The sequence below is a fragment of the Micromonospora noduli genome, assembly GCF_003264365.1.
GTDB lineage: Bacteria > Actinomycetota > Actinomycetes > Mycobacteriales > Micromonosporaceae > Micromonospora > Micromonospora noduli.
Genome location: NZ_PYAK01000019.1, coordinates 1 through 56171, shown reverse-complemented (window position 1 = coordinate 56171; position 56171 = coordinate 1). Strand labels below are relative to the sequence as shown.

At 70.9% G+C, this 56171-nt stretch carries 58 protein-coding genes, 1 tRNA gene and 1 pseudogene (1 of these 60 running past the window's edge); 32 read left to right on the top strand and 28 right to left on the bottom strand.

The genetic code is table 11. The features are described 5' to 3' along the window. Both GUI43_RS16685 and GUI43_RS16680 read left to right on the top strand, forming a co-directional pair. Nucleotides 1–1053, top strand: partial view of an FAD-dependent oxidoreductase gene (locus GUI43_RS16685; RefSeq protein WP_112699210.1) — the 3' portion only. The gene continues 186 nt to the left of window position 1, outside the view; the window shows 1053 of its 1239 coding nt (coding positions 187–1239); its start codon lies beyond the left edge, outside the window; it ends in the stop codon at nt 1051–1053. Nucleotides 1054–1174: 121 nt separating this feature from the next. Further along, nucleotides 1175–1251: transfer RNA gene (locus GUI43_RS16680), tRNA-Ile, on the top strand. 82 nt (nt 1252–1333) lie between these two features. Here GUI43_RS16680 and GUI43_RS16675 read toward each other — a convergent pair. Next, nucleotides 1334–2125 carry a hypothetical protein gene (locus tag GUI43_RS16675; protein WP_146765919.1) on the bottom strand — a complete coding sequence of 264 codons (792 nt, stop codon included), beginning with the start codon at nt 2123–2125 and terminating at the stop codon, nt 1334–1336. 412 nt (nt 2126–2537) lie between these two features. Between GUI43_RS16675 and GUI43_RS16670 the strand changes: the two genes are divergently transcribed. Beyond that, nucleotides 2538–3074 (top strand): SUKH-4 family immunity protein, encoded by a 537-nt coding sequence (locus GUI43_RS16670; RefSeq protein WP_170158744.1) that lies wholly within the window; start codon nt 2538–2540, stop codon nt 3072–3074. Between the two features lie 200 nt (nt 3075–3274). Here GUI43_RS16670 and GUI43_RS16665 read toward each other — a convergent pair whose 3' ends face one another. The 5 genes from GUI43_RS16665 to GUI43_RS16645 all read right to left on the bottom strand — a co-directional run bounded on the left by GUI43_RS16665 (nt 3275) and on the right by GUI43_RS16645 (nt 7633). Next, on the bottom strand, nt 3275–3847 hold the full coding sequence (locus GUI43_RS16665) for a hypothetical protein (RefSeq protein ID WP_112699208.1): 573 nt from the start codon (nt 3845–3847) through the stop codon (nt 3275–3277). 101 nt (nt 3848–3948) lie between these two features. Next, nucleotides 3949–4512 (bottom strand): hypothetical protein, encoded by a 564-nt coding sequence (locus GUI43_RS16660; protein ID WP_112699207.1) that lies wholly within the window; start codon nt 4510–4512, stop codon nt 3949–3951. Nucleotides 4513–4648: 136 nt separating this feature from the next. Further along, nucleotides 4649–5461 carry an RNA ligase family protein gene (locus tag GUI43_RS16655; RefSeq protein WP_112699206.1) on the bottom strand — a complete coding sequence of 271 codons (813 nt, stop codon included), beginning with the start codon at nt 5459–5461 and terminating at the stop codon, nt 4649–4651. A gap of 497 nt (nt 5462–5958) precedes the next feature. Next, nucleotides 5959–6312 carry a hypothetical protein gene (locus GUI43_RS16650; protein WP_146765918.1) on the bottom strand — a complete coding sequence of 118 codons (354 nt, stop codon included), beginning with the start codon at nt 6310–6312 and terminating at the stop codon, nt 5959–5961. A gap of 679 nt (nt 6313–6991) precedes the next feature. Beyond that, nucleotides 6992–7633, bottom strand: a complete 642-nt coding sequence (locus tag GUI43_RS16645; RefSeq protein ID WP_112699204.1) for a hypothetical protein — start codon at nt 7631–7633, stop codon at nt 6992–6994. Between the two features lie 88 nt (nt 7634–7721). Here GUI43_RS16645 and GUI43_RS16640 point away from each other — a divergent pair, with 88 nt between their 5' ends. Continuing rightward, nucleotides 7722–8426: a nucleoside/nucleotide kinase family protein gene (locus tag GUI43_RS16640; RefSeq protein WP_112699203.1), complete on the top strand. Its 705-nt coding sequence runs from the start codon at nt 7722–7724 to the stop codon at nt 8424–8426. Between the two features lie 6 nt (nt 8427–8432). On the opposite strand, the gene GUI43_RS16635 is transcribed toward GUI43_RS16640, so the two are convergent. The 5 genes from GUI43_RS16635 to GUI43_RS16615 form a co-directional block, all read right to left on the bottom strand. Then, nucleotides 8433–8834, bottom strand: a complete 402-nt coding sequence (locus GUI43_RS16635; protein ID WP_112699202.1) for a hypothetical protein — start codon at nt 8832–8834, stop codon at nt 8433–8435. Nucleotides 8835–9079: 245 nt separating this feature from the next. Further along, on the bottom strand, nt 9080–9271 hold the full coding sequence (locus tag GUI43_RS34620; protein ID WP_249037770.1) for a hypothetical protein: 192 nt from the start codon (nt 9269–9271) through the stop codon (nt 9080–9082). Nucleotides 9272–9610: 339 nt separating this feature from the next. Further along, on the bottom strand, nt 9611–10063 hold the full coding sequence (locus tag GUI43_RS16625; protein ID WP_146765917.1) for a hypothetical protein: 453 nt from the start codon (nt 10061–10063) through the stop codon (nt 9611–9613). A 57-nt stretch (nt 10064–10120) separates the two neighbouring features. Then, complete coding sequence (locus GUI43_RS16620; RefSeq protein WP_181518440.1) at nt 10121–10753, bottom strand: dihydrofolate reductase family protein; 633 nt, start codon at nt 10751–10753, stop codon at nt 10121–10123. 38 nt (nt 10754–10791) lie between these two features. After that, nucleotides 10792–11652 carry a hypothetical protein gene (locus tag GUI43_RS16615; protein ID WP_211326710.1) on the bottom strand — a complete coding sequence of 287 codons (861 nt, stop codon included), beginning with the start codon at nt 11650–11652 and terminating at the stop codon, nt 10792–10794. 159 nt (nt 11653–11811) lie between these two features. On the opposite strand from GUI43_RS16615, the gene GUI43_RS16610 reads away from it, so the two are divergent. The 5 genes from GUI43_RS16610 (at nt 11812) to GUI43_RS16590 (ending at nt 17004) form a co-directional block, all read left to right on the top strand. Beyond that, on the top strand, nt 11812–14577 hold the full coding sequence (locus GUI43_RS16610) for an AfsR/SARP family transcriptional regulator (protein WP_112699199.1): 2766 nt from the start codon (nt 11812–11814) through the stop codon (nt 14575–14577). 94 nt (nt 14578–14671) lie between these two features. Further along, on the top strand, nt 14672–15391 hold the full coding sequence (locus GUI43_RS16605) for a hypothetical protein (RefSeq protein WP_112735212.1): 720 nt from the start codon (nt 14672–14674) through the stop codon (nt 15389–15391). Nucleotides 15392–15433: 42 nt separating this feature from the next. Beyond that, nucleotides 15434–16303, top strand: coding sequence for a hypothetical protein (locus tag GUI43_RS16600; protein ID WP_112699197.1), 870 nt, complete (start codon nt 15434–15436; stop codon nt 16301–16303). 105 nt (nt 16304–16408) lie between these two features. After that, on the top strand, nt 16409–16717 hold the full coding sequence (locus GUI43_RS16595; RefSeq protein WP_146765916.1) for a hypothetical protein: 309 nt from the start codon (nt 16409–16411) through the stop codon (nt 16715–16717). A gap of 95 nt (nt 16718–16812) precedes the next feature. Next, nucleotides 16813–17004, top strand: a complete 192-nt coding sequence (locus tag GUI43_RS16590; protein WP_146765915.1) for a hypothetical protein — start codon at nt 16813–16815, stop codon at nt 17002–17004. A gap of 161 nt (nt 17005–17165) precedes the next feature. Here the strand turns inward: GUI43_RS16590 and GUI43_RS16585 are convergent, their stop codons facing one another. Continuing rightward, a complete protein-coding gene (locus GUI43_RS16585) occupies nt 17166–17750 on the bottom strand; it encodes a hypothetical protein (protein WP_112699195.1) in 585 nt (194 codons plus the stop codon). A 30-nt stretch (nt 17751–17780) separates the two neighbouring features. Continuing rightward, complete coding sequence (locus tag GUI43_RS16580; protein WP_112699194.1) at nt 17781–18968, bottom strand: NAD(P)/FAD-dependent oxidoreductase; 1188 nt, start codon at nt 18966–18968, stop codon at nt 17781–17783. Nucleotides 18969–19220: 252 nt separating this feature from the next. Between GUI43_RS16580 and GUI43_RS16575 the strand changes: the two genes are divergently transcribed. The 4 genes from GUI43_RS16575 (at nt 19221) to GUI43_RS16565 (ending at nt 21690) form a co-directional block, all read left to right on the top strand. Continuing rightward, the gene (locus GUI43_RS16575; protein ID WP_112582536.1) at nt 19221–19811 is read left to right on the top strand and encodes a hypothetical protein; all 591 of its coding nucleotides are present in this window, start codon (nt 19221–19223) and stop codon (nt 19809–19811) included. Nucleotides 19812–19897: 86 nt separating this feature from the next. Further along, nucleotides 19898–20149, top strand: coding sequence for a DUF7134 domain-containing protein (locus GUI43_RS34275; protein ID WP_211326709.1), 252 nt, complete (start codon nt 19898–19900; stop codon nt 20147–20149). A gap of 96 nt (nt 20150–20245) precedes the next feature. Beyond that, complete coding sequence (locus GUI43_RS16570) at nt 20246–21019, top strand: sensor histidine kinase (RefSeq protein WP_211326708.1); 774 nt, start codon at nt 20246–20248, stop codon at nt 21017–21019. Beyond that, complete coding sequence (locus GUI43_RS16565; RefSeq protein ID WP_112699193.1) at nt 21016–21690, top strand: response regulator; 675 nt, start codon at nt 21016–21018, stop codon at nt 21688–21690. Before GUI43_RS16570 ends, GUI43_RS16565 begins: the two co-directional genes overlap by 4 nt. Nucleotides 21691–21706: 16 nt before the next feature. Here GUI43_RS16565 and GUI43_RS16560 read toward each other — a convergent pair whose 3' ends face one another. Further along, nucleotides 21707–22651 (bottom strand): RNA polymerase sigma-70 factor, encoded by a 945-nt coding sequence (locus GUI43_RS16560; RefSeq protein ID WP_112582539.1) that lies wholly within the window; start codon nt 22649–22651, stop codon nt 21707–21709. 32 nt (nt 22652–22683) lie between these two features. Continuing rightward, nucleotides 22684–23442, bottom strand: a complete 759-nt coding sequence (locus tag GUI43_RS16555; RefSeq protein ID WP_249037769.1) for a hypothetical protein — start codon at nt 23440–23442, stop codon at nt 22684–22686. A gap of 104 nt (nt 23443–23546) precedes the next feature. Between GUI43_RS16555 and GUI43_RS16550 the strand changes: the two genes are divergently transcribed. Then, the gene (locus GUI43_RS16550) at nt 23547–24140 is read left to right on the top strand and encodes an HD domain-containing protein (RefSeq protein ID WP_112699191.1); all 594 of its coding nucleotides are present in this window, start codon (nt 23547–23549) and stop codon (nt 24138–24140) included. Between the two features lie 6 nt (nt 24141–24146). Here GUI43_RS16550 and GUI43_RS16545 read toward each other — a convergent pair whose 3' ends face one another. From GUI43_RS16545 to GUI43_RS16535, 3 genes and pseudogenes are all read right to left on the bottom strand, one after another. Beyond that, nucleotides 24147–25367: an MFS transporter gene (locus GUI43_RS16545; protein WP_112699190.1), complete on the bottom strand. Its 1221-nt coding sequence runs from the start codon at nt 25365–25367 to the stop codon at nt 24147–24149. Nucleotides 25368–25442: 75 nt separating this feature from the next. After that, nucleotides 25443–25922, bottom strand: a complete 480-nt coding sequence (locus GUI43_RS16540; RefSeq protein WP_112582541.1) for a hypothetical protein — start codon at nt 25920–25922, stop codon at nt 25443–25445. A 91-nt stretch (nt 25923–26013) separates the two neighbouring features. Next, nucleotides 26014–26406: pseudogene (locus GUI43_RS16535) on the bottom strand (GNAT family N-acetyltransferase); the annotation flags it as partial. 146 nt (nt 26407–26552) lie between these two features. On the opposite strand from GUI43_RS16535, the gene GUI43_RS16530 reads away from it, so the two are divergent. From GUI43_RS16530 to GUI43_RS16510, 5 genes are all read left to right on the top strand, one after another. Beyond that, nucleotides 26553–27572 (top strand): aldo/keto reductase, encoded by a 1020-nt coding sequence (locus tag GUI43_RS16530; protein WP_112699189.1) that lies wholly within the window; start codon nt 26553–26555, stop codon nt 27570–27572. A gap of 48 nt (nt 27573–27620) precedes the next feature. Further along, on the top strand, nt 27621–28175 hold the full coding sequence (locus GUI43_RS16525; RefSeq protein WP_112699188.1) for a Uma2 family endonuclease: 555 nt from the start codon (nt 27621–27623) through the stop codon (nt 28173–28175). A gap of 42 nt (nt 28176–28217) precedes the next feature. Further along, nucleotides 28218–29012, top strand: a complete 795-nt coding sequence (locus GUI43_RS16520) for a class I SAM-dependent methyltransferase (RefSeq protein WP_112582545.1) — start codon at nt 28218–28220, stop codon at nt 29010–29012. Between the two features lie 442 nt (nt 29013–29454). Beyond that, nucleotides 29455–29724: a hypothetical protein gene (locus GUI43_RS16515; RefSeq protein WP_112699187.1), complete on the top strand. Its 270-nt coding sequence runs from the start codon at nt 29455–29457 to the stop codon at nt 29722–29724. Beyond that, nucleotides 29724–30761 carry a hypothetical protein gene (locus tag GUI43_RS16510; protein ID WP_112699186.1) on the top strand — a complete coding sequence of 346 codons (1038 nt, stop codon included), beginning with the start codon at nt 29724–29726 and terminating at the stop codon, nt 30759–30761. The genes GUI43_RS16515 and GUI43_RS16510 overlap by 1 nt, the downstream gene beginning before the upstream one ends. A 47-nt stretch (nt 30762–30808) precedes the next feature. Here the strand turns inward: GUI43_RS16510 and GUI43_RS16505 are convergent, their stop codons facing one another. Further along, nucleotides 30809–31339, bottom strand: a complete 531-nt coding sequence (locus GUI43_RS16505; protein ID WP_112699185.1) for an SRPBCC family protein — start codon at nt 31337–31339, stop codon at nt 30809–30811. After that, nucleotides 31340–31651, bottom strand: a complete 312-nt coding sequence (locus GUI43_RS16500) for an ArsR/SmtB family transcription factor (protein ID WP_112699184.1) — start codon at nt 31649–31651, stop codon at nt 31340–31342. Nucleotides 31652–31749: 98 nt separating this feature from the next. Here GUI43_RS16500 and GUI43_RS16495 point away from each other — a divergent pair, with 98 nt between their 5' ends. Next, on the top strand, nt 31750–32679 hold the full coding sequence (locus GUI43_RS16495; protein WP_112699183.1) for an LLM class F420-dependent oxidoreductase: 930 nt from the start codon (nt 31750–31752) through the stop codon (nt 32677–32679). An 18-nt stretch (nt 32680–32697) separates the two neighbouring features. Here GUI43_RS16495 and GUI43_RS16490 read toward each other — a convergent pair whose 3' ends face one another. After that, nucleotides 32698–33120, bottom strand: coding sequence for a hypothetical protein (locus GUI43_RS16490; protein WP_112582550.1), 423 nt, complete (start codon nt 33118–33120; stop codon nt 32698–32700). 120 nt (nt 33121–33240) lie between these two features. On the opposite strand from GUI43_RS16490, the gene GUI43_RS16485 reads away from it, so the two are divergent. From GUI43_RS16485 to bdeA, 3 genes are all read left to right on the top strand, one after another. Beyond that, nucleotides 33241–33993: a hypothetical protein gene (locus GUI43_RS16485; RefSeq protein WP_112699182.1), complete on the top strand. Its 753-nt coding sequence runs from the start codon at nt 33241–33243 to the stop codon at nt 33991–33993. Further along, the gene (locus tag GUI43_RS16480; protein ID WP_112699181.1) at nt 33990–35261 is read left to right on the top strand and encodes an FAD-binding protein; all 1272 of its coding nucleotides are present in this window, start codon (nt 33990–33992) and stop codon (nt 35259–35261) included. The genes GUI43_RS16485 and GUI43_RS16480 overlap by 4 nt, the downstream gene beginning before the upstream one ends. A gap of 143 nt (nt 35262–35404) precedes the next feature. Beyond that, nucleotides 35405–36313, top strand: a complete 909-nt coding sequence (gene bdeA / locus GUI43_RS16475; protein ID WP_112699180.1) for a bis(hydroxyethyl) terephthalate hydrolase — start codon at nt 35405–35407, stop codon at nt 36311–36313. 83 nt (nt 36314–36396) lie between these two features. Here the strand turns inward: bdeA and GUI43_RS16470 are convergent, their stop codons facing one another. Continuing rightward, on the bottom strand, nt 36397–37536 hold the full coding sequence (locus tag GUI43_RS16470; protein ID WP_112601500.1) for a site-2 protease family protein: 1140 nt from the start codon (nt 37534–37536) through the stop codon (nt 36397–36399). 243 nt (nt 37537–37779) lie between these two features. After that, nucleotides 37780–38634, bottom strand: coding sequence for an alpha/beta hydrolase (locus GUI43_RS16465; RefSeq protein ID WP_112699179.1), 855 nt, complete (start codon nt 38632–38634; stop codon nt 37780–37782). A gap of 139 nt (nt 38635–38773) precedes the next feature. Between GUI43_RS16465 and GUI43_RS16460 the strand changes: the two genes are divergently transcribed. Genes GUI43_RS16460 through GUI43_RS16445 form a run of 4 tightly spaced genes read left to right on the top strand, consistent with a single transcriptional unit; the run spans nt 38774 to nt 42262 of the window. Continuing rightward, a complete protein-coding gene (locus tag GUI43_RS16460) occupies nt 38774–39673 on the top strand; it encodes an ABC transporter ATP-binding protein (protein ID WP_091409175.1) in 900 nt (299 codons plus the stop codon). A 1-nt stretch (nt 39674) separates the two neighbouring features. Next, on the top strand, nt 39675–40475 hold the full coding sequence (locus GUI43_RS16455; protein ID WP_091409179.1) for an ABC transporter permease: 801 nt from the start codon (nt 39675–39677) through the stop codon (nt 40473–40475). 27 nt (nt 40476–40502) lie between these two features. Continuing rightward, nucleotides 40503–41633 (top strand): sensor histidine kinase, encoded by a 1131-nt coding sequence (locus GUI43_RS34935; protein ID WP_146762981.1) that lies wholly within the window; start codon nt 40503–40505, stop codon nt 41631–41633. After that, a complete protein-coding gene (locus tag GUI43_RS16445; protein WP_181518438.1) occupies nt 41630–42262 on the top strand; it encodes a response regulator transcription factor in 633 nt (210 codons plus the stop codon). The genes GUI43_RS34935 and GUI43_RS16445 overlap by 4 nt, the downstream gene beginning before the upstream one ends. A 16-nt stretch (nt 42263–42278) precedes the next feature. On the opposite strand, the gene GUI43_RS16440 is transcribed toward GUI43_RS16445, so the two are convergent. Both GUI43_RS16440 and GUI43_RS16435 read right to left on the bottom strand, forming a co-directional pair. Beyond that, nucleotides 42279–43190, bottom strand: coding sequence for a L,D-transpeptidase (locus GUI43_RS16440; protein WP_112699177.1), 912 nt, complete (start codon nt 43188–43190; stop codon nt 42279–42281). Between the two features lie 75 nt (nt 43191–43265). Then, complete coding sequence (locus GUI43_RS16435) at nt 43266–44711, bottom strand: alpha-amylase (protein ID WP_112699176.1); 1446 nt, start codon at nt 44709–44711, stop codon at nt 43266–43268. 272 nt (nt 44712–44983) lie between these two features. Here GUI43_RS16435 and GUI43_RS16430 point away from each other — a divergent pair, with 272 nt between their 5' ends. From GUI43_RS16430 to GUI43_RS16410, 5 genes are all read left to right on the top strand, one after another. Continuing rightward, nucleotides 44984–46633, top strand: coding sequence for a ferric reductase-like transmembrane domain-containing protein (locus tag GUI43_RS16430; RefSeq protein WP_225855442.1), 1650 nt, complete (start codon nt 44984–44986; stop codon nt 46631–46633). Beyond that, on the top strand, nt 46633–48096 hold the full coding sequence (locus GUI43_RS16425; protein ID WP_181518437.1) for an NADH-quinone oxidoreductase subunit NuoF family protein: 1464 nt from the start codon (nt 46633–46635) through the stop codon (nt 48094–48096). The genes GUI43_RS16430 and GUI43_RS16425 overlap by 1 nt, the downstream gene beginning before the upstream one ends. Before the next feature lie 51 nt (nt 48097–48147). After that, nucleotides 48148–48771 (top strand): TlpA family protein disulfide reductase, encoded by a 624-nt coding sequence (locus GUI43_RS16420; RefSeq protein WP_112699227.1) that lies wholly within the window; start codon nt 48148–48150, stop codon nt 48769–48771. Continuing rightward, entirely contained in the window at nt 48768–49664 is an 897-nt protein-coding gene (locus tag GUI43_RS16415) for a cytochrome c biogenesis CcdA family protein (protein ID WP_225855378.1), read from the top strand. The genes GUI43_RS16420 and GUI43_RS16415 overlap by 4 nt, the downstream gene beginning before the upstream one ends. A gap of 147 nt (nt 49665–49811) precedes the next feature. Next, nucleotides 49812–52958, top strand: coding sequence for a discoidin domain-containing protein (locus GUI43_RS16410; RefSeq protein WP_112699175.1), 3147 nt, complete (start codon nt 49812–49814; stop codon nt 52956–52958). A gap of 151 nt (nt 52959–53109) precedes the next feature. On the opposite strand, the gene serS is transcribed toward GUI43_RS16410, so the two are convergent. The 3 genes from serS to GUI43_RS16395 all read right to left on the bottom strand — a co-directional run. After that, the gene (serS, locus tag GUI43_RS16405; RefSeq protein ID WP_091409200.1) at nt 53110–54396 is read right to left on the bottom strand and encodes a serine--tRNA ligase; all 1287 of its coding nucleotides are present in this window, start codon (nt 54394–54396) and stop codon (nt 53110–53112) included. A gap of 97 nt (nt 54397–54493) precedes the next feature. Then, complete coding sequence (locus GUI43_RS16400; RefSeq protein WP_112582562.1) at nt 54494–55576, bottom strand: DNA polymerase III subunit beta family protein; 1083 nt, start codon at nt 55574–55576, stop codon at nt 54494–54496. 46 nt (nt 55577–55622) lie between these two features. Beyond that, nucleotides 55623–56171: saccharopine dehydrogenase family protein (locus tag GUI43_RS16395; protein ID WP_502322462.1), on the bottom strand; the 549-nt coding region annotated here is incomplete at its 5' end.

Below are 56171 nucleotides of genomic sequence, written 5' to 3'. Positions count from 1 at the left end.
GCCTACCCCCGGCTCGGCACGCTGCTCGACACCGACCAGCTCAACCTCGGCTACTTCACCTCCGGTGTGCTGGTCCGCAAGGGCGACAAGCTGCTGCGCCTGGTCAACCCGCTGCGCGAGCCGACCGGTGGGCCCGGCACCGCGCTCGCCGGGGTCGGCTCCCTGCTCGACCGGCTGCGCTTCGCCGCCCTCGCCACCGGCTGCGCCACCCTCCCCGCGTCCCGACTGCTCGCCGCGCCGGAAGCCACAACCGAGACGGCGCTGCGCCGCGCCGGTCTCTCTGACGGCATCATCGAGGAGTTGCTGCGACCGTTCCTGTCCGGTGTGTTCATCGAGCGGGAACTCTCCACCTCCAGTCACGTGCTGGCGATGGTGCTGCGCTCCTTCGCCCGCGGCCGGATCGGCCTGCCCGCCGAAGGGATGGCCGCGCTACCCCGGGCTGTCGCCGCACCGCTGCCCGCCGACCTGCTCGACCTGGACACCCCGGTCGCGGAGGTCACCCCCGGCCGGGTCCGCACCCAGGCCGGCGACATCCGCTGCCGGGCCGTCGTCGTCGCCGTAGACCCGCCCGCCGCGGCCGCGCTGCTGCCAGCCCTGGCGACGGTACGCATGCACAGCTACACCACCTACTACCACAGCGCGCCCGAGCCGCCGCTCACCGAGCCGATCCTGCTCGTCGACGGTGACCGACGCGAACTCGTCGCCAACACCGTGGTGCTCAGCAACGCCGCCCCGACGTACGCGCCCGCCGGCCGGCACCTGATCGCCACCTCGGTGGTCGGCCCGACGGCCCCACCCGAGCCGACCATCCGGGCCGAGCTGACCCGGCTGTACGGCCGCTCCACCGCCGACTGGACCCACCTCACCACAGTGGCCATCCCCGAGGCGCTACCCGCCGCACCGCCGCCACAGGGACGGCTGCGCAAGCCGGTGGCGCTGGGGGAGGGCCTGTTCGTGGCCGGTGACCACCGGGACAGCCCATCGATCCAGGGCGCCCTCACCAGCGGCTGGCGCGCCGCCGGCGCCGTGCTGGACGAGCTGCGCGCCGGCTGACAGGCGTACCCGAGCACGCTGTTATATTCCTGTTGCCCATCGTGCTGGCGCAGGCGTGGGCGCCGGCCGGCTCGGTGCTGGCTGCTGACCGCCGAGCGGGATAAGATCCGGCGCGGTGTTCGGGGCGGTAGCTCAGCCGGTTAGAGCAGTCGACTCATAATCGATCGGTCACGGGTTCGAGTCCCGTCCGCCCCACCAGCCGTTTTCCTGGCGATGCTGCCGAGCAGCGCCTCGCGGAGCTGGCCGAGGCCGCCGCCTGTCCGCTCGATCGCGTCCGTGGTCACGAGGTCGTCGGGGCGCGGCCCCGACGGGCTGCTTCCGGAAGCACGCCGGGCGGGATGATGCCGAACCAGGCTCCGGTGGCGACCATCGAGGCGACGACGTACGCCACCCACCACCCGAGCAGCGCCCACGCGCCTTGGGTGACGGCGCCGGCCAGGCCGGGCGCGACGAACAGGAGAAGAAGGCAGGCCAGACGACCGTGCGAGAGGCTGTTCTCCTTCGGCAACCTCTGGGCCTTGCGGAACGGAATGAGTCTGACTCCGTAGGGACGACGGCGCAGCGTGAGACTCGCCGGCCAGAGCCGCCCGTACCCGGCCACGTCGACCACGCTGACGCCGAACCCGTGCCGGACCGTGGCCTGACGCGGCCTGGTCAGCTCGCGCAACCACGGTTCCCAGACGACGCGTTGGTGCAGGACACCGCCGTCCCGGCCACTCACCGTCAGCCACACGGAGTATCCCTTGGGACCGGCGTCGATCCCGCCGGCGGCGCTCACGGCGCCCGCCGCAGCGGTGACCCGCCCCGCACTTCCCGGCTGCGGCGACTGCGCCAGATGCGCGGTCACCATGACGCGCCTCGCGGGAGCACGAGCGGCACCCCACCACTGCACAAGGCGGACGAGCCAGGACAGCACCAGAAAGGTTCCCGGAGCCAGCGCCACGAGGATGTCGCCCTCTCGCTGCTCGACCCGCGGGTCGGTACCCAGCCGGTACCCCAGCGCGATGAGGGCGGCCAACGCGACGACGCTGCCGATCACGACCATCGGCGCGCGAGCACGCCGATTCGCCAAGGCCGCTGCACTCCCGCTGCTGGCCACAGCGTCGTCCTCCCCGTTGGCCCCTCCGGACGTCGCCCCGACGTTAGCAACGCCGAGCAAGGCTGACCTTGCGCGTCCGTTCCAGATGTTCACGTCTTACGGCGGTGGCAGGTGCAGTGCAGTGCAGTGCAGTGCAGTGCGGTCGCGGACGGGCCCTGAGCCGATCGCTTCGAGCGAGGGCCATCGAGATCTCGCAAGTTCCGACGGAACCCGCTGTCGTCCGACAAGAGATGCGCGACAGATCTCCGCCAGTCGAAGTGCGACGGCTCCACCGAACTGGAGCAGCAGGCCCTCGGGCGTGGACGCACGAATCTGTCAATGATCGGATGCCTTGTCGCTACAACGAACACTGGCTTGGAACCGTGGCCGGACTACCCTCATTGGCGTGCCCATTGATGATCTTCCGTTGCCTCCGGCGTTCGAGGCGGTCACGGCCTGGGCCGGTACTGGGCGGGTGGTGCGTGCTACGGAGCTGGACGTGGCGACGTGGCGGCTTCCCGAGCCGCAGAAGGCCGCGCTGGTCTCCTCCGGCGTACCGCTGATCGATGACCTCGTGAGTGCGGTGTCGTTTCAGGCAGAGCCGACGATGTACCGGTTGGCGAACGCCGATGACCTGGACTGGGCGTACGGTGCCGCGCCGGGAACCGGTGAGGTGCAGATCTGGTCGTCGGACGGCAGCAGCACCGGGTTCGTCAACTCAACGATCACCCACTGGCTGTGTTCGCTGCACATGGTTGGTAGCTGGCTGACCAGCTCAACCGTCATCGACCGCTGGGACGAAGACGGACAGGCCGAAGACGAAGCACTCGCGGAACTCGCCGACCTGTTGGAGCGGATCAAGGCCGTTGACCCGCCCGCGTTCGGGGACGGCGACCATACAACCCACTTCTGGCCCGGAGTGCTCGACCGGTGGCTCTACTGACCGACGCAGGCATCCTTTTCTGGCCGGACACCGATCCTGGCCCAAGTCTCCAAGTAGCCGCGATCCGCGCCGGCCCGGCCCTGGCCTGCTGGCGACCTCCGGCCGCCATCGGCCGGGCCGGCCGGCCACGCTCCGGCCGACCAAGCCCTCTTGCCCGATGAGGAGAGCCGCTCCAGCGCTTGGCCTTGGCCTGTTACGCGTCAGCCCACCGCGAATATGCCTGAGCACTTGCTCAGAGCATCGCGCTCCCAGTCGTCTCCTACGAGAGCGACGGGGTAGCTGACCTTCCTGCCTTGCTCGTCATCGGTCTCGACGGATAACCCTAGCGGCAGCGGCTCTCGCTGGAGGCGTGCGACTGAGCACTCGAACCACAGCTCGACCGCGAGCTGACCGGTGCTGCCAGGGGGTAACAGCCGGGGCGTTCCGATGCTGCTTATTACGACGCCCGGCCTCTCTGCGTGAACCCCACGAACGGTGATCGACCCGGGACCGCCGTTGGCCAACGCCAAATACCCGGACAGTCGGACGGATCCCTCGGAGGCTGCGCTTCCGGAGTCGGCCGATTGAGGGAAGGCCACGAGTGCGACCACGGCGTTCCGGTCCCGCTGATCACGCGAGTCTCGCAGTTGGCTGAAGCCGAAGCCGCCAAGCACAACGCCGACCGCGAAGGCGGCGAGGAGCCGCAGCGGCACCTTCTGTCTGAGCACGGAGCGGTCATGGGCGGGGATACCCGACTTCGCCGACTGGTTGTTGTGCTCGTCCAGGTCGATCACTGCGTGCTCCCCAACATGGGCGTCAGCCTAGGGCCTCTTTACACCAGCAGGTCGCCCGGCCGTAGAGCTGCACGTAGCCCAGCACGGCTGTTGGTCGAAGCTCAAGGCGTTTGCCTGGGCCCGTGGTTCCCGTCGTAGTCGCCCAGATTCACCGACGACAACCGCTCGTCCCAGCTGTCCCAGTACGCCTGCTTCTTCGAGCCCCAGTAGTAGTTGTGGAGTCCCAACAGGTCGCCGTAAGCCTCATTGCGTTCGACGCTGTCGGGTGTCCCGAACTCCGTGAGGAAATCCTCGTACGACCGCAGCGAACTGAAGTAGGCCAGGGGGCCGCGCTCCGCACCATATAAGGCGAAGCCGACCACTGTTCCGCCCGCGATCTTGTAGCTGATGTTGCCAGCGATGTGCAGCATGCCCCCAGCGTCGATAACGCTGCCGACTACCGCGTCGAGAGTGATCCGCTGGCCGCCTGCATCGTAATACTCGGGCTTGGTGCCATCACCGCTCTTCTGCATGTGAACGATCGGGGAGAGGGTGACTTGCTCGATCCGCTCTCGGTCGATGGAGTCAGCTGCGTTCGATCCGTAGTAAATCCCGGCGAGGGTCAGCGTCCGAAGATCAAGGAAGGGCTGGGCAAGGACATCGAGGTTGTCCAGGATCTCGATCACCGGACCAAAATAGTCGTGGCATACAGCAATCCGTACAGCCAAGACTTGCCCGCAAACGCGGACGTTTCCCGACAACCACGGACTTCCCGCCATCTTCCCATCGAACCTTCGAAACTGTGGGGGTGACGGCGAGTGGTCACGCGCTGAGGGGGAAGTCCTTACGCTTGATCTTGGCGCGCCGGCCATCCGGGTGGTGGAACACGATGCCCTCGGCCAAGTGGCCCGGCGCGAATCGGCTCTCCAGCGCGGCTAGATAGCCCCGCAACTCGGAGTAGCTACGAGGCGCGTCCGGCAGGGCGGGCACGCGGAGGTTGAACGGCACACATGTGTGCTCTTCCAGACCGAGCGGGTTGCCTTGGACGCGGGGACCGAGCGCCTCGCACGCGTGCTCGCCGTCGGGCCAGTCCGACACGTCGGTGTTGCGGGCGGCGACCAGTATCCACTTGTCCTCCGCAGCGTGATCGTCGGTGTCGACATACCACCCATCGACGATCCCCTGCTGCTTCTGCACCTTGCTGGGGTTGCGGCGCTTCTCCACTCGCACCAGCTGTCCCGAGCGGACGGTGAGGCGCACGTTGGAGCCGTCGAGCTTCTCGGTTGGGGCGCCCTCGCCGTCGAACACCCAGGCGCAGTCCGGCCTGGGGCGGTCGACGACCCGGAAGTGCTCGTCGCGTTCGAACAGTGTGGGGATCTTCTCCATGACCTGGGCCCCTCTCCTGACCTTTGCGATCAGTTCCTCGGCGGTGATGGCCCCGTCGGCCAGACCGCTGGCCAGCGCACGGACCAGATCTGCCACGGCCACGTCGGCCTCGACGGCGACGTGCTTGAGCGCCCTCTTCTCCTCTGGCGAGAGCCAGGCGACCAAGCGCGACCAGCCCTCCGGTGGAGTCCACCGGGCGAGCTGACCCGGGGTCTTGCGAGGCCGTCCGGGTCCTCTGACCTCATCCATGTCGGAGAACCTAGAAGCTGCATGATGTTGTGTCAATTGGCATAACAGAAATAGGCAAAGTGGATCATGGTGTCCGAGCGAACGGCTCCGTACCACAAGCTGCGCTGGTGCCGGGTCAGCCCGACAGTGGTGGCGAAGCGAGCCACGTCGGCCGCACCGGCAGCGGCGTAGAAGTTGGCTACGTCAGGTGCGAAGGCCCGGCACGTCCGCTGTCGCGTGGCCGATGCCTGACGAGGCCGAGTGTGAGGAATACGAGCGCCACGCTTGCAAGCGTCCACGTTGTTGCGGGTCCGAACGCGCCGATGAGACGTCCGAGGTAGCCCACTGCGAGCAACAGGAGCGATAGTCCAGCGCAGAGGAACCACATCGCTGCGTCAACCGGCCGCCTCCACCGTCTCCGGGCGAACTGCGACATGCGGCCGGTCAGCAAGCAACGGCCAGCGCAGCCCGCTGTAGGCCGGCACGCGGATGATCAGCCATTCGGCGACGCGCGATTGTCAGGTTTGCGAGAACCAGTTGAACATCCGCACTGGTAGGAGTACGAGAACGACGGTCGCAGCGACGGCCAGCAGAACGCGCACCGTGCGAAGGCCTCGCCACCACGGGATGACCCAGAGCAGCAACCACATGACGCCTGAGATGACCACATGTACGCCGACCACCCCGAGGCTGGTCTCCTCGCACATGTTCTCCGCCATGGCCTCCTTGCACAGCGCCGGTGGGCCGTTGTGGTCCCCGAGGCTTCCCAACACCCCGACGAGGCAGGCCAACACTGGAGCGGCTACCAGGGTGAACAGCGGCGTCACCAACCACCCTGCGAGATCACGGTGCCGGTCCACTAGCCGTCCCACTGGCAGAACGCTACAGCTGGGTATCGACAGATCCCAAGCCGATGTTTCGGGCCCCCCGCGCCAACGGCACTGCCCGCATCCAGTCCGCACGAGTTCCAGAGGGCGTACGCCGGGAACGTCGCCGCTACCTGGACCTGCTGACTGCATTTACCGAGCAGGACGGCCGTCAGAGGTGGCACAACTTGGGCGACTTGGGCGGCGCAGGCTCCTATCCCTCGCGGCCCCTGAACGCCCTACCCTTGCTGCCGTCGTGAACCGTGTGAACGACGCCTACCATGAGCCGATGATCGAGCAGAGTCAGCGACGCGTTCCTGTGCCGGTCGCCGTCGCCGCCGTGATTTTGCTTGTGGGCGCCGCCAACCCGGCCTCGATGATGTTTGCAGATGGTCCATCCGTGGCCACCGGGTTGATAGGCGTACTTCTTCTCCTGGCGTTGGCTTACGGCCTGTGGCGTGGGAGCGGGCGGGCCCGGTTTTGGACGACCGTTTTCTCGATTGTCAGCGTGGGGTACGGCGTCGTCACGATCACCGAGGCTGGTGCGTCAGGGCTGCTGCAGATCGTTGCTGCGGCAGTAATCGTCGGCCTGTTGCTGGTACCCGCCTCGTCCGCCGGTGGTTTCACGACTTGCCGGCGGAGGGGTAGCGCCGGCCAGAGGTCCGGCGTACCTGTGCGCTCAGTGTCAGCGGGTCCGGCTGACGGACGAGACCCTCGGGTCTGTGGAGTAGCGGCGGACGACGTCGTCGGCGTCGCCAGCGGTGGCACCGGGATCGAACAGCACCTCCAGGCACGGCGCTTGCGGCCCTTCTGACCCGAAGCCCGCAACCACCTGATCCGGGTCGAAGCGGTGGCTCTCGCGCACCAGCTCCTCAGCGGACTGCCCCTGCCGCACACAAACCATCGCCTCGGGCTGACGACCACCCCAGGCCAGGGCTGGAGCCGACACGCCGATGGCGAGGACCACTGCCGTCCCCACGCCGATGACGGTCGTCCGGCCAAGCCCTGGCCGGCTGGCCGGTGACATCACCGCCACCAGGGCTGACAGCGCGTACACCCAGAGAGCCCGCTTGTCGGCCGAGTCATGGAGAGCCAACGCGACGACGCCGGCTCCGACGGTCTGTGTGACCAGGCTGACCAGCCGGAACCCCGGCGAGTCGACCAACGCCGCTGGTATCACGGCAAGCGCACCAAGCAACAGGATGAGCATGACAAGCCCGTACGCACTCCATTCACGGCGTGCGTCCAGGACGAGCAACACCAGGGCAACCAGGTGTCCGCAGACGACAAGCGGCGGGCGGAGGTACGCCAGGAACCGTGCGACCATCGGGAGACCCTACGTGATGTGACCGACTTCGATGGGGTTCAAATCCGGCCCGACAGTCGGGCGGTCCACGTGAGGAAGGGGGCAGGACATGGTTCAAGGCACACGCGACGAGTTGCTCGGGCGCTTGGCTGAGGCGGTTGGCTCCGTCACTGTCGCCCACCCGACGCGGGTTGCCGTCGACGGGCCGCCCGCCGCCGGCAAGACCACCCTCGCCGACGAGTTGGCCGCCGTCCTGCGTGAACAGGGCCGCCATGTCATCCGCGCCACGATCGACGATTTCCTCTTTCCCCGGGCTCAGCGCTATCCGCGCGGCGAGTACTCGGCCGAAGGCTGCTACCACGACACCCACGACTACGAGGCGCTGAACCGGGTTCTGCTCGATCCGCTCGGGCCGGGCGGAGATCGGCGCTTCCAACCCGCGGTCTACGACCGCACAACGGATGCCGCGCTGTCCCCGCCGGTCACGGCCGCCCCGGCCGACGCCGTGCTCGTCTTCGACGGCGTCTTCCTCCTGCGCCCGGAACTGATTGATCGGTGGGACCTGCGCATCTTCGTGTCGACGGCACTGGAGAGGACCGTGGAGCGTGCCGTGATCCGAGAGTGCCGGGTGTCAACCCGGGCCGACATCGAACGGCGTTGGCGCGAGCGTTACATCCCCTCGCAGCAGCTCTACTTCGCTACGGCCCGCCCGACCCAGTACGCCGACATCGTCGTGCACAACGACGAGCCCCAGCGGCCGGGCTGGGAGACTGCCCGGCAAGGAGACTCCGAAGTCCTGGCGGCCGGTGAGTGACAGCGCTTACGGGTGGTCCACATACTCGCCGAACGGCTCGATGGACCCATCCCAACCGTTCCAACCCTGTTGGGTGATCTGCCCGTCCGCGTAGGTGTACGACCAGCGGGCGCCGTCCTCGCCCTCGATCTGGACGGTTCCCGAGCGAACGAACGGCGCAATCGCGACGTAGAAGGCCGTTGTCTGGTTCGACCACTTGGGGTCGCCCTCGTCGTCGTAACCGAACTCGATCCAGTCTCCGTCGCGGACGATTGTGGCCCTGGCCGGATCCGCCAGGTCGACCAGCGTGCCATCCGACGGAAACTCACCCGGCCTGTACCAACCACCGCGTTCAGCCAGGGCGGCCTGGACAGCGGCGACCGCAGCGGTGTCCTCCGACTCCGGGAGGTTCAGACGGCCTGAGGGCATCACCGAATATCCCACGGCACGCACCCTACAACGGTCGATGCCACCACGTCGCAGGCGTTGGCTCTACACCTATGGGTCACCCTGGCTCTGCTCGCGGGTGCGCTGAATGCTCCACCTCGTAGGTGGCCCCGTAGAAGATTGAGTGCGGTGCGCTGGCCGTGGCCGGACTCGAACGCGTGGGCCAGGAGGGACGCCGCCGCATGAGCCAAACCGGCTTGCGGCTGCCGTACCAGCCCTTGCTGCCGTCACCGATCCCTCATCCGTTGCCGCCACCACGCCTGCGCGTGCCACGGACTCAGCTCGGCAGCTCGGGGGTCGGGCAGCGTCTTCCGGAGAAACTCCTCGTCCAGCGGGTCGACGACACGTCGCAACTCACGGGAGGCGGCCGTTGGCAGTCGGCGCATCGCGTCGCCCAGGACGTCTCGCTGGTGCAACACATCGCAACCCGGACAGGGACAGTCATCCCCTAGATCCAGCCACCGTCCCGAGCGTCGAATGGCGCGACGGTAGCCGGCCAGCGCGGTCGCTACCGGAACGAAACCCGGATGGGTGCCTTCGAGCCTGACGATCGCCGCGTTCGCGCCGTTCGACAGACCATCGATGGGGCGGAGCTTGCCCGCATTCCGCCCGGCCGACTTCAACAGTGCGCGCAGCGCACCAGGTGACCTACGCGCCATGGACCTTTCGGGGCTGAGTCATGACGAGCACCCTGCCACACCACGGCCAGGCCCTGCCAACCCATTCCGCGGTGGTGACACCGCCTGGATGAGTCGACCTCAGCCGAGGTTGAGCAGCAACACCTGGTCGTCGCGGAGTTCGGAGATGCTGTCACGCAACAGCCTCAGCGTGTCCAGACCGGCCGCGCCGCTCTCCTCGAAGTCCATCCCCATCTCCTCGAAGTGGGCAACCAGCTCCTCCTCGCGATGCGCGCCGGGGTCGAGCTGATCCAGTAACCCTGGTGCTGGAGTGATGAGTGTGGTCAGGCCGTACGCGCTGTTGATGGCCTCTGACTCGGCATTGAACTCCGACTGGTCCAGGTCGATGCCGCGCTCCTCCAGATAGGTAAGGACGTACAGCATGCAGTAGCCGGACCAGTCGTACTCCTGCCGCGCCCTGCTCCCGTGTTCGGCCAGGTACGCGCGGAACGACGACGGCGATGTGCGGGCCAGGCGGGCCAGCTCGGTGATGCTGTCCCTGGGGACCACTGTCAGTGACGCGATAGCAGACAACGCATCCTCCGTCGTACGACTCTGCCGCTACGGCTCTCCGCCGGCTCGTCGGGCAGGCTACCGAGAAGGAGTGACGAGAACGCGGTAGGTGACGTGCAGGACCGTGCTCGCTGCACGCGCCGTCATCTGTTCGAGGTTCAGCGGCGGGACGCCCTCGAACAGCCGCACACCGGTGCCGAGGGTGAGCGGCACGATGTGCAGCCGCAGCTCGTCGACCAGACCGGCGGCGAGGTACTGGTTGATGGTGGTCGCGCCGCCGTGGATCAGGATGTCGCCGCCACCGGCCGACGCGCGTGCCTGCGCGAGCGCCGACTCGATTCCGTCGGTGACGAAGTGGAAGGTGGTGTCGCCCTCCATCGGCTGTGGCTCGCGCGGGTGGTGGGTGAGCACGAACACCGGCTTGTGGAAGGGCGGGTTGTCACCCCACCAGCCGTTCCACTGCCGATCCCACTCGCCGCGCACGGGGCCGAACATGTTGCGCCCCATGATGACCGCTGAGGCGAGTGTGGTCTGGTCGAGCTCGGCCTGGTTCTCCTCAGCGGCGTCGAACATCCAGGCGTGCAGCCCACGGCCCCAGCCGTCACCGCCGTCGTCGCCGAACGGGCGTTCCTCGGTTTGGTTGAGCCCGGCCGAGTACCCGTCGGCGGAGATGGTCTGGTCGACGATCACCTTGCCGTTACGTGTGGTCACAGCGCTCTCCATTGGCGACTCGTGGGCGAGAGGCAAGCCTACGGCCACTCCTGAGCGGGCTGCGCTCCAACGAACATGAACAGCAGCGCGGCGGCCATCACCACGGGGGCCAGGGCGCACGCGACGCTCACCACCACCACCACCACCGTGACCCGAGAGCTGGGGTCGGTCTCGGTCTCGCGTTTCGGGAAGGCATACACGCCGACCAGGAGGAGAACGAGCCACAGGGGCACCAGCAGGGGAGCGAGAGCGGGCCAGACGGGCCAGACCGGCTCGGCGACGATGCCCAGGCCCAGGACCGTCCAGGTCAGGGCGACACCCGGGAGGAGGCCAACCGTCACCAGGGTGCAGACCAGCAGGGGTACGGGTCGACGTCGCCGTGCCACCCACCCGAACAGCGCCGCGCCGGCTGCGGCACCGGCGAGAGTGCCAGCGACAGTGCTGAGTAGGAACGTGCCGGGCGCGGCCGGTGCGATGGTCAGCTCCGTCCCGCTCGCAGAGTATTCGAGCGCGACAGTCAGTCCGTCGCGCTCAGCCCGCCAGCCGTCACACAGGTAGCCAGGAACGCGGCGGAGGCCCTGCCACCCCTGCGTCCCGGCGCTGCGCCGGAACTGCTCGGAGAGCCCACAGTCGTCACCATCGTCGTACCAGAAGGACGCCCGGCCCGAGCCCAGGTCGTCGGCAGCGAGATGGACTCCCCACCGGTAGCCATGCACGACCTGACCCGAATCGCCCGGCACCGCACCAGGAAGCAGTTGCGCCGCCACACTCTGTGCCTGGTCGTCGTTGGGCGGTGTGACGCCGCGACCGCCGTACCAGGTGCCGAGGCTCAGGCCGACAGTGCCCAGCAACACCGCACCGAGCAGCATCAGCGCGCCGCGCCGTAGCCGTTGGCTCACCGGCGCACCTCCCTGCCGTAGTGCGCTAGAGGTTAGCTCCCGAGGCCCGTGCGCGCTGCCCGCTGGCGTCCCCGCAGGAGCGAGGTCGATCGTGTCCATTACGCGACGAATAGATCGAGTTTGCTGGGCTGGGGACGTTAGTTTGATTCGGTGATTTCGATGGTTGGTACGGGCGTTCGCGTCAGGCTGCTCGGGCCGGTGGAGGTGGTCGTCGCCGGCAGTTCACAGGCGGTGAACGGCGTGCGCCGCAAGGCGGTACTGGCCACGTTGGCGTTGCACGCGGGCCGTGTCGTCAGCATCGACCGGCTCATCGACGTGGTCTGGGGCGATCAGCTACCGGCCACCGCGGCGAACACGTTGCAACGCCACGTCTCCTACCTACGCGCGGTCCTCGGCGAGCCCCTGTCGATCGTCGCGCGCCAGCCCGGATATCTGCTCGACACCGGGCCGGACTCCACGGATGTCCAGGCCGCCGAGCGCCTCATCGAGCTGGCCCGGCGCTCGACGGACCGCAACGAGCAGGTGAGGCACCTGACGGCCGCTGTGGCCCTGTGGCGGGGCCCACCGCTGGCCGACGTGGCCGGGTCGGCCTGGCTCGAGGAGCAGGCGGAACACCTGGCACGCCTACGGTTGGAGGCCGAACGATCGCTCGCCGAGGCCCGGCTGTCCGTCGGTGAGCACGCCGGCCTCGTCCCCGGGTTGGAACGGCTGGTCCGACAGCACCCCTTCGACGAGCACCTGCACGCGCAGCTGATGCTCGCCCTGTACCGCGACGGCCGACAGGGGGAGGCGGTCGCCACGTACCGGCGGCTGCGCGACAACCTGCGGGAGAACCTCGGCCTCGACCCGGGTCCGCGGCTACGTGACCTGGAGTGCGCCATCCTGCGCCAGGACACCGCGATCGCCGCACCGGCCGCGGCGGCACCGATGCGGGTCGCGGCGCAACTGCCTCCCCCCGTACCCACGTTCACCGGACGCGACGGGGAGCTGGCCGCCCTCGACGCGCTGGTCGACCGGGGCGGCGCCGTCGTGGTGTCCGGGACCGCCGGCGTCGGCAAGACCGCCCTCGCCGTGCACTGGGCGCACCGTGCGGCCGAACGCTTCCCCGACGGGCAGCTCTACGTCAACCTGCGCGGCTTCGACCCGGCGGCCACACCGACCGAACCGGCGCGAGCGCTGCACGGCTTCCTGGAGGCGCTCGGCGTTCCGGTGGCCCGGATGCCCCGCGACCCGGACGCGATGGTGAGCTTGTACCGCACGACGGTGGCGGGCAAGCGACTGCTGGTGGTGCTGGACAACGCCCGCGACGCGGAACAGGTCCGGCCGCTGCTGCCCGGCTCACCGGACTGCCTCGCCATCGTCACCAGCCGCGACCAGCTCATTCCGCTGGTCGTCACCGAAAGCGCCCAACCGGTGCCCCTCGACCTGCTGAGCCCCGGCGAAGCCCGCGACATGCTGGTCCGCCGGCTCGGGGAACGCCAGGTCGCCGCCGAACCCGCCGCGGCCGACACCATCGCCGACCGGTGCGCGCGGCTGCCCATCGCCCTGGCCATCGTGGCCGCCAGAGCCGCCACCAACCGGCACTTCTCGTTGGCCGCCGTCGCCGGCGAACTGGGCGACCTGGACGCCTTCCGGGCAGGCGACGAGGCCACCGACGTACGGGCGGTCTTCTCCTGGTCGTGCCGGACGCTCAGCCCACCCGCGGCCCGGCTGTTCCGACTGCTGAGCCTGCACCCCGGCCCGGACGTCTCCGCCCCCGCCGTGGCCAGCCTGGCCGGCGTCGACGGGCAGGCGACAGGCCCCCTGCTCACCGAGCTGACCCGGGCGAACCTCTTCACCGAGCACACGTACGGGCGCTACGCGTTCCACGACCTGCTGCGCGCGTACGCCGCCAGCCTCGCCGACGAATCCGAGCCGCCGGCCGAGCGTCGGGCCGCCATTCACCGGCTGCTCGACCACTGCCTGCACACCGCCCACGCCGCCGACCTGGCACTGCACCCGCACTTCAGCGCGATCAGCCTCCCGCCACCCCGGGCGGGTGTGACGCCGGAGCGTCCCAGGAGCCGCTCGGCCGCCGCGTCGTGGTTCACCACGGAGGTCCCCGTCCTGCTCGCCGCGGTACCGCTCGCGGCGCGGTCCGGGTTCGAGGGACACGCCTGGCGGCTCGCCTGGGCAATGGCCGGCTTCCTGCACCGGCAGGGGCACTGGCAGGACTGGCTCGGCACGCAACAGATCGCTCTGGCCGCCGCGTCCCGCATCGGGGATCAGGCGGGGCAGGGCCACGCGCACCGCAGCCTCGGTCTCGCCTGCTCCCGGCTCCGACGGTACGACGAGGCCGATGACCACCTGCGGCGCGCGCTCGATCTGTTCACCGACGTCGGCGACGACGCCGGACGGGCGCACACCTGCCTGAACCTTGGTCAACTGGCCGAGCGGCAGGGGCAGCACCAGCAGGCGCTGCGCCATTCCCGACGGGCGCTGACCCTGTTCCGGGGGACCGGAAACCGGGCCGGGCAGGGGTACACCCTCAACGCTGTCGGTTGGCAGGAAGCGCTGCTCGGCAACTACCACCACGCCCTTGAATCGTGCGGCGAGGCGCTGCGGATGTTGCAGGAGGTGGACGACGTCCAGGGGCAGGCCGACACCTGGGACAGCCTGGGCCACGCCCACCACCAGCTCGGGGACGACCGGCGCGCTATCGCCTGCTACGAGCACGCCCTCGAACTCTTCACGCAGGTCAACGACCGGTACGCCGAAGCCAGCACGTACGTCAACCTCGGCGGCAGCCACCGGGCGCTCGGCGACCTCGGCGCCACCCGCGCCGCGTGGCGCCGAGCCCTGACCATCCTCGACGAGCTCGGCGATGCCGACGCCGACTCGATCCGCGCCGACCTCGACCAGCTCGACGCCACGCGGCTGCACTGACGTACCCCGCTTTCAGCGCCGTTTCCGGGCCGCTTCAGCGCGCCCCGCCACTCTTCGGACACCAGTTTCTTCCGCACCAGGAATGGAGCGTTCGATGAGTCGTTTGGCACACCGCCTCGCGGTGATCGGGGTGGTCAGCGGGACGGTGCTGGCCATGTCCTCCGCCGCCGTGGCCCAGACCGAGAAGCCGCCGCAGAAGGGCGCCGACTGCGTGGTCCAGCACGTCGACGAGCGCGGCGAAGTCGTCCGTACCGACACCGCGCCCGAGGGCCGGGAGTACGGCCAGTTCCGCTGCGTCGCCGGGCAGTGGACGTTCGCCTGGGCGCCGTTCGGACCGGACGACCTGATCACGGCCGGCGAGATCAGGATCGACCCGGCAGGTGCCGTCTCGGTGCGGCGGTTCACCGGCCCCGCGCTCGGCAACGACCTCACGGTGGGCGAGATGACCGGCATCGCCCAGGCCATCAGCGGCAGCCGTGAGGTGCTGATCGACCGCGCGATCGTGGCGGTCGACGACGGCAAGGAGCGAACCCCGGAGCAGGTCGAGGCGCTGCTGGCCGGCAAGGACGACACCGGGGTACGGGTGCTGGACATCATCGAGAAGCCCAACGCCGCCATGTCGACGAAGGACGTCATCGACGAGGCCGGCGGCACCCCCGAGACGACAGTCGTCTACTTCAGCATCTGGGGCGCTATCAAGTCGGCGATCGCCTGGATCGTGGACACGATCGGCGAGATCGGTGAGTGGATCGACGACCACTGCGACCTGGGGTCCCCCAACGACTTCGGCGACATCGTCACATGCCGCTGGTAGCCCGCCCACCCCGCCGACACCGATCACCGAGATGAGGACAGGATGACAACTCTGCGGGACATCACCAGGCGCGCCACCATCGTCGCGGCCGCACTGATCGTCGGGCTGACCGCTTCGTACGCACCGTCGCAGGCCGCCGAGGGGGAGGCCCGGACGACGATCACCGACCACCCCGGTGCCCCGGGCGCGATGCTTCAACAGTTCGAGGACCTGACCGGCCGACCCGTCGGCGACCTGGACAAGGTGCTGGCCGTCGACACCGGCGGGCGGACCCTCACCGGCGACCAACTCGAAGCGCTCGTTGCCGGCAAGGAGGTCGACGGTGTCAAGGTCGTCGGCACGATTCCGGGCAGCCGGGACGTCCTCGGCACGACCATGGCCGACCTCGCCGACGGCGCGTACGACGGCAGCGGCGACAGCGGGACGGCGACCTCGCTGCTCTTCTCCTCGTCCACCCCCGACGGCCGGGAGTGGTGCCTGACCATGTGCGTCGCGTCGGGCAAGACCATCTGGCAGTGCCTGCTGTCGCGCCGGACGGGCGATCTGATCCTCACCCTCGACCTCGCCGGCAGCACCACGGTGGGGGAGACGAAGGCCGCCTTCGAGAAGGCCAATGGCGTCGCCGTCGACGGCCCGTACACGGTGGACACGCTGATCGGCGACGGCGAGCCTTCGGCGGACGAGATCAAGATGCTCCTCGACGGCAAGGACGTCGAGTCGATGCGCCGGGTGGCGACAGTGGACGGGCCGGACCCCGGGTGGGCGCTGGCCGACATCGCCGAGAAGTCCGGCGTCGTGTACTCGAAGAACAAAGGCCACCTCTTCACTTTCAGCTTTCCGGTCCTCGGCAAGGTTCTCTTGTGGTGCGACTCGAAGGATGGCGGGAAGACCTGGAAGTGCTCGGCCCTTTGATGGGGGTTCTGACGGGTAGACCGTCAATGGTCCCGCTCCGCATCGACCTCGCCGGTCGAGAGGAGCGGGATCCCGCGCTTGAGCGAGTCGGTTCATACTCGGTGAGTGATCGGCAATGATCCTCGCGTCCCGTGGTCGCCTCGCGCGTCCCACCCGGCAGACAGTTCAACCCTGCCGCTCTACATGGTCATCTTCTTCTTCTTCGGCCTCGTTGGCTTCGCGGCGCGCGGAATGGCCGACGGCGGGGAAGGGTTCGTCCTCGCGAGCATCATCTCGGGAGTGTTCTTCGCGTGCTTCCTGATCCTCTTCGCGATCTACTGGATCGGATACCTGCTCAAAGGCCACGCCATCTGGCAGGCCGAGCGCCAGGCTGAGTCCGATGGGCCGTCCACGGGTCAACAACCGGAGGACTGAGCCCGTCGACCACGACGCCCGCCGTGCGGTCCGCCGCGACGTCGGCCTCTAGGATCGACAGCCTTGATGGCGAAGACGGCCTGCGGGAGCGCATGGTGACAAGCGTCTCCAGCGGGTCAGCCGAGTTGTTCGACTCCGGCTATACCGGCGACGGGCTGGAGTACACCACCCACCTCGCCGTGGACCTGGCTCGTGGCACGTACCTGATCCGCACCGCTTTCGTGCAACCGGACAAGAGAACGGCTTTGGTGCTCGTTCACCTGGCTGACCAGACGAAGTCAGCGTGAGTCACCTGGCGGCCTCCACAGTGCGTTCGGCTGGCCCGCCATGTCGATCTGCCGAGGAGCGGTATACCTCAGAGGCATATTTATGCCTCTGAGGTATACCGTTTAAAACCGCATCCGCCCCGACGAAGGTGACCGACGGTGACCGGCCTGGCACCCTTTCGCTATGAGTCCAGCCGGGGCTCGCACAGGCGCATGGCGTCCTCCTGCCAGGCACTTCCGACGAGAGCGACCGGGTAGCGCACCTCTCTGAGCCGCTTGTCCTCGGTCTCGACGGAGAACCGCACCGACAACGGCTCCAGGTCGAACGCCGTCGCGCACTCCAATTGCAGATCGACACGGATCTGGCCGGTGCCACCCGGACGGACGTGCCGGGCCTTGTCCATGCCGCGTACCTGGACGCCCGGCCTTTCTGCCTGAACCGCGCGGATCGTGATCGGCGCGGGGCCGGTGTTGATCAGTGTCAGCTGCCCGTCCAGCACGACGGTTCCCCTGCTGTTTGAGCCTCCCGAATAGCCCGACTCGGGTAGGGCCACGAGGGAGACCACACTGGACCGCTCGCGCTGTGCACGAGAGTCTCGCAACTCACCGACACCGATGCCGCCGAGCACCACACCGATCACGAAGGCGGCGACGAGCTGAAGGAGCAGGTTCCGCCTGTTCGCGACGTTCCCGTGGGTGATGCCGCTCCGTTCAGCCGGTTCATGACCGTGTTCGTCGAGATCGATCACCACATGCTCCGCCGCCATTGCGACAGCCTAGGTCTGGCACATGTCCGCTCAGGAGGCGACTGTGCGGACCTCCGATCGGGTCGGGACGACGCGGTGGCGGCGGACCGGGTACAGGACCGGGTGCGCGATGCTCCAGGCGGCGCCCGTGCAGACGAACTCCTTGTAGCGGGCCGCCAGCTTCCCGGTGAGGAGGGCCGGCCTGGCCCGGTCGTCGGCGGTCACGTACTGGATGATGCCGTCGCGGCGGCCGAGGCTGATGCACTGGTTGAAGTAGCGCAGCGGGGCCTTGGGAAACTTCGCCCGACCGGTCAGGCGTGCGGCGATGGCGTCGGCGGCCTGCCAGGCCATCGGGATGCCCGAGGCGCAGGACATCCGCAGCGGCTTGCCGCCCGGTCCTTCGGCGATCGCGGCGTCGCCCACCGCGTACACCTCGGGGTGTGAGACCGACCGCATGCTGGCGTCGACGATGATCTGCCCGGTCTCCGCGACCGCCAGGGTCGTGGCGGCGGCGATGGGGTGCACGGCGAAGCCGGTCGTCCACACCGTCACCTGGGCCGGGATCTCCCGACCGTCGCGGGTGACCGCATCCGCCGCCTCGACCCGCGCGATGTCGGTGTGCTCGTGCACTGTGATGCCGAGCCGGTCGCAGACGCCGCGCAGGTGCTGCTGCGCCTTGCCGTTGAGCCAGTCGCCGAGACCGCCGCGGGCGGCGAGCGCGACATCGAGGTCCGGCCGGGTCTCGGCGATCTCGGTGACCGCCTCCAGGCCGGTGAGGCCGCCGCCGACGACGAGCACGGTCCCGCCGGCCGCGAGGTGGGCGAGGCGGTCGCGCAACCGCAGCGCCGAGGGCCTGCCGGCGATGTCGTACGCGTGCTCGGCGACCCCGGGGACGCCATGGTCGGCGGTGACGCTGCCGAGGGCGTAGACGAGCGTGTCGTAGGTGATCTCGTCGGTGCCGTTGTCGTCGGCGAGCGCGACGGTCCTGCGATCGGCGTCGACGGCGGTGACCCTGGCCAGCCGAGGCTTGACGCCGGTGCCGGCGTAGACCTCGCTCAGTGGGCGTCGTTTGAGGTCCTGCCCGGTGGCGAGTTGGTGCATGCGGACCCGCTCGACGAAATCCGCGTCGGCGTTGATGACGGTGATCTCGGTGTCGTCCGGGTGCAGCCGCTTGGCGAGGCGCCCGGCGGCCATGGCTCCGGCGTAACCCGCTCCGAGGACGACGATGCGGTGCTTCATGGTGGCACTCCTGTCTCGGTGGTGGTCGCTTCCTGAACCGGACAGCGACGCGATTCCTGACAGGGCTGGCCTATGACCTGGGTCACCAGGCGTTGATCTCCACTCGCCCGTGCGAGGGAGGGTCTCATGCGTGCGGGGGAGATGTCGGGCGGCGGCAAGATCGCCGGGCGGAGCGATGTCCGCGCCGCGGCGAAACGGCAGGCTCAATCACGTCGAACACCCGACGTGAACGCCTCCCAAGGAGTCACCACAATGCAGTTTCGCCCCGCATTCATCGCCGCCCCGGTCCTGGTCATGGGCTACGGCATCGTCCGTCTGATCGACGGCCTGGACGGTGTTCGTGGTCCCGGCCCGGCCTGGACCATCGGGCACGTCGCGTTCCTCGGCGCGCTCGTCGCGTTCATCTCGGTGTTCTGGCAGATGCGCCGAATGGCTGGCGGCCGGACCCTCGCGACGGTGAGCGCCACGGCCGGCACCGTCGGGGCACTGGCGCTGATCACCCAGTTCTCGATTGACCTCGTCGCCGGCTTTCTGGCCACCGACAACTACGGCATGAGCATGATCATCCACGATGTGCGCACCCTGCCCGGCATCTCGCAGCTGGCCTACGACTTCGGGCCCTACGCCTTCTACCTCGGCCAGCTCGTGCTGGTCGTCCTGCTCGCCGTGCAGCGCCGGGTCAAGCTGTGGACGCCGATCCTGGTGCTGGCCGACCTCGCCACGCCGTTCATCGACAAGGACCTGATCCCGCTGGGCTCGGCCCTGCTGCTGGTCTCCTTCCTCCCGCTGGCCCGGGGCACCGCCGCCGCCACCCCGACGCAGCCGGTGCCCGCCCTCGCCTGAGCGGCGAGCCCCGAACCGATCCCCCCACCACAGGGGGGATCGGATGCCCATCACTGAGGAGGTCAGGGGCTGTGAATACTGTCGCGATGTCACTCGCCCGCCTCGTGCGTACCACCAATCCGTACGTGGTGGACGCCGCCATCACCGTGTTCGTCCTGATCGCGGTGTCAGTGCCGTTCGTGCTTCCCGGACCGGGTGGCGAGCCAGGGCCGCTGGCCTACCTGCTGACCGCCGGTACGGCGGTCCCGCTGATCTGGCGCCGACGGGTGCCGCTCACCGTCCTGCTGGTGGTGGCTCTGGCCACGATCGCCGGCAAGGCGGCGGACGCCCCGGGGTAGCCGCTCGCGTACGGCGGGCTGGTCGCCCTCTACACGGTCGCCACGCTCGGTGGTCGCCGGCAGCGCTGGTGGGCACTCGCAGCGACCTTCCCGGGGGTGGCCGCGGGGGTTGCCTTCAACACCAACCGCGTCAGCGAGTACTTCTACACCTTCCTGGTCTTCTTCACCGCGTACGTGCTGGGTCGGCTCAGCGCCGCTCGACAGGAGCGCGCGACCGCCCTGGAGGACCGGGCGCTCCGGGCCGAACGTGAGCGCGAGTTCGAGGCCGATCGGGCCGCCGCACGCGAGCGGGCCCGGATCGCCCGGGAGATGCACGACGTGCTGTCCCACGCGGTGAGCCTCATGATCGTGCAGGCCGAGGCCGGGCCGGTCGCCGTACGCAGCGCGCCGGACCGGGCCGAGGCGGCGTTCGACGCGATCGCCGACGCCGGCCGGGACGCCATGGTGCAACTGCGCGGCATGCTCGGCCTGCTGCGCTCCGAGCCCGGTCCCCGCAGCCCGCAGCCCACCCTGGCCCAACTGCGGTCGCTGATCGACGGTGTACCGGTGGCCGACCTGCGGGTGACCGGGGAGCCGCGGCCGCTGTCGGCCGACATGGAGTTGGCCGCGTACCGGATCGTGCAGGAAGCCCTCACCAACGCGCTCAAGCACGCGGCGGCCAGCAGTGTCGACGTACACCTGGACTGGTCGCCCGATGCCCTCACGGTCACCGTGACCGACGATGGCGCCGGAACCGGCGGCCCGGGCGGCGGACACGGACTCGTCGGCATCCGGGAACGCGCGACAGCCTGCGGCGGAACGGCGAAGGCCGAACCGGCGGCAGGCGGACGCGGGTTCACCGTCGAGGCTCGGCTACCGTTCCCGGCGTGACGATTCGGGTGGTGATCGCAGACGACCAGGAGCTTGTCCGCAGCGGATTCTCCATGATCCTCGACGCCCAGTCGGACATCACCGTCGTCGCCGACGTCGGCGACGGAGCCGCGGCCGTGGCCGCCGTCCGGAAGCACCAGCCGGAGGTGACGCTCCTGGACATCCGCATGCCGACGATGGACGGCATCGAGGCCGCCCGCCGCATCTGCGCGGAGAGCGCCAGTCGGGTCATCATGCTGACCACCTTCGACCAGGACGACTACATCTACGAGGCGCTCTACGCCGGCGCCAGCGGCTTCCTGCTCAAGGACGTACGCCGCGACGACCTCGTCCACGCCGTACGGGTCGTGGCCGCCGGCGACTCGCTGCTGGCCCCGTCGGTGACCCGGCAGATCATCTCGGACATCACCAGCCGCCACCGGCCCGGAACGCCCCGGTCGGCCGCCGCGCCCGACGCCCGCCTCGACGTGCTCACCACCCGCGAACGGGAGACCCTGCACCTGCTGGGCCGCGGTCTGGCCAACGCGGAGATCGCCCAGACCCTGGTGGTCAGCGAACACACAGTGAAGACCCACGTCAGCAACGTGCTGACCAAGCTCGGCCTCCGCGACCGCACCCAGGCCGTGATCTGCGCCTACGAGACCGGCCTGATCACCGCCGGCGAGAACTGAGCAGCTGCACCGCAGGTCACCAGACGTGGAGGGCCGGCTCCTCGTGCTCCGAGGCGGACCACTGCCGGGTGGCGCGGACGAGCTTGTCGGGGTTGACCTGATTGTGGATGGCCGTGACACCCTCGGGCGTCACCTCCACCGACATCACGCCGATGACCCGGCCGTCGATCACGACCACCACCGCCGGAGCGCCGTTGGCGGTGGTGACGTACATGGCCGGGCTGCCACCGACCAGGTCCCGTTTGACGTCGGCGGGCTTGAACAGGCCACGCAGGAACTTCGCCACCGCCAGCGCGCCGACGATCGGCGCGGCCCGGGCGGGGATCTTGCCGCCGCCGTCGGCGGTGCTCGTCGCGTCGTCGGTCAGCAACTCCACCAGCCGCTGGATCTCACCGTTGTTGGCCGCCGTGAGGAACTCCGCGACGATCTTCCGGGCGGTGGCCCGGTCGACCTCCGCGCGGGCCCGTTCGGCGGTGACGTGCTGCTTGGCACGCCGGTAGGTCTGCTGGCAGTTCGACTCGGTGATGCCGAGGATCTCGGCGATCTCACCGTGCGAGTAGCCGAAGGCCTCCCGCAGCACGTACACCGCGCGCTCGTTGGGCGACAACCGCTCAAGCAGGGTGAGCACCGCCATCGAGACCGACTCGCGCTGCTCGGCGGTGTCGAGCGGGCCGAGCATCCGGTCCCCGGCGAGGACCGGTTCGGGCAGCCACGTGCCCACATAGGTCTCCCGCCTGGCCCGCGCCGAGGTCAGCTGGTTGAGGCACACGTTGGTGAGGACCTTCGTCAGCCACGCCTCGGGCGTCTCGACGTGCTCCCGGTCGGCGCCCTGCCAGCGGAGGAAGGTGTCCTGGACGGCGTCCTCCGCGTCGCTGGCCGAGCCCAGCAGGCGATAGGCGATCGCCTCCAGGCGGGCCCTGGAGTGCTCGAACACCTCGACCTCGTCCGGACTGAGCGGCATGACTAGACAGTATCCAGGCGGATGGCGGACCTTCAGGGTTGGCTCGTGCCTCGGCCGGAGACCTGGCTCGGCTCCCGTCGACCCACGTAGAAGATCAGCCCGGCCAGCAGCAGCACGAGCGCCAGCGGCACCAGCACCGGAGCGAGGGCTGGCCAGACCGGCCACGTCGGTTCCGCCAATCCATTCGCCAGCAGGCCCTGCCAGGTGAGGACGACGCCCGGGAGGAGAACGATCGTCACCAGCGTGCCAACCAGTCGGGGTACGGGTGGACGTCGCCGTCCCGCCAGCCAGAACAGCGCCGCCCCGGCCGCGGCACCCAGGACGGTGGCAATGAGGATGACGGTGACGTAGCCGTCGGGCGCGGCTGGCACGAACCTCAGGACCGCCATGCGGTCCACCTGGGTGAGCGTGGCGGTCAGCCCGTCCCGTTCGGCCCGCCAGCCATCGCATGGCGTGCCCGTGACCCGATGGTTGCCCTGCCAACCCACTGCGGTGGCGTTGCGCCGCACCAATTCGGAGTGCGCGCAGTCGGTGGCGTCGACGTAGAGGTATTCCGCGTACGCCGAGCCGAAGTCGTCGGGGCCCAGGGCACCGTAGACGTGGTTGAGGCCGACGCTCGAGCCGACTGATTCGGTGCCGGGAAGCAACTCCGCCGCCATGCTCTGTACCTGGTCGAAGTTGACCGGCGTGGTGCCGCGGCCGGCGTACCAGGAGCCGAGGCTCAGGCCGGCCGTGCCGAACAGCACCGCGCCGAGCAGCACCATCGCGACCTGCCGTAGGCGACCTCTCACCGGTGGACCCCTTCCCTGGTGCGGGGGAGCGTAGCCGGACCGAACCAGCTCTGGATGCCCCGCGACAGGGGCCGGGCGCGCGTGGTGGTCGTACCCTTGCCGCGGTGACGTCCGATTCGTTGCGCCGCGCCCTCACCGCACCCGCGGACCCGCCGCTACGGCCTCTGCCCGACCAGGTCGTCGCCCTGTTGGAGGCCCTGCACGCTCCGCCGCGCCTCGCCGCGCACCTGCGGGCCGTGCACGACGTCGCCGCGCAGCTCACCGACGCGATGGCGAAAAGGTTCCCGCAGCTTCCGTTCGATCGCGAGGCGGTGCTCTTCGGCGCCGCCACCCACGACATCGGCAAGGTCCGGCACCCGGAGGAGTTGTCCGGGCCCGGTTCCGCGCACGAGCCCGCCGGTTACGAGTTGCTGCTCCAGCACGGCGTCGCCGAGTCGTCGGCCCGGTTCGCGCGCGACCACGCGTCCTGGCACCAGGACGGCATCGACGTCGACGACCTGCTGGTCAGCGTGGCCGACAAGGTGTGGAAGGGAAAGCGGGTCACCGACCTGGAAGAGCTGCTCGTGGACCGGCTTGCCGAGGCCACTGGCCGCGAGCGCTGGTCGGTCTTCCTGGACCTGGACGACATCCTCGACCAGATCGCCGCTGACGCCGACCGTCGACTCGCCTTCCAGGCAACCCATCCGGTACGCGGGTGAACCCGGTCAGCGGCTCGCCGGACCCGTTCCCGCCGTTCGGCGCGGCGGGAACGCGGTTGGCGTCTCGTCGTACGGCGTCGACCGGCGGCGGAACGTGGCCACCACCACGGCGGTCAGGCAGATCGCCGTGGCGGCCATGAGCGGCGGGCGGGCGCCGAGGTGGACGGCCGCGGAGCCCAGCGGGATCGCCACGACGAGCGGCCCGAACATCGCGGTGTTGGCCGTCGCGGAGACCCGTCCCAGCAGCGCCGACGGCGTGTGGGTCTGTACGGCGGTCACCGCCGCGACCAGGGTCCAGGGCAGCCCGACGCCGGCCACCACCGCCCCGACGACGGTTGCCGGCCACCACGGCAGGCAGCGCGCCAGGCACCCGATCGCGAACAGCGCCGCTCCGACGGCACCGACGGCAACGGGACCTCTTGCCGTGATGAGTCGACCGACGATCAGGCCGCCGAGAATGGAACCGGCGCCCTGCGCGCTGGCCAGCACACCCAGGAACGTCGTCGGCAGGCGCAGCTCGGTGACGACGATCGCGTAGATTCCCGCCGTCGTGAAGCCGGACATGGCGATCGACACCGCCGCGAGCACGACCGGCAGACGTGTCGCTGGCTGTCCGAACAGGACCACCAGCCCGGTACGCGGGCCGCCGCCGCGTTCGGTGGGCCGCTCGGTGGGCGTGCGGTTCAGGCGGAATAGCGCGTACAGGGTGGCGACCAGGACCGGCATGGCCGCACTGAGGACGACGACCGCGTGGCCGCCCCGCCACGCGTAGAGGCCGGCCCCGGCCAGGGGAGCGACAAGCTTCATGCCCTCCTGTGCGCTGGAGCGCCACCCGTTGACGTCGCCGAGTTCGGTCGGGGCGAGTGCCGACGGCAGCAGCGCCGTCTCGCCGGCGTCGATCAGCACGTAGCTGACGCCGTAGGCGCACGAGACGGCGAAGATGAGCCAGGTCTGCCCCGGCCCGCGTACCGAGAGGAGCGCCAGCAGGGCGGCCGCCAGCATGAGGTTGACGGCGATGACCAGCGGCCGCCGGGGTGCCCGGTCGAGCAGACCGCCCAGCCACGGGCCGGCGAGCACCGGGGCGTAGACGCAGAGCCCGGCGAGGGCGGCGAGGCTGGTGGAGCCGGTGAGGTCCAGGATCCAGATGCCGGCGACCAGGGACATGGCGCTGCTGCCGAAGCCGGACAGCAGGGAGATCGCCACGAACAGGCCCGCGTTGCGACGCATGAGCACTCCGAGTTGAGTCGAGGAGACTCATATCTTCAAGCTTGAGCGAAGCACAGGCAATGCCGCTGCGTGCTGTCAACTATCCATTGACAGGGCGACCTCGATCTTCGTGGCGGCGGTCCGAGCGGGCGCGGGCAGTCCCTCACCCGCTTCGGCGAGATCGGTGGCGAGGAGCAGTGCCAACGCGTGCAGCGAGCCCGGGGCGGCGTCCAACGCGGCGTCCACAGTGCTCCGCACGAGCGCCGCTCGACGAAATCGGCTGTCCCACCGCTGATCGGCGCCGATCCACCGGCCGAGGTCGGCCACCGCCGCCCGCAGCGCCGCAATCTGCGGAGGCATCCGGAGGTCGAGCTGCTGCCGCCGCGACCATCGCGCCGCCACCAGTCGTTGTCGACGCTGCTCGGCGGCCTGCCGGCTGCCGAGGCCGAGTGCCGTCGCAATCTGGGCCCACGTCGCACCGTCGTGGCGCGCGCGGTCGATGATCTCCAGCTCCTGCTCGTCCAGACGGGCGCGGGTAGCGCGGACCTCCGCCAACCGAGCCAGCTCCGACGTCATCTGTCAACGTTACATTGACGCCGGTCCGAGTCTCGGCGGTGATCGTCCCGGGTGCGCGGACCATGAACACGTCCACCGCGTCCTCGGTGTCGACTGTGAATCCGTGCCGCTCGTACAGCCGCCGGGCCGGGCTGCCCCGCAGCACGTTCAGCCGTACCGGCCTGCCGAGACGGTCGCACCGGTCCAGCAGTTCGCGCAGCACGGCCGTGCCGATGCCACTGCCCTGTAGCCGCGGGGCCAGGTAGAAGTGCTCCAGCCAGTGGGCGTCCGCGTCGGGCCGCAGCGCCACGCAGCCGGCGAACGCGCCGTCCACCTCGACGACCCAGGTGTACGCCGGTGCGAAACCGTCCCGCAGGCGCTGCCGCACCCGCTGTTCGTCGTACCGCCCGAGCCGCTCCAGATCGGCCCGCAGCACCACCGCCCGCAACTCGGCCACCGCCTCGACGTCCGCCGTCGAGGCTGGTCGAAGCTCCCAGTCCCCCATGATCAATAAGCTATCGCACCGTTACCCCCGTCACTTGGCAAACGGAACAGCGTTCCGTATTGTTCTTAGCGGAACGTGGTTCCACTTGCTCAGAATGCCAGAGCGGGTGGGCCAGTGTCACCTCACCCTTCCGTGGAGGAACAGCCATGCAGTACCGCACCCTGGGGCGCACCGGCGTCCAGGTCAGCACCCTCGTGCTCGGCGCGATGAACTTCGGCAAACTGGGGCACACCACCCAGGACGAGGCGACGGCGATCGTCGACGCCGCGTTGGAGGCCGGGATCAACCTGATCGACACCGCCGACATGTACAGCCAGGGCGAGTCGGAGCAGCTGGTCGGCAAGGCCATCGCCGGTCGCCGCGACGACATCGTGCTGGCCACGAAGGCCGGCATGCCGATGGGCGACGAGCGCAATCAGCGGGGCAGCTCGCGCCGCTGGCTGGTCACCGAGCTGGACAACAGCCTGCGCCGCCTCGGCGTCGACCACGTCGACCTCTACCAGATCCACCGGTGGGACCCGACCACCAGCGACGAGGAGACCCTGTCGGCGCTGACCGACCTGCAACGGGCGGGAAAGATCCGCTACTTCGGCTCCTCGACCTTCCCCGCGTACCGCATCGTGCAGGCCGAGTGGGCCGCGCGGGAGCACCACCTGGGCCGGTACGTGACGGAGCAGCCCAGCTACTCGATCCTGCAACGGGGGATCGAGGCCCACGTCCTGCCCGTGACCGAGCAGTACGGGCTCGGCCTGCTCGCCTGGAGCCCGCTCGCCTCGGGCTGGCTCTCCGGTGCGATCCGCGCCGGCCGGGAGATCACCACCAGCCGCTCGGCGCTCCTGCCCGCCCGCTTCGACCTCAGCGTCCCGGCCAACCAGGCCCGGCTCCACGCCGTCGAGCAGCTGGCCACCGTGGCCGACGAGGCGGGGCTCACCCTGATCCAGCTCGCACTCGGGTTCGTCACCGCGCACCCGGCCGTGACCAGCGCGATCATCGGCCCCCGCACCATCGACCACCTGCACGCCCAGCTCGCCGCCGCGGACACCGTGCTCCCGGCCGACGTGCTCGACGCGATCGACGCGATCGTCGCACCCGGGGTCGACCTCGCCGCAGCCGAGAAGTTCGACACCCCGCCCGCCCTGCTCGACCCGGCGCGGCGGCGTCGCTGAGCCATCGGGTGCGATGATCGGCGCCGCTGGTCACCTAGGATGTGACTCATGAGCGCTGAGGCTGTCGGCATGCACATGCCCGCCGTTGTGACGCTCGACGACGTGGCGGCGATGAACGCTGCCGACCCGAACGGTCACCGCTACGAGACCAGCCCCGAGGGGGTCCTGTCGGTCATGCCGCCGCCCGATTCGGAACACGCCATGATCGCCAGTCGCCTCTTCGCCTGGTTGATCGTGGCGGGTTGGCCCGCCGAGCAGGTGCTTCAGGCAGTCGGTGTGCGCATCTCCGGACCGGACGGTGACGGTGGCCGCATCCCCGATGTGAGTGTCTGGCGTAAGCCGCCGTCCCGCAGCGTCTGGGCCGCAGTCGCCGACGTCGTACTCGTCGTGGAGATCGTCTCGCCGGGCTCGGAGGCGATGGACTCCGTGACCAAGGTCCGCGAGTACGCGTCGGCGGGGATCCCGCAGTACTGGGTGATCGATCGGGACGGCGCGCAGACGGTCACCCTGCACCGGCTGGGTAGGGACGGCAGTTACGAGACGCGGGCGCGGATGCCGCTGGCCTGGCTGCTCCAGACCGCCCCCGCCGACCATCTCGACTGAACGCCAGCACCGACGGCCCTGGCCCGTCGTATCGTTTCCGGGATGGTGCAGCCGGTGTGGGCGAACGGTGACGCGTACGAGGCGTACGTGGGTCGGTGGAGCCGCCTGGTCGCTGTGGAATTCCTGCGCGGGTTGGCCGTTGCGCCGGGGCGGCACTGGCTCGACGTGGGCTGCGGCACCGGAGCGCTGACCTCGACGATCCTCAGCCACAACGACCCCGTCGAGGTGACCGGCATCGACCCGTCGGAGGGGTTCGTCGCTGTCGCGCGTACCCGGGTCACCGACCCCCGGGCGGCCTTCCAGGTCGGTGACGCGCGGGCCCTGCCACTGCCCGATCGTGTCGCGGACGTGGTGGTCAGCGGATTGACGCTCAACTTCGTGCCGGAGCCCGCGCGGGCGGTGGCGGAGTTCGCCCGGGTGGTCCGGCCGGCCGGGGTGGTGGCCGCCTACGTCTGGGACTACGCGGAGGGGATGGCGATGATGCGGCACTTCTGGGCCGCCGCCGCACAGCTCGACCCGGCCTCGGCGAAGCTGGACGAGGGGAACCGCACCACTGTGTGCCAGCCCGACGCGCTCCGCACGCTGTGGGAGCGGGCCGGGTTGCGGGACGTGTCGGTCTGGCCGGTCGACGTACCGACGACCTTCACCGACTTCGCCGACTACTGGACACCGTTCCTCGGCGGTCAGGGGTCGGCGCCGGGGTACGTCGCGACGTTGGCCGAATCCGACCGGGCCGCGCTGCGGGAGTCGCTGGCCACCCGGCTGCCGGTCGAGCCGGACCTGTCGATCCGGCTCACCGCGCGGGCCTGGGCCGTACGGGGCACGCCGCCCGAGTAGCCGTCGCGCCGAGCCTCGCCGGAGGTTGTCGCAATTCGGACAAGACGGTAAAGCCCCTGGTAGAGCACCCTTGGGGCAGGTGGAGGTAGACGGGTGGCGGGCCACATCCCGATCCTCCGGCCCGGTGGGGACAACATCGTCCGCACCGGTGCCGCCCTCACCCAGCCCGGCCTCGAAGCCGTGGCGGTCACGGCACAGCCGCCGTGCCGATCGCGCGTACGACAGGCCGTGGCTGTCACCGACACCCCTGCGGGCGCCCGCAGCGGTGCCTCCGCCCATCGGGACAAGGACGTCAGCACCACCGGCAGTCAGGCAGCGCCGTCCGCCGGTCGTGCCTGCCGTCCCCGTGCCCCGCCGGCCTTTCGCACTGTGGACCCCGCCGGGTCCGACGTCGCTGAACCGCGCGCCGGAGCCCTGGCGACCGAGCCAGAAAGGGCCCGAAATGGCCGCTCCCACCGCAACCGCAGCCTTGAACGCATCCGTCTTCGCGCCGGGTGACCAGATGCTGCTGACAGTCACCTACTCAGACGCCGACACCAAACCGCTGACCGTCACCATCGTGGTCACCGACGCGCAGGGCAACAGCAGCGCGCCGGTCAAGGTCACGGCGGTCATCGACCCGCTCACCGTGACCGTCACCGACAACTCCGGACGTGCCTGGACCCGGGTTTCCGACAACGGCTCCGTGGCCGTGTATCGGTCGGTGGCGTGATGCCCCGGGTCACCGTCCAGGTCCGCGACGCCGCCGGAAACACCGCGACGGCCACCGCCGACTACAGCCTGGGCCAACCCGTGCTCGGCGGCTACTACCTCTCCGGCGGCGCCGACCCGACCGCCGACATGGCCGGCGGCAACTTCCGGTCCCTCACCCAGTACCGCAGCTTCGCCGACGGCTACATCTTCCCCGGATACAACCGGCCCTGGCTGGTCAACCTGGGCAAGGCCGGGGTGCAGATGAACATGGTCCTGGAGTTGAAGCACTACGGCGCTCCGAACTACGGACCGCAGAGCTTCACTGTTGACGGCGTCAACTACACAGTGCCGGCGCCGACGATGACCATCCAGCAGCGACCGGGCACGACCTGGCCGAGGGCGTACGGCTACGGCCAGGTGCTCAAGGGGCAGTGCGACGGGTTGTTCGCCCGCGCCCTGTCGCAGTACCGGACCCTCGGTTTCGGGGTGAACATCCAGCTCGCCTCGGAACTGGACACCGATCACGAGTTCGGCACCACCGAGGACGGCAAGGCGTACACCTGGGCCGAGTCGGACGCTCGGGCGGTGCAGGCGATGAACTACATCCTGACGTGGTTCAAGGCGCGGACGCTGCCGACCGGGACGACCTTCTCGGTGGGGCTGGGCGGCTTCGACCGGGCCTGCTTCCAGCGCACCCACCCGGAGTCGCTGATGTCCCGCCTCGACTATCTCCAGTGGAACGCGTACGGCACCAACGCCAGCCACACCGCGCTGGCCCGCTTTCGGCGCACCAAGGACTGGGCGGTGGCGGATCTCGGCCCGGTGGCGCTGTCCCGGCCCGTGATCATCGCGGAGTGGGGGGTGCGGGTGGCCGAGATCCCGAACCAGGCGGCCTGGATCGCCACAGTGCCGGCGGCGATCGCCCAGCTCAACGCCGAGGGTGGGCCACGGATCGTGCGGACCAACTACTTCAACTCCGGGTGGGGCACCCTGACGCCGAAGGCCACCGGGTTGGCCGCGCTCCGCGAGGCGTACGCCAAGCGGCCGTACGTCTGACCGGGTTCCGGCGGCTCCGGGCTCCGGGGCCGCCGGGACCGCACCGGTCAGCCCTCACCGAGCCGTTCGGCGTACGCGTCGCGCAGCTCGGGCCAGCCGAAGTCCTTGGCCTCCGCGCCGCGGATGGGGCCGACCGGGTCGCCGTCGAGCAACCGGTCGGCCACGTCGAGGCAGAGGTGCCAGCCGGCCGCGACCATCGGCAGCATGCCCCGGTCGGCGACGGTGTGTCGCAGAGTGAGCCGGGTGCCGCTGCCCAGCGGGCTCAGCTCCCAGCGCAGCAGGTCGTCGCCCCAGGTGTATTCGAGCAGGTGCGGCGGCTCGGCCCGGCGTACCGTCGCCGGGTCCTCCTGGGTGGTCTCGCCGTCGACGAGGGTGAGCACGGCGGCGCCGGCGGTGCCGAGATCGCGGTCGGCGAGGAACGGCGCCCACTGCGCGAGCTGGGCCGGGTCGGTCAGTGCCGCCCAGACAGCGGTTGGCGGATGCCGCAGGTCGCGGACGAAGACGACTGTGGTGCCGGCGTCGGTGGGCTCGGCGCGCACGTCGGCGGGTGGGCTCGGGCGGAACGCGTCGCGGTCCATTCACTGCTCCTGACTGTCGAGGTGCCGTTCCAGGGCGTCCAGGTGTCGGGCCCAGAGCCGCCGGTACGGGTCGAGCCAGCCGTCGACGTCCCGCAGCGGGCCGGGGTCGAGGCGGTAGATCCGCTGTCGGGCGGCCGTCCGGCAGGTGACGAAGCCGGCGTCGCGAAGCACCCGCAGGTGTTTGGAGACGGCTGGTTGGCTGACCCCGAGCCCATCGACCAGCTCGCCGACGCTGCGTTCGGCGTCGCGGAGCTGATCGAGGATCCGGCGCCGGGTGGGCTCGGCGAGGACGGTGAAGGCGTCGGTGGACACCTTCCCAATATGCCTCCTCCGTCATATGACTGTCAAAGCATACGACGACGGTCGCCGTCCCGGCGCGCCACCGCCGATCGGCTCCCTATGCTCGGATCATGGAACTTCGGATCTTCACCGAGCCCCAGCAGGGTGCAACCTACGACCAGTTGCTCGCCGTCGCCCGCTGCGCAGAGGACGCCGGCTACGGCGCGTTCTTCCGGTCCGACCACTACCTGATGATGGGTGACGTGAGCGGCGAGCCCGGCCCCACCGACGCGTGGACGACGCTCGCCGGCCTGGCCCGGGAGACCAGCCGCATCCGGCTCGGCACGCTGATGACCGCCGCCACCTTCCGGCTGCCCGGCCCGCTGGCGATCACCGTGGCGCAGGTCGACCAGATGAGCGGCGGCAGGGTGGAGCTGGGCATCGGCACCGGCTGGTACGCCGAGGAGCACAGCGCGTACGGCATCCCGTTCCCGCCGCTGGCCGAGCGGTTCGACCGGCTGGAGGAGCAGCTCGCCGTGATCACCGGGCTCTGGGCCACGCCGGCGGGGGAGCGGTTCGACCACGACGGCCGGTACTACCCGGTTCGTGACTCGCCCGCCCTGCCCAAGCCCGTGCAGCAGCCGCGTCCTCCGATCCTGCTCGGCGGGACGGGCCCGAAGCGCACCCCTCGGCTGGCCGCCCGCTACGCCGACGAGTTCAACCTGCCGTTCGCCTCGGTGCCGGACACTGCGGCGCAGTTCGACCGGGTCCGCGTGGCCTGCGCCGAGATCGGCCGGGACCCGGCCGGGATGGTCTGGTCCAACGCCCTGGTGCTCTGCTGCGGGCGCGACGACGCCGAGGTGGCCCGCCGGGCCGCCGCCATCGGCCGCGAGCCCGACGAGCTGCGGGCCAACGGCCTGGCCGGGACGCCCGCCGAGGTGCTGGACACCATCGGCCGGTACGCCGAGATCGGCAGCGAGCGGCTCTACCTCCAGGTGCTGGACCTCAGCGACCTGGAGCACCTGGAGCTGGTCGCCAGCGAGGTGATGGCGAAGCTCTGAGTCGGCCGCGCCGCCGGGTCAGGCCCGGTGGACGCCCGTCCCGACCGCGTTCGGGTCGCCCAGCACGGTGTCCAGCCGCCCGTCGCGGTCACTGTCCACGTAGGTGATGTCCGGGATCCCGTCACCGTCCACGTCGATCTGGACGACGTCGGCGACGCCGTCACCATCGAGGTCGGTGACCACCTCCACCGAGCCGTCCAGGTGACGGGTCACGATCGACTGGGCGCCACTGGCGCGCGGCGGCGGGCCGGGCGCCGGCACCGGCGTCGGCGCGGGTGCGGGCGCCGGTGTGGGCCGAGGACCGGGAGTGGGCGACGGGTGGCTCGGAAACCCGCCGGCCGGCGGCGCGCTGGCCTGCTCGACCTCGGTGCCGGTGGGGTCCAGCTCCTCCTCGGAGGGGAAGACGTCACCTCGTGCGGCCGGATCGCGGTAGCTGCTCATGGGCGTAGGGTTCCCCGACGACGACGAGAACAACCGTGCCCGATCGACCGGTGTCCCTGGTGCCCGGTCTGGCGGAAGATGTCGGAACCGACGCCACGGTCATGAAACGGGGGTCCGAGCGTGGAACTGCGCCGGAATCGGGGGGCCCGTGCGCTCGCCCTGGTCTGCGTACTCGGTGGAGTGCTCCTGTTGGTCTATCCCAGCGACGACGCCCTGCTACGGACGATCATCGCGGTGGGAGCGATCGCGCTCGGCACGGTGGCGCTGGTCAGCGCGATGCGGCCGTTCCGATTCGGGATCCACACGGACGGGATCACCATCCGGCGACCCGGCCTGCGTCGGGATGTCCGGTGGCCGGAGGTCGACGCGCTGGTCCTCGACGAGCCGCCCCGGCGCGACGGCCATCCGGAGCCACCGCGACTGCTGTTGGTGCCCGTGTCGGGTGTGACGATTGAGCCGCTGACCGCCCGCCATCCGCTCGACGGTCGCCCGGCCGTCGAGCTGCTCGTCCTCGACCAGGTCCGCGAGCAGCCCGAGCAGGTGTCCGCCGCGCTCACCCAATATGCCGGCGGCCGTTTCGTCGACCTGCTCGCGCTGCGTCGCGCCGCCTTCGAGGCCCCGGAGCTCCCGGTCGGCCTGCGTGGCTACCAGATGGACCGGGTCGACCGGTTGATCCGACGCGGCCAGGACGCGCTGATGTCCGGAGACGCGTCGGCCCGGCAGGCGGCCCGGGGGGAGATCGAACGCGCCACCACTGCCGGTCTGCCGATCGCCCAACGTGGTTACAGCACGTTCCAGACGGATACGGTTCTGGACGCCCTCGTCACCGCGTTGGCCGACCACCAGAGCACCGATCGGGAGACCGCCACATGACCGCGCAGGGATCGCACGCCGCGTCGACCACTGACGTTCCGCGCCGCAACTGGGCCGGCAACGTGCGGTACGCCGCGAAGGCGTTCCACCGCCCCACCTCCGTCGACGAACTGCGCCGGCTCGTCGCCGGCAGCAGCCGGATCCGCGCGGTGGGCAGCGGGCACTCCTTCAACCGTATCGGCGACACCGACGGTGACCTGGTCAGCCTCGCTGGGCTGCCCCCTGTCGTCGAGGTGGACCACGAGCGGGGGCAGGTCACCGTGAGCGGCGCGCTCCGCTACGGCGACGTCGCCCGACAGCTGCACACCCAGGGGTACGCGCTGGCGAACCTCGCGTCACTGCCGCACATCTCGGTGGCCGGCGCGGTGGCCACCGCCACCCACGGCTCCGGCCAGACCCACGGCAACCTGGCCAGCGCGGTCGCCGGCCTGGAGCTGGTCACCGCCGACGGCGATCTGCTCCGGGTCGACCGTGACGCCGACACGTTCGCCGGCATGGTGGTCGGGCTCGGCGCGCTCGGCCTGGTCACCCGCGTCACAGTGGACGTCGTGCCGACCTTCGCGCTGCGCCAGTACGTACGCCTCGACCTGGACCGGACGGCGTTGGACGAGGCGCTCGGCTCGGCGTACAGCGTGAGTGTCTTCACCGACTTCCGTGAGCCCCGGCTGCGCGAGGTGTGGCGCAAACAGGTGGCCGACCAGCCGCCACCCCCGGCGGACTGGCTGGGCACCACCGCCGCCGACCAGCCCCGGCACCCGGTGCTCGGCATGCCGGCGGAGAACTGCACCCCGCAGCTCGGCGAGCCGGGCCCGTGGCACGAGCGGCTGCCGCACTTCAAGCTCGGCTTCACCCCGAGCAGCGGCGACGAACTGCAGTCCGAGTACCACCTCGCGCGTACGGCGGCGGCGGACGCGCTCGCCGCCTTGGACGACGTGGCGGACCTGATCGCCCCGGTGCTGCTGGTCTCCGAGCTGCGCACGGTGGCGGCCGACGAGCTGTGGCTGAGCCCGAACTACCGGCGGGACAGCTTCGTGCTGCACTTCACCTGGGTCGACGACACCGCGGCGGTGCTGCCCGTGGTGGCCGCCGTGGAGGAGCGGCTGGCGCCGTTCGCGCCCCGCCCGCACTGGGGCAAGGTCTTCGTCACCGACCCGGCCGAGCTGTCCGCCCGCTACCCGAGGTGCGCCGACTTCGCCGCGCTCCTGGCCGACCTGGACCCGAAGGGCACGTTCCGCACCGACGCACTGGACCGCTACTTCCCCCGGTGACCGAGCGCGTGCCATAGCGCTGTGGCATGGGGCGGCTGGGATTGGTGGGGTGGAAGACGCCGGACAGACACTGATGTTTGTCGATGAGTCTCATCGTCCGGTCCCCGTCCCGGGACCGTCGGCTCCACCCCTCGGAGCGAGACATGCAGCCCGTACCCGCCATCACCCCCGAACCAGTCGCCCCTCGCCCCCGTCGCGGTCTGCGCTGGGCGCTCGCCCTGGCCGTGCTCGGCGCCGGACTGGGCGCAGCGCCGGCCGCCCACGCCGCCGCCAGCCCGTACGAGCGCGGCCCGGCCCCCACAGTGGCCAGCATCGAGGCCAGCCGGGGCGCGTTCACCATCGCCCAGAGCACCGTCGCCGCCTCCAGCGTCAGCGGTTTCCGGGGCGGAACGATCTACTACCCGACCAGCACCGCCGAGGGCACCTTCGGCGCGGTGGCGATCTCACCCGGCTACACCGCCACCCAGTCCAGCGTGGCCTGGCTGGGGCCGCGCCTCGCCTCGCAGGGCTTCGTGGTGATCACGATCGACACGTTGTCCCGCTACGACCAGCCGGCCAGCCGGGGCACGCAACTGCTGGCAGCCCTGGACTACCTCACCAACACCAGCGGCGTGCGTACCCGGATCGACCGCAACCGGCTCGCCGTGATGGGGCACTCGATGGGCGGCGGCGGCAGCCTCTCGGCGGCGAACTCACGACCGCAGTTGCAGGCCGCGATCCCGCTGACCGGCTGGCACACCGTCAAGAACTGGTCCGGCGTACGGGTGCCGACGCTGGTGGTCGGCGCGGAGAACGACTCGGTGGCGCCGGTCTCGTCGCACTCGGAGCCCTTCTACACCAGCCTGCCGTCCACGCTGGACAAGGCGTACCTGGAACTCAACAACGCCAGCCACTCCGCGCCCACCTCGACGAACGTGACGGTCGCCAAGTACAGCATCTCCTGGCTGAAGCGCTTCGTGGACGACGACGCCCGCTACGACCAGTTCCTCTGCCCCGCACCCCCAGCCTCAGCAACCATCCAGGAGTACCGCAACACCTGCCCCCACTCCTGACCCCCCCCGCCCCCCGCCCCCGCCTCGGTTGATCATGAAGTTATTGCCACCCGGCGCGGCGTGTCGGCGCAACAACTTCATGATCAACGGGATGGGGTGGGGGTGCGGAGGGTGCTGCGTTGGACGGCGCGGCTGATGTCGCTGGGGGAGACGATGCCGGTCAGGTGGCCGTCTTCGGTCACCACCAGGGCGCGGCCGTCGGCGCACTCGGAAAGCCGGGGGAGCAGGTCGTTGAGCTGTTCACCGGGCTGGGCCAGCACCAGTTCGTCGGCTCGACAGGCCACCTCGGCCAGCGTGGTCGACGCCCGCCGCTCCGGCGGCACGCCCCGCACCCGGTCGACGGTGACCAGGCCGGTCGGTCGGCCGTCCTCGGTCAGCGGCAGCGCCGAATGCCGGTACGCGAACAGGTAGTGGTCGACGAAGTCCGCGACCGTCATCTGCGCCGAGGCGGTCTGCGGCTGCGGGGTCATCACATCGCCCACCCGAATCCCCCGCAGCGCGGTGCCGGTGCGGGCCTGCCGCTCCTCCATCCCGGCCGCCCCGATCAGGAACCAGCCGATCAGGGCCAGCCAGAGCCCACCGAAACCGACACCGGACAGGAACTGCCACAACCCCAGGCCGATCAGCAGCACACCCAGCACCCAGCCGGCCCGGGCGGCGACCACTGACGCTCGGGTCCGGTCACCGGTGGCCTTCCAGACCGCGGCGCGCAGCAACCGGCCACCGTCAAGGGGTGCGGCCGGCAGCACGTTGAAGACGGCCAGCAGCACGTTGATCCCCGCCAGCCAGGCCACCGCTCCGAACAGCAGCCCGCCCTGCCCGGCCAGCGCGAGCAGCGCCGCGATGGCACCGAAGAACGCCCCGATCAGCAGGCTGACCAGCGGGCCGACGCCCGCGATGCGCAACTCCGCGCCCGGGTCACGCGGCTCGCCCCGCAACTCGGCCACGCCGCCGAACAGCCACAGCGTGATGCCGTCGACCTCCAGCCCGTTGCGCTTGGCCACCACCGCGTGCGACACCTCGTGGGCGAGCAGGCCGACGAAGAACACCACCGCCGCGGCCAGGCCCGCGATCAGGTACGCCACGGGCGAGTGGTCGGGGTAGGAGCGGGGGAACTGGTTCGCGGCCAGCCCCCACGCGATCAACGCGAAGATGACCAGCACACTCCAGTTGACGCCGACCGGCACTCCCGCGACCCGGCCAAGCCGGAAACTGGCCCTCATCCCACCGAGATACCCCGCCAGAGGGTGGGCATGCCCACCTGACCCAAGCTGGGCCCGTGCTGCCGGATGTCCCGGTGAGCGGTATACCTCTGAGTCATAAAAATACCTCTGAGGTATACCGCCTTCGATCGACCTGGCCGCTCAGCCCTGCACCCCGGGGAGTCGAGGTGGTCGTGCGGTGGCCGGCTGAGGTGGTGGGTGGCCCCGGGCCACGGGCCGGCCGACCTCCAAACCGAGCCCAGGTCAGCGGCGGGGGGCCTCGCTGGCGATGGTCGCCTCACGGGGCAGGGCCGCCGCACGCAGCGCCCAGTCCAGCGCATAGTCGGCGATCTGCTCCCAGCCGTCCTGGCCGACGGTGAAGTGGGATCGGCCGGCGAACTGCTCGTACGCGGTGAGGGCCCGGGACTTCTGGTAGAGCCCGGCGTTGGCGCGAACCACCGACGCCGGCACCACGTGGTCGACCTCGCCGGCCATCAGCAGCAGCGGCGCCCGGTCGTTACGCCCGAAATCGACCCGGGTCGGCGAGCGCGGGTCGAGGTTGGCAAACGCGCCCTCGAAGTAGACCCGCCCGGCGCCGGGGACGGCGTAGCGCCGCCAGGCCCGGTCGGAGTCCTCGCGGCTCATCGCGTTGCCGAAGGTGTAGGCGAAGTCGTCCTCCGTGAACGGGACGGCCTTGTTGCGGTTGGCGGGGCTGCGCAGAATCGGGAAGCCCGAGCGCAGCTGACTCAGCGGCACCTTGAGCACGCCCTTCACCTGCGCGGGGTGCACTCCGACCGCCGCCGCGCCGAGGCCCCGGTCGACGAGGACCTGGGTGATCAGGCCGCCGAACGAGTGCCCCATGATGATCGGCGGTCGGGGCAGCCCCCGGATGATCCGGTCGTAGTGCGCCACGATCGTGGCGATGCTCTGCTCGGCGATCGGGCCGGGGTCGTCGCGCAGCTCCTCCACGGAGCGGTCCATGCCGGGCCAGGCGGGAGCGATGACGTGCATGCCGCGCTCGGTGTACCGCTGGGCCCACCCCTCCCAGCTGCGCGGCGTCATCCAGAGCCCGTGGATCAGCACAACCGTGTCGACCTGACCCTGCGGCGTGGCACCCATCGCGTCCTCCCGGTGTCGCGGCTCGGCTCGGCGGTTACCCGCTGTGTCCGTCCGGAATCCGGCTGCCTGACAAATGTCATGGTCGGAGCGTGACGACCGCTCCGGGTATCGGGGTACGCCCCGCCGGAGCATCAGTGGCATGACCAGTACGCATCCGGCTGTCGAGTTGGACGGCCTCACCAAGAGCTTCGGCGCGGTCACCGCTGTCGACGGGTTGAGCCTACGGGTGCAGCCCGGCGAGGTGGTGGCGTTCCTCGGCCCGAACGGCGCGGGCAAGACCACCACAATCGACATGCTGCTCGGGTTGTCCCGCCCGGACAGGGGCACCGTCCGCGTCCTCGGCGGCACCCCGGACGACGCGGTGGCCCGAGGTCGGGTCGCCGCGGTACTCCAGACCGGCGGGCTGCTCAAGGACCTCACAGTCGGCGAGACGGTACGGATGACCGCCCACTTCTACCGGCACACCCGCCCGGCGGCGGAGGTGCTGGAGCGGGCCGGTATCACCGACATCGCCGATCGGGTGGTCGGGCGCTGCTCGGGCGGTCAGCAGCAACGACTGCGCTTCGCGCTAGCCCTGCTGCCCGACCCGGACCTGATGGTGCTCGACGAGCCGACCACCGGCATGGACGTCGAGGGTCGGCGGGACTTCTGGCAGGCCCTGCGCCGAGACGCCCGGCGCGGACGAACCGTCATCTTCGCCACCCACTACCTCGACGAGGCGGACGCGTACGCCGACCGGATCGTGCTGGTCCGGCAGGGGCGCATCGTCGCCGACGGCACCACCGCGGAGATCAAGAACCTGGCCGCCGGCCGTACCGTGCGGGCCACCCTGCCCGGCGCCGACCAGGCCGCGCTCGCCGCGCTGCCCGGCGTGGACGCCGTGGAGGTGCGCGGCGACAGCGTGCTGGTGCGGACCGGCGACTCGGACGCCATCGCCCGGCACCTGCTGACCCGGACCGCCGCCCGGGACGTCGAGATCACCTCCCGCAACCTCGAGGACGCCTTCCTCGCCCTGACCACAGCGCAGACCGGAGCCTGAGATGACCACCTCCACCCCCACCCGCGCCGCTGTCACCGAGCCGGACCGTCGGCTGCCCGCGCTGGGCGGGTTCGCTCCCGGCGCCCTGGGCATCGAGCTGCGCCGGGTGCTGCGCAACCGTCGCACCCTCGCCTTCACGCTGATCATGCCGGGCGTCTTCTTCCTCATCTTCGGGCTGCCGCAGGGCGGGCAGTCACTGGACAACGGTCGGCCGGTGACGGCGTACATCATGATCAGCCTGGCCGTCTACGCGGCCATGGTGGCGACCACCAGCGTCGGTGGCGCGGTGGCCACCGAGCGGGCGTTGGGCTGGAGCCGGCAACTGCGGCTCACCCCGCTGCGCCCGGCGGCGTACGTGGCGACCAAGCTGATCACCGCGATGAGCCTCGGCCTGCTCGCGGTCGTCATCGAGTTCCTGGTGGGTGCCGTGGCCGGCGTCCGCGTCCCGGCGTACGTCTGGCTGCTGTCCGGGCTCGCCGCCTGGGTCGGCTCGCTGGTCTTCGCCGCGTTCGGTCTCTTCATCGGTTACCTGGCGCCGGCCGAGAACGTCATGCAGATCATCGGCCCTGTCCTGGCGGTGCTGGCCATGTTCGGCGGGCTGTTCGTCCCGGTGGAGGTGCTGCCGGACGTGCTCCAGCAGGTCGCGAAGTTCACCCCGGTGTACGGCATGGGCGTGCTGGCCCGCGCCCCACTGACCGGCGACGGGGTGAGCCTGGCGGCGGTGGCGAACCTCGTCGTCTGGGCGCTGCTCTTCGGCGTCGGCGCGGCCCGGCTGTTCCGCCGGGACACCGCGCGGGTCTGACCGGCCGCGACCGCTAGCGTGAACGCGATGGACCTCTCGACCGGGCAGCCCCAGGCGGTGAGCCGCCACTGGCGGGTCACCGGCTGGCTGCTGGCCGCCGTCTGGCTGTTCTTCCTCAACGTGCCGCTCGCCACCGCGCTGCACCAGCCGGAGCCGTGGCGGCGGGTCCTCGGTGTGGTGACCCTGGTCGTCTTCGGTATCGGTTACGTGCTGCTGTTCCAGTGGGCCCGCAAGCTGCGCCAGTCCATGCTGCCGATCCCGGTGGGCCGGGCGCGGGCCGGGCTGGCGCTGCTGCTCGCGGTGGGCCTGGCCAGCCTTCCGGGCACCGAAGGGGACTGGCTGGCCACCCTGGTCTACGTGGCCGCGGCGGCGGTGTTCCTGCTGCCGCTGTGGGAGGCACTGGCCGCCGTGGTGCTCTGCGCGGTTACTCCCGTGCTGGCATCCTGGCTGGTGCCGGGGTGGGAGGCGGAGAGCGGCATCGTCTTCGCGGTGCTGCTCGCCTCGTTCGCCATGTTCGGGGTGTCCCAGTTGGCCCAGCGCAACAGCGAACTCCGCGCCGCCCAACAGGAGATCGGTCGGCTCGCGGTCGCCGAGGAACGGTCCCGCGCTGCCCGCGACCTGCATGACATCCTCGGGCACTCGCTGACCGTGGTGGCGATCAAGGCCGAGTTGGCCGGGCGTCTGATCGAGGTCGACCGGGAGCGGGCCGCCACCGAGATCGCCGAGGTGGAGGCGCTGGCCCGGGCCGCGCTGGCCGACGTACGACAGACGGTCGGGGCGTACCGCGAGGTCAACCTGGTCGCCGAGCTGGCCGGCGCCCGCTCCGCGCTGGCCGCGGCGGGTATCGCGGCGGACGTGTCGGCCGAGGTGCCGGAGCTGCCGGAGGAGTGGGACCGATTGTTCGGCTGGGCGGTACGGGAAGGGGTGACCAACGTGGTCCGGCACAGCGGGGCGCGGTGCTGCGTGATCCGGGTGTACCCGGATCGCGTCGAGATCAGTGACGACGGTCGTGGCCCGTCCACACCCGACCCGAGCGGGCACGGGCTGGTCGGCCTGCGGGAGCGGGCGCGGCGGCTGGACGCGGTGGTGACCGTCGGCCGGCGGCCGGCGGGCGACGGCTTTCTGCTGCGGGTGCACACGCCGGGGGAGTCCCGGTGAGCGGCGGTTCCACGCCGATCCGGCTGCTGCTCGCCGACGACCAGGCGCTGGTCCGGGGCGCACTGGCCGCCCTGCTCTCGCTGGAGGAGGACCTGACAGTGGTCGCCGAGGTCGGCCGGGGCGACGAGGTGGTGCCCGAGGCCCGACGCAGCTTTCCGGACGTCGCCCTGCTGGACGTGGAGATGCCCGGCCTGGACGGGATCGCCGCCACCGCGGCGTTGCGGGCCGCGCTGCCGACCTGCCGGGTGCTGGTGGTGACCACCTTCGGCCGACCCGGCTACCTGCGCCGGGCGATGGAGGCCGGTGCGAGCGGTTTCGTGGTCAAGGACACCCCGGCCCGGCAGCTCGCCGACGCGGTCCGCCGGGTGCACGCCGGCCTGCGGGTGGTCGACCCGACGCTGGCCGCGGAGACGCTGGCCGCAGGGGTCAGCCCGCTGACCGAGCGGGAGACCGAGGTGCTGCGGACCGCCCGGGGCGGTGGCAGCGCCGCCGACCTGGCCAGGGCGTTGCACCTCTCCGAGGGGACGGTACGCAACCACCTGTCCGCGGCGATCGGCAAGACCGGTGCCCGTAACCGGGCCGACGCCATCCGGGTCGCCGAGCAGAACGGCTGGCTGCTCGGCGACTGACAGTGCCGGCCGGTGCTCAGGCGGTCGGCGGTGGGGCGGCCAGTTGGTCGACCACGACGACGCTACTGCCGGGACGAACCTCGGCGAGCAGTTCCCGCTGACCGCTGCGGGTCAGCCGGATGCAGCCGTTCGTGGTGTTCTCGCCCAGCTCGCCGTCGTGGTACCAGGTGTGCACCCCGATGTGCGCGCCGCGCAGCCCGGACGGCACCGACTCCGGGTCGTCGGGCACCGAACCGAGGGCGTAGATGTCCACCCCGCCGTAGACCTCCTCCGGCGGTGGGGTGCGGCCCAGGATGAAGGTCCGCCCCAGTGGGGTCTCCTGGCCCGACTGGCCGAGGCTGACCTTCCAGGAGCGCACCGCCTTGCCTGCCCGGTACCAGGTGAGTCGGTGGACCTTGCGTTCCACCACGATCTGGTCGCGCAGCGGCACCGTCTCGAACCCGCCGGGCGGCAGCCAGGCGAGCCGTCGGTTGGCCGAGGGCAGCAGGACGGCCGTCCAGCCGGCACGCCGCTGGGCGATCGGCATGGTCAGCTCGACACCGCTGATTGTCGGTTCGAGGAAGGCGCGCGGCCGACCGCCGGGCGCGTCGTACGCGGCGATCCGTCTGGTCGGGTGCACGCCGTCGGTGAGCGGTGTGACGTCCATGGTGTTCGGGTCGGCGGGGAACCCTCCGGGTGCGGGGTCGTAGTCGACCACCGGCAACCCGTGCGGGGCGGGCGCGGCCGGGGGGATCGACTCCTCCGGGCTCTGCTCCACACTGCTCGGAGTGGGGTCGGCTACCACCACGTTGCGGTCGTCGGGGGCCGTCGAGCTCGGGGTGAGGGCCTGGCCGACCAGCAGCGCGGTCACCAGCAGCGCGGGTACGCCGATCGCGGCGGCCACCCAGACGCCGCGACGACGGTACGGAGTCTTTCGGTCAAACGGCACGAAACCACTCTATGGTGGCGGATGCCTCGGGGCCCCCGGTTCGGCGAGACCCGCCGTCCGGAGGCCCCGGTCGAATCAGATTCGTGCGCCGATGTGGATGGCCACGGCGTCGTGCGCCGGCACGTTCGCCGCGAACCAGCCGCTACCGTCCACCGTGATCACCGGTCCGCTGCACGTGCCGCCCGCATAGGTGCCGTGGATGACGTCGCAGTATTGACCGGCGGGCAGCCCCGTGTAGTAGGAGCGGCCGTTCACCGCGGCGTCCTCGTCGTTGACGGTGATGAAGCCCTTGCCGCTGCGGCTGAACGCGATGTGGTTGTTGCCGTTGTCGTACCAGTTGGCCACGCCGGCGCCCTCTGTGGCGTTGCGGAAGCCGACCATGTTGGCGATCACCGGCCAGCGGTGTTCGCACTCCCAGCCGGAGTAGCAGGTGGCGTTGAGTGTCTTGTTGGCGCCGTCCGACGGCGGGCCGGCGTCCCGGTTGCTGAAGGTGTAGCTGGACATGACGGTCGGGGAGCCGTACGGCCAGGCCAGCATGAAGGCGTTCGCCAGCGCGTAGATGCCCCGGTCGCGGTAGGTCAGCACCCCACCGGAGTCGCGCTGGGTGTCGTGGTTGTCCACGAACACCGAGGCCGGGCCGGTGGGCAGGTGTCCCCAGCCCTCGCCGAAGTTGCGCAGGTACGCCAACCGCTCGGAGCGGAACACCCGGGCCAGGTCCTTGCCGTAGCGGAACTCGTGCACGTCACCGTTGCCGGTGTACTCGGTCGGCTGGACCGGCTCGCCGGCGCCGTGGATGACCTCCTGCACGATGTACGCGGAGCGGGACAACTTGCCCCTGATGGCGGCGATGTCGGCGGCCGGCATGTGCTTGCTGGCGTCCAACCGGAAGCCGTCGACGCCAAGCGAGAGCAGGTCGTTGAGGTACGAGGCGATCTTCGTGCGGACGTAGTCCGACTCGGTCCTCAGGTCGGAGAGGTTGACCAGCTCGCAGTTCTGCACCTCGTACCGGTCGTTGTAGTTGGCGATGTCGTCGCCGCCGTTGCGCCCGCAGTGGTGGAAGTCCTGGGTCTGGTAGATGCCCGGGTAGTCGTAGTGCGAGTAGGACGAGCCGGCCCAGCCGGTGCCGCCGTTGTCCTGACCGGACATGTGGTTGATCACCGCGTCGACGATCACCTTGACCCCGGCCGCGTGGCAGGTGTTCACCATCGACTGGAACTGGGCCCGGGTGCCCTTGCGGGACTCGATCCGATAGCTGACCGGCTGGTACGCCAGCCACCACTGGTTGCCCCGCACGTGCTCCTGCGGGGGCGAGACCTGCACGTAGCCGTAGCCCTTCGGGCCGAGGGTGCTCTGGCACTCGCTGGCCACCGAGGGCCAGTTCCACTCGAAGAGCTGGACGATGACCTTCTTGCCGCCGGACGGGGCGGCGACGGCCGGGGGTGCCGTCACGGCGGTGGGGACGAGCAGGCTGGCGATCAGGCCGAGGGCGAGGAGCGCCGAGCCGCGTCGACGTCGGTGCATGGGGACTCCTGACGGGAGCGGGGGTGGTGGTGCCGTGGGGGAGTGCCGGGCTGCCGGAATCTTGCAAGCCTGGCTGAAATTTGCTGAAAGGTTACAAGCGTGTTGCGGCGACTGTCAATGCATGGACATTCGTCACTGTCCAGATCGGTGGGTGGGGGCGGGTACAACGCACGGCCGCGCCCCTCGGTTCGATTCCGGCCCAGAAATTTCTGTCGGCGGGTGATCCGCGCGCCCCGCCGGTCCGTACTGGATGGGGGAGCAGGGGTCGGCCGGTGGTACGCCGCCGCGAGACGATCGAGGAGCAGATGGCCCGGGCACAGCAGGACAAGAAGACGGCGACGGTCCGGACCAGCGCCAGCAGTCGGGGGGTGCGAACCCCGTCGCGGTCGGCGAGCGCCCTGCTGATCGCGTCGGTGCTCGCCGCGCTCTGGGCGGCGATCATGTTGACCGGAGCCGGTCAGACGGCGTACGCGTACGGCTTCTTCTTCACCGAGTTCTTCGCCGGGGTGGTCTCCCTGGTGGCGTTGAGCCTCACCGTGATGCTCGGCCTGCTCGCCACCGACCGGCTGGTGCTGCGCATTTCGCACCGGGTGCTGATGCAGTCGGCGCACCGGGCCACCGGCGTGCTGGGCGTGGCCGGGCTCGGCTTCCACGTCCTCACCAAGGTCGCCACCGGGCGGGCGGCGGCGACCGACGCGCTGGTGCCGTTCGTCGGCGGCCGGGGGCTCTACGTCGGGCTCGGCACGGTGGCCGCGCTGCTGATGGTCAGCGTGATCTGGACCGGCATCATCAGGGCCCGCTTCGCCGGCGTCGGTCCGAAGTGGCTGTGGCGCACGCTGCACTCCACCGCGTACCTGGCCTGGCCGTTCGCTGTCTTTCACGGCCTCAACGCCGGTCGGGCCGCAGCGCCGTGGGTGATGTTCAGCTACCTCGGCTGCATTTTGCTGGTGGTGCTTGCCTTGCTGGTCCGGTTCTCGGTCACCATCGGTCGGCGCAGCCGCGAGCAGCACCAGGCCGCGGTGCGCAACGCGGTGATGGCCGGCCGGGCCGAGGAGGCGAAGACCGCCCGATCGCTGCTGGCCGGGTTGGGTCGGCGCAGCAAGGCCGCCGACAAGCGTCCCGCCTGGGCGGAGACCACCACCGCCACCTGGGCCGCGCCGGCCGCGCGACGTGACCCGGAACGGTTCACCGTCCCGGTGGTGCCCGAGCCCGGTTCCCTCGTCGAGCCGACCCGGCCCAGCCGGCGTCGGCGGGAGGAGGAGCCAGCGGCCCGCCGCGACACCGAACGGTCCACGCGCAGCCGGCGGGCCGAGGAGACCACTACGAGCCGATCGGCCCGCCGCAGCGTGGAGGACACCGGCACCTTCCGACGCGACGAGGAGGAGCTGGAGCAGCCGGTGACCCGGCGGCGCGGCTCCCGCACCCGCGACGAGGCAGTGCCGAACGGCCGGCGACGCGCCGACGAGCAGACCTCTGAGCGGTCCCGTCGCCGGTCCCGCAGCGAGGACGACGGCAGCCGCTACTCGGCGCCGCCGCGGTCGACCTTCGACGACGCCGAGGAGCCGTGGGACAGTCCACGCCGGTGGCAGGCCGACGAGCCCATTTCCGCCGGCCCGATCTCCGTCGAGCCGATCTCGGCCGGCCCGATCTCCAGCAGCCCGATCTCGTCGGCGCCGCGCAGCGGCAGCGGCCGGCACAGCGCCGAGGACGACCTGCCCGAGGAGCCGGACTACTGGCGCCCGCCGGCCCGGTACGTGCCGGACGAGGTGGCGCCGCCCGTCGACGACACCCCGACCCTTGTCGACCTGGCGTCCCGCCGTGCTCGACGGGCAGCCGGCGAGGGCAAGTCCAAGCGCCGCAAGGCCAGCGCCGACGCGGTGGACGGGGCGTACTGGGCCGGGCTGCGGGGTGAGGCGAAGTGATGCGCACCGCCGTGCCGCCGGTCGCCTGTGTGGGCGAACCGCGGCTCACCGCCGGCTTCGCCGAGTACGGCCGGCTCGACCTGCTCGCGCACGAGGAGGTGCACGGACCGATCGGCCCGATGGAGCCGGCGCAGCTGCTCCAGCTCGCCGAGGGGATGCAGCTCAAGGGCAAGGGCGGAGCGGGTTTCCCGTTCGCCCGGAAACTGCGCGCGGTGCTGGAGTCCTGCGAGCGGCAGGACCTCGCCGCAGTGGTGGTGGTCAACGCCACCGAGGGGGAGCCGGCCAGCTGGAAGGACAAGGTGCTGCTGACCCGCGCCCCGCACCTGATCCTGGACGGGGCGGCGCTGGCCGCGTACGCGCTGGACGCCGACGAGATCGTGATCGGCGTGGCGGACGACGGGGTTGGCCGGGACTCGCTGATGGAGGCCCTCGACGAGCGCCGGATGCCGGTGCAGACGACCATCGTCACAGTGCCGCACCGGTTCATCTCCGGCGAGGGCGGCGCACTGGTCAACGGGATCAACGGGCTGCCGCACATCCCGCCGGGCACCAAGAAGCGCTCCAGCGACTCCGGGGTCAGCGGCCTGCCCACCCTGCTGTCGAACGCCGAGACGTACGCCCAGCTCGCCATAGGCGCCCGACTGGGCCCGTACGAGTACGCGGCGCTCGGCACCGACGACGAGCCGGGCACCGTGCTGCTCACAGTGACCGGCGCGGCGGGCCGACCGGCGGTGGTGGAGTGCACAGCCGGCATGCCGCTGCGCGACGTCCTCGACCTGTGCGAGGTGCCGGACGTCCAGGGCATCCTGATGGGCGGCTACCACGGCAAGTGGATCACCCCGGAGGCGGCGGAGAAGGCCGAGGTCTCCCGCAAGGGCCTGGCCGCCGTCGGCGGCACCCTCGGCGCGGGCATCATCGTCCCGCTCGGTGTCGACACCTGCCCGCTCGGTGAGGCCGCCCAGGTGGTGCGCTACCTGGCCGGCGAGTCCGCCGGCCAGTGCGGGCCGTGCAAGATGGGCCTGCCGGACCTGGCCCGCGCGGTGGACCTGGCCGTCGCCGGCAGCCAACCGGCGGACGTGGTGCGCGCCGCCGCGGGCGAGGTGAAGGGCCGGGGCGCGTGCAGCCACCCGGACGGCACCGCCCGGTTCGCGCTCTCCGCGATCGAGGTCTTCGCCGAGGACCTGCGGCTGCACAGCACCGGCGACGGCTGTGGCCGACGGGTCAAGGGCGTGATGGGGCTGCCCGGCGCACCCGACGCGAATCCGCAGAAGCTCACCCTGGACTGGTCCCGCTGCGACGGGCACGGCCTCTGCGCGCACGTCGTACCGGACTTCATCCGGCTCGACGCGAACGGATATCCCGCCTTCCCGGCCACTCCCGTGCCGACCTGGCTGCGCGAGGGCGCGTTGAAGGCGGTCAAGGTCTGCCCGGAGCTGGCTCTCCGACTGGCCAAGGCCGAATAGCGAAGCGTCAGGCCCAGCATGGGTCCCTTCCGGACCGGAACGGAGAAGCGGATGCGGATCAGCAGGGCGTGGACAGGGGTCGGGCAGCTTCGCCGTGCCGCCACCGCCGGGGCGCTCGTGGTGGCCCTGTTCGGCGTTGCCGCCTGTACTGGCACCGCACCGGGTGGGCCCGCCGCCGCCGGATCCGCACCGGCCTCGACCGGCGCCCCGCCCACGCCGGCCGACGCCCCGCCCACCCCGACCGGCGGGCCACCCGCCCCGGCCCAGGTCCCGGACGTGCTGCGCTTCACCGGGGCCACCCTCGGTGGGGCCGCGTTCGACGCGGCACAGCTCGCCGGCAAACCGGTGGTGCTGTGGTTCTGGGCGCCGTGGTGCGCCACCTGCGCCAGCCAGGCCTGGACGGTGGCCGAGATCGAACCCAGGTACCGGGACACCGTGCCGATCGTCGGCGTCGCCGGGCTGGGCGAGCGGAAGGCCATGAAGGAGTTCGTCACCGAGTTCGACCTCGGCGCGACGCCACAGATCGAGGACACCAAGGGCGCGCTCTGGAAGCGATTCAAGGTGACCGAGCAGAGCATCTTCGTGATCATTGACCGGAACGGCACTGTCGTCCATCACGGCTTCCTCGACGGTGAGGCGCTCACCGCCAAGGTCGCCGCACTGGCCGGGGCGTGACCGCCGCCCTGCTGCTCGCGCTGACCGCCGGCATGCTCGGCGCTGTCAACCCGTGCGGCTTCGCGTTGCTGCCCGCGTACCTCTCGCTGTTGGTCGCCGGGTCGGACACCCGCGGCGCGGTCGGCCGCGCGCTCACCGCGGCGGCCGGGCTGACAGTGGGGTACGTGCTGGTGTTCGGCGCGTTCGGCCTGGCGCTCGCGCCGCTGGCCGGCTGGTTGCGGCCCCGGCTGCCGTGGCTCACCGTGGCGCTCGGCGTGCTGCTGGTGGTGGCCGGCTGCTGGTTGCTCGCCGGTCGGCGGCTGCCCGCCCCCGGCTGGTCCGCCCGGGCACCCCGGCTGACCCGGTCCTGGCCGTCGATGGCGCTGTTCGGCGCGGCGTACGCGCTGGCGTCGCTCGGCTGCGCCATCGCGCCGTTCCTGGCCATCGTGGTGACCAGCCTCCAGGCCGGCTCGACCGGTCAGGGGTTGGCGCTGTTCGGTGCGTACGCCCTCGGGATGGGTCTGGTGGTCGCTGTCGCCGCGCTCGGGGTGGCGCTGCTGCGCGACGGCCTGGTGGCCCGGCTGCGCGTCGCGGGCGCGCTGGTGCCCCGCCTCAGCGGCCTGATGCTGCTGGTCGCCGGCGGCTACGTCGCCTGGTACGGCTGGTACGAGCTACGGCTGGCCGCCGGCCGCCGCGACGCCCTGCACGACCCGGTAATCCAAGCGGCGTCCCACCTACAACAAACCCTGTCCAACACCCTGGACGCCATCGGCCCGGCACTGCTCGTAGCCGCCCTGGCGGCCCTGCTGATCCTGGCAGCCCTGACCCGGGCCCGCACCCACCGCCTCCGCACCCCACCCAGCCTCGTTGATCATGAAGTTGTTGCCACGACACGCCGAGGCGACGGGCAATAACTTCATGATCAACGGCCGGAAAGTCCGGGGCTTCTTGCGGTACCGGAACCCCCGCCGGCCGAAGCCCTGAGGCAAGGATGTTGGTCTTGACATCCGGAAACGATCGTCAGAGTCTGTCTGACAACGTTGTCACACCGAAGGACCACCATGCGTATATCCGAATTCGAGTTGAGCAGGCGGCGGCTCCTCATCCTGGGCAGCGCCGTCGGCGCTGGACTCGCCGTCGCCCGACCCACCGCCACCGCCCAAGCCGCGCCAGCCGCCACCACGTCATACGCCGCGGCCACCGGCCCGGTTGCCAACACCTACCACGCGCTGCTGCTCGCCCACACCCGATGGGCCGAGGAGCAATGGGATCCGGCGATCAACGCATACCGCCTCGCGGACTTCAGGTTCGCGGTCGTCCTCGGTAACGCGGTCCTGCTCATATCGCCCGGGTACGACCCGGCGGCCGCAGGCGTCGACCGGGACACGCTCCAGGCCCGTACCGTCGCCACCATCCGCCGATTTGCGGCCACCAACCGGCTCGCCGGCGGCACCGAGTGGGGCCGACAGCTCTTCTGGGACAGCACCTTCGAGCTGTACTTCGTCCTGGCCGCCCGACTGCTGTGGTCCGAACTGGACGAGGTGACCCGCAACAACGTTGACCGCATCGCCCGCGGGCAGGCCGCGTACGCCCATTCCCTTGGCACCGGTAACGACCCGCTGAGTGGCAGTTGGACGCCGAACGGCCTCACCGGTGGCTGGATCGGTGACACCAAGCTCGAGGAGATGGGGGTTTACGCCCAGGCGATCGCGCCCGGCCTGGCCTGGGCGACTGACGACCCCGCAGCCGCGGCGTGGCGCGAGCGGTTCCTGACGTGGACGCTCAACGCCACCGGACTACCCGCAGCCGACCGTGCCAACCCCGCCGTCGTCGACGGGCGGGCGGTCGCGGACTGGAACACCGCGCACAACATCCACGACACGTTCCTCGTCGAGAATCACGGCTCCTTCGGCCCGCACTACCAGGAAGAACTGTGGCGCACTGCGGGTCGTACCGCTGCGCACTTCCTGACCGCCGGCCAACCGCTCCCCGAGGCACTCACCCGGCAGCCCAGCGCCGCCCAACTGTGGCGGACCATGCGGCTGCTGGCCAGCGATGCTGGCGAACCCTTCATGCCGATGGTCGCGGACCGCTACCACCTGTACGGCCGTGATGTCCTGCCACTCGCCTTCCTCGCGCAGGTCCAGGGCGACCGGCACGCCGCCCGGGCCGAGGCGGACCTCGCCGACCGGCTCATGCCCTACCTGAACTACCCGCCCGAGTATCGGCTCACCAAGTTCAGCGGCGAGCCGAAGTACGAGCCCGAGGCCCGGGCCGAACTCGCCATCAGTTATCTCTTCCATTCCTGGCGGGCAGCCAACGGCGGCGTGGTCGAGCCGGTCGCCAGCACCACGTTCTTCGCGGCGGCGGCGGGCACCCGGGACTTCGGGGAGCAGGCCGGGCTGACCGCCCAGCAAACCCCGACCGCCTTCGCCGCGGCGGTCAGCAAGACCGGGTACGTCTCGTTCCTGTGGGCCCCCGTCCACGACAATTGGTTGTTCGACACCCGGGCCGCCTCGCTGCTGCCGAGGCAGTCGGCGCCGGTCCTCGGCCGCACCTCCGCTGCGTACACCATGGCCCGGGACGGTCTCGACGCCACCGCCACCGTTCTACGCGTCGCCGGCGGCACCGCGGGATACGTCACGCTGCCCACCGGCACGGTCGTGTACGCCACCACCGGCATCGGTGCCGATGAGGGCGCGCTCACAGTGTTCAACCTGGACATGCCCGGTGTACCCGGGCTCACCGGCACCCGCACCTTCACCGGCGAACAGGGGTCCGTCACCCTGGCCGGACAACAGGGCCTCGGCGACGGCGGAACCGACCAGATCAGCTTTGCGCCTCGTCCAGCCAGGTACGTGCGGATGCTCGGCCGATCCCCCGTCAACCAGTACGGCTACTCGCTGTTCGCCTTCGCCGTGCTCGACGCCAGCGGGATCGACCTCGCCACCGGCCGGCCCACCACGGCCTCGTCCGCCGACCCCGCCTACCCCGCACCGAACGCGACCGACGGCAACTCCGGCACCCGCTGGGCGGTCGCCCGGGAGGAACGCGGCCGCGCGGACAGTTGGCTCGCTGTCGACCTGGGCGAGTCCGTCGACATCAGCGGCGTACGCCTGGACTGGGAGGCCGCGTACGGCACCCGGTACGTCATCCAGACCTCTCTGGACGGCGCCAACTGGAGCGACGCGGCGGTCGTGCCGGACAGCCCGACCATCGCCGGCTCCTGGCTGGACGTCGACGGACGAGCGGGTCTGGTAGTCCACAACGGCCAGAATCCGATCACCGTGACCGCCACCACCGTCACCCTGTCCAGCGGACCGGCCACCGGCAGCACTCGGCTGATCATCGAGGGGTACACGGGCGCGAGCAGGTCAGCCCTGGCCGCCGCGGCGTCTCGAACCCTGCCCGATGGCGGTCCGGAGGCGTTGCGGGTGAGTGACGCGGACGGATACCTGAGCCTGTTCAACCTGTCCGACGACGACATCACGACGGCGGCCGTCACAGTGTCGCAGCACGCCACGCTGCGGCTGTACCACGGAAGCCAGGTCACCGGATCCGGGACCACCAGCTACCAGGTCGACCTTGCCGCCGCCACCGCACGCGTCGAGCCGCCGCGGTTCACCGCGACCGCGGTACGACCGGCGAAGTCGATTCCCGCCGGTACCCGGTTCGACGTCACCGACTCGCACCACCTCCGAATCACCGCACCCGCCGAGCACGTCGTGATGGTGCAGCTGGAGTCCGCGGCCGGCGGTGCGCGACGGCGGGTGACGGTACCCGCTGGACGCAGCCGGGACGTCGCGTTCGCGGGCGGGACGGTGACGCCAACCAGCGACCTGGCCCGGTCTCGGACGACCTACCCGACGTCACCGCTGCCGGCTGGCATGACCGACCCGTCGGCCGCCGTCGACGGCGACCCGGGTACCGCCTGGCAACCCGGCCCGACCGGCCGATTGGTGATCGACCTCGGATCGCTCCAGGATCTGGCATCGGTCCGCCTGACCTGGACTCCCGGTCGGCGGCGGCCGATCACCGTAGCCACCTCTGCCGACGGGCTCGGCTACGTAGCGGTCGCCTCGGTCCCGAAGCCGCGACCCGAGACCACCATCTCGACCAGGTCCTCCGGGCGGTACGTGGCGATCGCGGTCGCCGACTGGCAGCCCGGTGACGCCCGACTGACCCACGCGGAGGTGTTCGGTGCCTGAACCGGCACCGCACGTCCGCGCCGGAGCCGGAGCAGCTCAGCGTCGGGATTGACCACGGTGTCACACTCGTGGCCGAGTGGACGGCGGCGGGACTGGTGCGAAGGCATCAGTCCCGCCGCCGTCGACCAGGTGCGGGGAGCGTGTCCTCCAGCTAGCGCAGCGGGGTCAGGCGGTCGGTGCCCAGGCGGTCCTGGAGGACCTTGGGGACCAGGACGCTGCCGTCGGCCTGCTGGTACTGCTCCAGGATGGCCGGGAAGAGCCGGCTGGTGGCCAGCGCCGACCCGTTGAGGGTGTGCACGAAGCGCGTCTGCTTGCCGCCCGGCTCGCGGTAACGGATGGCCGCCCGACGAGCCTGGTAGTCGCCGGCCCAGGAGACCGACGACACCTCCTTGTACTTGCCGGTGCTCGGCATCCACACCTCGATGTCGAGGGTCTTCTTCATCGAGGCGCTGGCGTCACCGGCCGAGAGCAGCGTGCGTTGGTAGTGCAGGCCCAGCCCCTCGACCAGGCTCTCGGCGTGGGCGAGCATCTCCTCCAGCGCCGCGTCGGCCTGCTCCGGCAGGGTGAACTGGAAGATCTCCACCTTGTTGAACTGGTGCCCCCGCACCGTGCCGCGCTCGTCCGAGTGCGAGCCGGCCGACTCCCGCCGGTAGCACGGGGTGTACGCGAACGCCTTCAGCGGCAGCTTCGGGGTCTCCAGGATCTCGTCCTGGTACGCGCCGAGGATCGCCGTCTCCGACGTGGGCAGCAGGAACTGGCCGCGCGGGGCGGACGCCGAGTCCAGGTGGTAGACGTCGTCGTAGAACTTGGGGAACTGCCCGGCGGCGAAGCCGGCCGAATCCAGCAGCAGGTGCGGCGGGAGCAGGAACTCGTAGCCGGCCTTGATGTGCTGGTCGACGAAGTAGTTGAGCAGCGCCCACTCCAGCCGGGCGCCGACCCCGGTGTACATCCAGAAACCGGACCCACCGAGCTTGACCCCGCGCTCGTAGTCGACCAGGCCCAACGCGCGGCTCAGCTCCACGTGGTCGCGGACCTTCTCGATCACCGGTGGCTCGCCGAAGGTCTTCACCACCCGGTTGGCTTCCTTGCCGCCGGCCACGACGTCGTCGCTGGGCAGGTTGGGCAGCTCACTCATCGCGTCGCGTAGCCGGGCCTGCACCTCGTCGAGCTGGGACTCCAGCTCGGCGAGCTGCTTACGCTCCGCCTCCGGCGCGGCGGCCTGCGGCTCCTCGCCGGCCCGCTTCGCCTGCGCGTACGCCCGGGCCTCGGCCTTGCGGCGCTGCCGCTCAGCGTCGATCTCCGTGATCAGGGCGCGGCGTTCCTGGTCGAGCCGCTGGATCTCGTCCAGGGCACGGGTGACCTCGGCGGGATCCAGACGCTTCGCCAGCGCGGTCGCCACCGCCTCGCGATCCTTCCGGATCAACTCCATGTCGAGCATGCTGCTCCGTACGCCTCCGTCCGGGGTTCACAGGTGAACCACCAGATGCTACCGTCGCGGGCTTTTCCTCCCCGGACGGGGAGTGCTGGCCGCCGACTCAGAGCCGGATCGGCATGAGCACCGAGTAGGTGTCCGCGTCGTCCGGTCGGCGTACGGCCAGCGGGGCGATCGGCCCGTCCAGCTCCAACACCAGTTGCGGCGCGCCGGCCGCGTTCAGCGCGTCCAGCAGGTAACCACCGTCCACCCCGACCCGCAGCGCGTCGCTGCCCAGGTCGGCGGCGGGAAGCAGCCGCAGCCCGCCCCGGTCGTCGACGCCGAGCACTGTGACCGCCCGGGTCGTGCCGTCGTGGTCGAGGGCGACAGTGGGGGCCGCCGGGTCGGCCAGCGCGGCGCGCAGCGCGGCCACGTCCACCGGGATCCGGCGCGCGGTCGGCCGCTCACCGACGGACTTGCGCAGCAGCCGGTGGTAGTCCGGGAAGTCGTACGGCAGGGCGGCGCCGGTCAGCGTCCGGTCGGCCACCCGCACCCGCAGGTCCGCGCCCGCCACGGTCAGCCGTACCGGCCAGGCGTCGGCGGTGTCGAGCAGTGGCCGGAGCTGGTCGACGAGAGCCACCGGCACGAACACCCGCACCGGCGGTCCGTCGACGTCGGCCGCGGCCCGAGCCAGCGCGAGCCGGTACCGGTCGGTGGCGACGAGCCGGACGCCGTCGGACTCCACGTCGAACAGCACGCCGGCGAGCATCGGCAGCTCCGGGTCGACGCCGACGGCGAAGCGCACCGCGTCGAGCGCGGCGGCCAGGGCGGCGGGGGAGACCAGGAGCGTGGTGGCGGTCGACGGGGCGGGGTCGACCAGGGCCCGGAGCCGGTCGGCCTCGCGGCGGGCGTCGCTGAGCCCGTCGGCCAGCCGGCGCAGGTGTGCGTCGAGCAGTTGGTGCACCACGGCCGGCTCGGCGCGTACCGCGGCGGCGATCTCCGGCACCGGCATGCCGATCCGGCGCAGCCCGGCCACCAGCCGGGCCGGGGCGATCTGCCCCTCCGTGTACCAGCGGTAGCCGGTCACCGGGTCGACCAGGGTCGGCTCCAGCACCCCCGCCGAGTCGTAGAAGCGCAGTGCGCTGACGGTCAGGCCGCTGGCCCGGGCCAGCTCGCCGATGCTGTGCAGGTCGCTCACGCTGGGCATCCTGCCCCCTCGACCCGGTTGAGGGTCAAGCCGACGGCTCCCGCGTCTACTGCTTGAGCACCCGGAAGATGAGGTCGGCCCGGACGAGCCGGTCGAGCAGCGCGTCACCCATCGCGGCGACCGGGGTGAGCTGGCCGGCGGTCGGCGGCAGGTCGTCGAGCGCCAGGCACAGCGCCGACTCGGCCAGCATCTTCGCCGTCTCGTCGTAGCCGGGGTCACCGCCGGCGACCTCGGTGACCACCCGCTGCCCGCCGCCGGTGCCGACGAACCGGACCCGGAACCAGGACGACGCTCGCTGCTGGGCGGTGGGCCCCTGCCCGGACGCGAGCCGGCCGAGCAGCCAGCGCCGGCTGGGCGGCAGCTTCACCAGCCCGATCAGCGCGCCGAGCCCTGCCGCGCCGGCCAGCACTGTGGGCAGCCGCTTCACGGCGGCGAAGTGCCGGTAGCGGAAGTCCGGGCCGTACTCCGGGCGGGCCGCGGCCGAGCGGCGGACCACCTGCGGGTCGATGGTCGGCAGTGGCACGGTCCAGACGCCCAGCTCCGCCGAGCGGGCCAGCCGGCCGGGCACCGCCCGGACCCGCCGGTCGGTGGGGCG

Coding starts and splice junctions, on each gene's coding strand:
- GUI43_RS16525 (WP_112699188.1), top strand. CDS start 27,621: ATGAGCGCTGAGGCTGTCGGCATGCACATGCCCGCCGTTGTGACGCTC.
- GUI43_RS16425 (WP_181518437.1), top strand. CDS start 46,633: ATGCGCACCGCCGTGCCGCCGGTCGCCTGTGTGGGCGAACCGCGGCTC.
- GUI43_RS16655 (WP_112699206.1), bottom strand. CDS start 5,461: ATGGATGAGGTCAGAGGACCCGGACGGCCTCGCAAGACCCCGGGTCAG.
- GUI43_RS16605 (WP_112735212.1), top strand. CDS start 14,672: ATGAGTCGTTTGGCACACCGCCTCGCGGTGATCGGGGTGGTCAGCGGG.
- GUI43_RS16420 (WP_112699227.1), top strand. CDS start 48,148: ATGCGGATCAGCAGGGCGTGGACAGGGGTCGGGCAGCTTCGCCGTGCC.
- GUI43_RS16520 (WP_112582545.1), top strand. CDS start 28,218: ATGGTGCAGCCGGTGTGGGCGAACGGTGACGCGTACGAGGCGTACGTG.
- GUI43_RS16505 (WP_112699185.1), bottom strand. CDS start 31,339: ATGGACCGCGACGCGTTCCGCCCGAGCCCACCCGCCGACGTGCGCGCC.
- GUI43_RS16460 (WP_091409175.1), top strand. CDS start 38,774: ATGACCAGTACGCATCCGGCTGTCGAGTTGGACGGCCTCACCAAGAGC.
- GUI43_RS16585 (WP_112699195.1), bottom strand. CDS start 17,750: ATGGCGGCGGAGCATGTGGTGATCGATCTCGACGAACACGGTCATGAA.
- GUI43_RS34935 (WP_146762981.1), top strand. CDS start 40,503: ATGGACCTCTCGACCGGGCAGCCCCAGGCGGTGAGCCGCCACTGGCGG.
- GUI43_RS16540 (WP_112582541.1), bottom strand. CDS start 25,922: ATGACGTCGGAGCTGGCTCGGTTGGCGGAGGTCCGCGCTACCCGCGCC.
- GUI43_RS16465 (WP_112699179.1), bottom strand. CDS start 38,634: ATGGGTGCCACGCCGCAGGGTCAGGTCGACACGGTTGTGCTGATCCAC.
- GUI43_RS16560 (WP_112582539.1), bottom strand. CDS start 22,651: ATGCCGCTCAGTCCGGACGAGGTCGAGGTGTTCGAGCACTCCAGGGCC.
- GUI43_RS16470 (WP_112601500.1), bottom strand. CDS start 37,536: ATGAGGGCCAGTTTCCGGCTTGGCCGGGTCGCGGGAGTGCCGGTCGGC.
- GUI43_RS16480 (WP_112699181.1), top strand. CDS start 33,990: ATGACCGCGCAGGGATCGCACGCCGCGTCGACCACTGACGTTCCGCGC.
- GUI43_RS16530 (WP_112699189.1), top strand. CDS start 26,553: ATGCAGTACCGCACCCTGGGGCGCACCGGCGTCCAGGTCAGCACCCTC.
- GUI43_RS16545 (WP_112699190.1), bottom strand. CDS start 25,367: ATGCGTCGCAACGCGGGCCTGTTCGTGGCGATCTCCCTGCTGTCCGGC.
- GUI43_RS16580 (WP_112699194.1), bottom strand. CDS start 18,968: ATGAAGCACCGCATCGTCGTCCTCGGAGCGGGTTACGCCGGAGCCATG.
- GUI43_RS16575 (WP_112582536.1), top strand. CDS start 19,221: ATGCAGTTTCGCCCCGCATTCATCGCCGCCCCGGTCCTGGTCATGGGC.
- GUI43_RS16640 (WP_112699203.1), top strand. CDS start 7,722: ATGGTTCAAGGCACACGCGACGAGTTGCTCGGGCGCTTGGCTGAGGCG.
- GUI43_RS16400 (WP_112582562.1), bottom strand. CDS start 55,576: ATGCCCAGCGTGAGCGACCTGCACAGCATCGGCGAGCTGGCCCGGGCC.
- GUI43_RS16495 (WP_112699183.1), top strand. CDS start 31,750: ATGGAACTTCGGATCTTCACCGAGCCCCAGCAGGGTGCAACCTACGAC.
- GUI43_RS16435 (WP_112699176.1), bottom strand. CDS start 44,711: ATGCACCGACGTCGACGCGGCTCGGCGCTCCTCGCCCTCGGCCTGATC.
- GUI43_RS16635 (WP_112699202.1), bottom strand. CDS start 8,834: ATGCCCTCAGGCCGTCTGAACCTCCCGGAGTCGGAGGACACCGCTGCG.
- GUI43_RS16410 (WP_112699175.1), top strand. CDS start 49,812: ATGCGTATATCCGAATTCGAGTTGAGCAGGCGGCGGCTCCTCATCCTG.
- GUI43_RS16645 (WP_112699204.1), bottom strand. CDS start 7,633: ATGGTCGCACGGTTCCTGGCGTACCTCCGCCCGCCGCTTGTCGTCTGC.
- GUI43_RS16510 (WP_112699186.1), top strand. CDS start 29,724: ATGCCCCGGGTCACCGTCCAGGTCCGCGACGCCGCCGGAAACACCGCG.
- GUI43_RS16515 (WP_112699187.1), top strand. CDS start 29,455: ATGGCCGCTCCCACCGCAACCGCAGCCTTGAACGCATCCGTCTTCGCG.
- GUI43_RS16600 (WP_112699197.1), top strand. CDS start 15,434: ATGACAACTCTGCGGGACATCACCAGGCGCGCCACCATCGTCGCGGCC.
- GUI43_RS34275 (WP_211326709.1), top strand. CDS start 19,898: ATGTCACTCGCCCGCCTCGTGCGTACCACCAATCCGTACGTGGTGGAC.
- GUI43_RS16490 (WP_112582550.1), bottom strand. CDS start 33,120: ATGAGCAGCTACCGCGATCCGGCCGCACGAGGTGACGTCTTCCCCTCC.
- GUI43_RS16455 (WP_091409179.1), top strand. CDS start 39,675: ATGACCACCTCCACCCCCACCCGCGCCGCTGTCACCGAGCCGGACCGT.
- GUI43_RS16610 (WP_112699199.1), top strand. CDS start 11,812: ATGGTTGGTACGGGCGTTCGCGTCAGGCTGCTCGGGCCGGTGGAGGTG.
- serS (WP_091409200.1), bottom strand. CDS start 54,396: ATGCTCGACATGGAGTTGATCCGGAAGGATCGCGAGGCGGTGGCGACC.
- bdeA (WP_112699180.1), top strand. CDS start 35,405: ATGCAGCCCGTACCCGCCATCACCCCCGAACCAGTCGCCCCTCGCCCC.